Source organism: Clostridium sp. LY3-2 (assembly GCF_024705715.1).
Classification (GTDB): Bacteria; Bacillota; Clostridia; order Clostridiales; family Clostridiaceae; genus Clostridium.
In genome coordinates, this window is record NZ_JAMDLQ010000022.1 from 1 (window position 1) to 57,671 (window position 57,671).

The following is a 57,671-nucleotide window of genomic DNA, read 5'->3' on the forward strand; positions in this document are numbered from 1 at the left end:
AGAATTTATATAAGTTACAACTGCAAGGTCAGAATATTTTTCACGCATAGTTTTAATTTCTTCGATAGATATCATATCTGCCATAGGGCATTTTGAATCTAGATTCGGTAGTATTATTGTCTTATTTGGACTTAAAATCTTTGCACTTTCTCCCATAAAAGATACCCCACAAAACACTATAGTTTTTTCAGGTCTTTCTAATGCTATTTTGCTTAAATAATAGGAATCACCAACAAAATCTGAGATTTTTTGGATCTCTGGACTTACGTAGTAGTGAGCTAAAATCAATATGTCATTTTCATCCTTTAATTTTAATATTTGGTTTGTTATATTATCCATGAAAAAATCCTCCTAGAAATTTTTATAGTTTACAGGTGTATATACACTAAAATAACATTTTTACATCAGAAATACAATTAATGGTTGAACAAATTTTCATAAAATTCTCACAGTAGGGCAATTTAAAGGTATAATAAAAAATGTAAAGGATTAATGAAAATGTTTTTATGTAATTATAAGAAAAGATAGAAAAAAATATATTTTATTAAATTAATTGGAATTAATATTTTCAAAAATTTAGTAATCATAAAAAATAGGATGAAAAAAATATACATCAGTATTAAAAATTTACAAATTACTTAGTAAAATTTATACTCTAAGGTGTTAACAAAGATATAAATTATGATATAATTACAATGGTTGTACTTGATATGTAAAAGGTTATCATAAGAATTATTATCAGTTTGGATAGTAATTAATTTATGTACCTAAATTTTATTTGAATAGGAACATAATTAAGGAGGATTTAGATATGAAAAAAGGTATTGCTGCTTCAAAAGGATATGCAATAGGAAAAGTATTCTTACAAGAGCATGAGGAGATAGTTATAACTGACGCAAAGGTTTCAGATATAGCAGTAGAAAAAGAAAACTTACAAAAGGCATTAGACTCTTCAAAAGAGCAATTAGAAAAAATAAAAGCTAAAGCTAGTGTAGAAATGGGAGAAGAAAAGGCGGCTGTGTTCGAAGCACACATAACTTTACTTGATGACCCAGAATTTACTGGAGCAATGGCATTAGAAATAGAAAACAATTCAATTAACGCTATGAAAGCTGTAGAAAATGTAACTAATACATTCGTAATGATTTTCGAATCAATGGATGATGCTTACATGAGAGAAAGAGCAGCAGATATTAAAGACGTTTCAAAAAGAATAATAGCAAACTTAGCTGGTAAAGGCGGAGATGCTTTTGCAATAACTGAAGGTAACACTATAGTAGTTGCAGAAGATTTAACTCCATCAGACACAGCTCAATTAGATAGAAGCAAAGTTGTTGCTTTCTTAACTAACATCGGAGGAAGAACTTCTCACTCAGCTATCATGGCTAGAACTCTAGAAATTCCAGCTGTAGTTGGTTTAGGAGACATAACTTCTTCAGTTAAAACAGGAGATTCAATAATAGTTGATGGTATTGAAGGTATTTGCATAATAAACCCAGATGAAGCTACTATTAAAGAATACGAAGCAAAAAGAGAAACTTTCTTAAAAGAACAAGAAGAACTTAGAAAACTTGTAGACGTAAAAACTGTTACTAAATCAGGTAAGAGAGTAGAAGTTTGCGGAAATATAGGAAAAGCTGAAGACGTACAAGGTGTTATAGCTAACGGTGGAGACGGTGTAGGATTATTCAGAACTGAATTCTTATACATGGATAGAGATAGCGCACCTACTGAAGACGAACAATACGAAGCTTACAAATATGTTTTAGAAAACATGAAAAAGCAAGTAGTAATAAGAACTTTAGATATCGGTGGAGATAAAACTTTACCATACTTACCATTACCAGAAGAAATGAACCCATTCTTAGGATACAGAGCAATCAGACTTTGCTTAGATAGAAAAGATATATTTAAAGTTCAATTAAGAGCTTTACTTAGAGCTTCAATCTATGGAAATCTTTGCGTAATGTTCCCAATGATTTCAGGACTTGAAGAATTCCTTCAAGCTAAAGAAGTTGTTGATGAGTGTAAAGCTGAATTAAGAAAAGAAGGAAAAGAATTCTCAGAAGAAATACAATGGGGTATAATGGTTGAAATTCCAGCTGCTGCTGTAATGGCTGACGAGTTAGCTAAGCACGTTGATTTCTTCTCAATCGGAACTAATGACTTAATTCAATACACATTAGCTGCAGACAGAATGAGTGAGAAGGTTTCATACCTTTACAACCCAATGCACCCAGCTGTACTTAGATTAATAAAAATGACTATAGATGGTGCACACAAACACGGTAAATGGGTAGGAATGTGTGGAGAGATGGCAGGAGATGAAGCTGCTATACCAACACTTGTAGAATATGGATTAGATGAGTTCTCAATGAGTGCTTCATCAATCTTAGGAGCTAAGAAAATAATATTAGAACAAGAATAATATTATTTATATAACTTTTAAGCACCTAGGCTAAAGCCTAGGTGTTTTTTTACGTTTAGTAAATTAGATATACTTGTGATAGAAACTTTTATATTTAAATTAGTAAATAGTTTTTAAAAGTAGGTGAAATTTATAAAAGTATTAAAAAAAGATGGCTTTTTGAAAAAATAAAATAAAAATTCATAAAAAACCTTAAAAAGATTATAGTTTTGTAGAAAAATGACGAAAAATAAGAGTAAAACTTATCTTTTAGGGGGAAATGAATTGATAAAAAAACTAAATTTAGCAGCTAAACTAAGTATAATAATAGGTTTAGTAACACTGGTAGGAGTAATAATACTTGGAGAGATTTCTCTTCAAAACGTAAAACAAAGTTCTTTTAAACAAGCTAGAGAAGAAGCAAAGCAAGTAGCTAAAGCTTATTCAATAGAAATTGAGGACACTTTATTGATGTCAAAAGCATCACTTGAATCTATAAGGGAAACATTAATTTTTGCAAAAGAAGATAATAACTTAGGTAGAGATGATGTTATAAAGCTACTTAAAAGTACTCTTTCTAATAATGATAGTATTCTTGGAATATATACTGTTTGGGAAAAGGATGCTTTCGATAACAAAGATAAAAATTATAAAAATAAAGAAGGTTCAGATGAAACTGGAAGGTTTATACCTTATGCAGTTAGGAAAGATAACAACATAGCACTAGAAAGATGCGAGGATTTCGAAAAAGAAGGAACAGGAAATTATTTTTTAGTTCCTAAAAAGACAAAGGAAGCATTTTTATCAGAACCTTACAAATACAATTTTTCTGGGGAAGAAAAATCTATTGTATCTTTAAGCATACCTATAATTGTAGATAAAGAGTTTGTTGGAGTACTTGGAGTTGATTTAGAATTAAGCAAGATAGAAAATATAGTTAACGAGGCGAAACCTATGGGAGGGTTTGCGTCAATAATAACGGATAAAGGAACTATAATAGCAGACAGTAATGATAAAGATATAATTGGGAAAAACTTAAGTGAAGTTGAACCAGATTATAAAAATATATTAGAAAAGTTAAAAGAAGATAAAATATTTGAGACGTTAAGCGTAGATCCAAAAATAAATGAAGAAGTGCTTTCTGCATATGCACCTATGAAACTAAAGGGCATAAATAGCAGCTGGGCATTTTTAGCGAATGTACCTGAAAAAAATTATAAAGCTGAATATAATAAATTATTTAAGATATTAGTTTCGGTAAATATAATAATAGTTTCATTAATGATTTTAGCTGTATTTTTTATAGTTAGAAAAATGATAAAACCTGTAACTATAGCTGCGAACTACTTAGAAAAATTAGGGGATGCAGATTTTACAGAAGATGTTCCAAAAGTTCTTTTAAATAAAAGTGATGAAATAGGGGTTTTAGGTAAATCTTTAGAAAAGATGCGAAAAAATATAAGTGATTTAGTTATAGGGGTTAAAGAAGAAGTTAAAAAGTTAGATAATTCAGTTTATGAAACTGTTATTAATATAGGTGATTTAAACGAAAGCATTGAATAAGTAGTAGCTACTACAGAAGAGCTTTCAGCTGGGATGGAAGAAACGGCAGCATCTACAGAAGAGATGACTGCAACTACAAACGAAATTGAAAGTTCAGTAGAGACTATAGCTGAAAAAGCACATTTTGGAGCTAAAGCAGCTATGGATATTAAATCTAGAGCTAATAATTTAAAAGAAAACTTCTTAAAAGCAAGAGAAGATGGAGTTAATGTTTATAATGATAACAAACAAAGCCTTGAATCTGCTTTAGAAGAAGCAAAATCAGTAGAAGAAATTAAAAGTTTAGCAGTAACTATAATGCAAATAACAGATCAAACAAACTTACTTGCACTTAATGCAGCAATTGAAGCTGCAAGAGCAGGGGAAGCTGGGAAAGGCTTTGCAGTAGTTGCAGATGAAATAAGGAATTTAGCAGAAAACTCAAAAGAAGCAGTAGAAAAGATACAAGAAATAATAGTAAAAGTAACTACATCAGTAAAAAGCCTTTCTTGTAGCGCAAATGATATGATGGAATTTGTAAATATAAACGTACAAAAGGATTATGAGACTATGCTAAATGCAACAGATAAATATAATGAGGATGCTGAATTTGTTAAGAATATGGTAGATGAATTTGATAATGCATCTAATCAAATAGTACTTGCAATAAAAGAAATGGTAGAGGTCTCAGATAATATATCTAAAGCTTCAACAGAAGGCGCAAACGGAACTACAAATATAGCTGAAAAATCAAATGAGATTTCAGTTAAAGCGCAATAAGTAAAAAGGTTATCTGACGAGTCAAAAGAAGGAAATGAGAAACTTATAGAATTAATATCAAAATTCAAATTAGAAGACTAATAAAAGGCTTGCCAAAAATTTTGGCAAGCTTTTAGTTTTGTCTTAATCGTAATCTTAAAAAAGTATAAGATAAGAAAATCAAGTTATAGAGTGCTAAGCTGAAAATATCTATCTTTTTACTAAATAATAAAATAACCATTATATGAACATAACTTAAAAAGAAGAAAAGGTAAGAAAACTTCTGAATAGATTTCCATTTCTTATATCCTAAGGATTTTCTATATTTATCAAATGATGTTATAAATAATGGAATCATAATAATAAAAGCTATAAGTCCTATAACTATTAGGGATATATAAGAAGGACTTAAATTAGGCTTATTTATAAAAGCTATTAAAAATTTATAAAGGTATATAATTCCGTGAGGTAATAAAAGAATAGAGGCTATTATTGCAAGTTCTGCACGTATTCTTAAAAGCCTTTTAGTTATTTCAAACCTTTTGTTAAGAGCACCTGCAAACATTACAAGAATAAAGAAAGATAAAGAAATAAAACCCTTCATAAAAGAACGTTCTATAACAAAGGGAAACCCAGATAATTTAAATCCAGTTGAGATTTTTATTATTTCATAAATTGATACTAATAATGATATGATTGCTGAAATAAAGAATAATAGATTCTTCTTAAGTTTAATTTGTTTTTCGAAAACTAAACTTAAGAAGCTAACTATTATTAATGATATTAATAAGTACATAATTGATACAACTCCTTAAATGAAAATAATTATCAATATTATAATATTGATTTATGATATCCTTGTCAATGTAAAATATTAGAATTTAAAAAATAATAAAAGAATTAATAGTTATGGTTACACCTAAAATAAAATTTAATAGCTGCTTTTTTGTGTTAAAATATGTTTATAAATTAAAGCCCAGGAGGAAGAAACTGTGGAAAAAGTTTTGAAGATGTTTGTTTCATTTCTAAAAATAGGTGCATTTACCTTCGGGGGAGGATATGCGATGATTCCTATTATAGAAAAAGAAGTAGTAGAGAAAAATGAATGGGTAAGTAAAGATGAGTTTATGGATATGCTTGTTGTTGCACAAAGTTTACCAGGTGCTATGTCTGTAAATACATCTATATTTATCGGTTATAAAATAGGGGGAGTTTTAGGTGCTGTTATGGCACTTTTAGGAGTTGCACTACCTTCGTTTCTAATAATATTGTTAGTAGCTACTGTATTTATGCAATTTAGATCTAATTATTATGTTAATCTTGCATTTAAAGGTATATCAGCTGCTGTTCCAATTTTAGTTTTAACAGGAGTTGTAAGTTTAGCTAAAGGTGTAGATAAAAATAAGCGAAATATAATTATATTTGTTATTTCTCTTATAGCACTTATAATATTTAAAATTAATCCTATAGTAGTTATAATAATTGCAGCTATTTTTGGAGCGATATTTTTAAAAGGTAAGGTGGAGTAGATGGGATTATTATTAAATTTATTTTTTACTTTCCTAAAAATCGGAGCAGTAAGCTTTGGTGGAGGGTATGCTATGATACCATTTATCCAAAGAGAGATTATAACAAATCACGGGTGGATAAGCAGTAATGAATTTATGGATATCATAGGGATATCCCAAATGACTCCAGGACCTGTTGCTATAAATTCTGCAACATTTGTAGGGTATAAGGTAGACGGAGTTTTAGGGTCAGCTTTTGCGACTATAGGTGTTGTTTTTATGTCGTTTGTATTAGTTAGTATTGCGTCTAAAGCTATGGACAAATTTAAAGAGTCTAAGGTATTAAAAGGAGCCTTGCAAGCTATGAGGCCAGTTTTGATTGCCCTTATAATACAGGCTTTTTACGACTTAGCCCTAGAAGCATATGTTGATTTTAAAGCTATAATAATAACGGTTATAGTAGGATTTATATTATTTAGAACAAAGATACATCCGATACTTAGTATAGTGATAGCAGCTATACTTGGAATTATTATTTACGGAGGATTTTAATAAACTATGAGTAGAAAAATGGGGGAGCTTTATAATAAAGCCGTAAAATACCATGATGAAGGTGAATTAGATAAAGCTATAGAAGTATGTGAAAAAGCTATGGCAGAAAGTCTTAAAAATCAAGCGATTTTAAATTTAAAAGGTATTATTTTATATCAAAGAGGAATGCTAGATGATGCTATAACAGTTTGGAATATAAATAGAGAATTCAATGATAATGATATGGCAAAATCTTATATTAAAGATTCTATAAATGATAGAGAAAAAGTAGAACTTTATAAAACTTCAGAATTTCTTTTAAAGAAACTCGAGATAGATAAAGCTATAGAGCTACTTAATAGGTGTAAAAAAAGTGATTTTAACACTATAAAAGTTAATACAGCTTTAGGAAAATGCTACTTAAAAAAGGGAATGCCAAAAGAAGCTAAAGAATACTTAAATGAAGCTTTAATAGTGGATAAAAATTATAAAGAAGCAAAAGCTTTGATAAAAGAGATAAATGAAATTTATGGCGATAATAAAAGTCTAAAGAGTAATAAAAAAATATACATAATTACATTTTTAATAGCGGTACTCGCTGGTGGGGGTTTTGGAATATACAACATGGTAACTAAAGGTGAAGCTAAAGCAAACTTACCTTCAGAAACTGCAGAGAATAAAGTAGAGGTTCAAAGTAAAGAGGAAGAGAAAAAGGTTACTGAAGATAAAAAAGAAGAAGTAAATAAAGAAAATGCTTTAGATACAGATAAATTAAATAGTGCAATAAAAAATAATGATTATTATAGTATGGCAAGTATCTTAGGAGATTTAAATATAGATAATTTAAATGGAAAAGATAAAAAATTATACGATAAAGCTAAAAAAGAACTAAAAGATGAAGGCGTTCAAAAGTTTTATGATAACGGTCAAAAATACTTTAATGACAAAGAATATAAAAAGGCACTAGATGAATTTTTAATAGCACTTCCTTATTCTAAAGGTACTTATTTAAACGAGCATGTTCTATATTATTTAGGAGTAACAGAAAGTGAACTTAAAGATAATAAAGAAGCTATAAAGTATTTAGAAGAGTATTATAAATATTATAGCGATGGAACTTATGTAGATGAAGTTCTATATAGATTAGCATTATTAAACGAGAAGACTAATATAGAGGATAGCAAATTATATGCAAGAATAATTAAAGATAAATATGCAAATTCTATGTATAATAACGATAAAATAAGTAAGATATTAGAAAACTAAAGTTTAGGATGTGATATATACTATGGTAAAGGTAATCAAAAATATTGAAATTTATAGTCCGAAATTTATAGGTAAGAGAGATTTAGTTATAGTTAATGATAAAATCGAAGGGATTTATGAAAAGATAGATATACCTAAAGATTTTATAGAGATTGAAGAGATAGAAGGAGAGGGAAAACTATTATTTCCAGGCTTTATAGATTCTCATATCCACCTAACAGGTGGAGGCGGAGAAGGAGGGTTTAAAACTAGAACTCCAGAGATCGATTTAAGCAGTATAACTAAAGGTGGAATAACTACTGTTGTAGGGTGTAGAGGAACAGATAGCGTTTGTAGAGATATGAGAAGTGTAGTAGCTAAGGTTAAGGCTTTAAAAGAAGAAGGTATATCAGCTTTTTGTTACACTGGCTCTTACGACGTTCCAGTTCAAACTATGACTGAAAGCATTAAAGGGGATTTAATGCTTGTAGAAGAAGTTATAGGAGTTGGAGAAATTGCTCTATCAGATAACAGAAGCACTCAACCTAGACTAGACCAATTCATAAATCTAGTAGCTCAAGCTAGAGTAGGAGGACTTTTATCAGGGAAAGCTGGAATAGTTAACGTTCACTTAGGTGGCGGTGCAAGAAAGATGGACTTTTTATTTGAGATGTTAAATCAAAGTGAAATTCCAGCAGATCAAATCCTTCCAACTCATATGAGTAGGACAAAAGAACTATTAGAATCAGGAGTAGATTGGGCAAAGAGAGGTGGCTCTTTAGATATAACTTCTAGTGCTGATATAGAGCACTTAGAAAAAGATGAAGTTAGACCTTCTAAAGCTTTTAAATACCTTTTAGAAAAGGGCGTAGAGATAGAAAAGATAACTTTCTCTTCTGATGGGAATGGAAGTATGCCTGTATTTGATGAAGGTGGAAAGCTTATAGGCATGGGGATATGTAGTGTAGAAACTCTTTATAGAGAAATAAGGGATTCTATTTTAAGTGAAGGAATAGAGATAGAAAAAGCTATAAGTACTATAACTAAAAACGTAGCAAATATATTAAAGCTTTCTAATAAGGTAAGTATTGAAAAAGGAAAAGATGCAGATTTAGTTATAGTAGATAAAGATACTTTAGATATAAATACAGTTATAGCAAGAGGAAAAATAATGGTTTCAGAAGGTAAACCTGTAGTGTTTGGAACTTTTGAAAATAAATAAAGAAAAATAGGTAAGATTTATAGTAAATCTTACCTATTTTTTTATTTGGAGATTATAAGACTAATAAAATTAAACACATTATTTGAATAATATACTATTTATTAAAAAATATAGATAAAATTGATATAGTAAACCTTTTAATTTCATATTAATTAGATAACTAATCTTTAGATTTCTTAATAAATTTTAAAAAATATAAAGTTTGTTTATCTTTCATTTACAGTAAAGTGTAACTGTGCTAATTTATATAAAGTATAGATAGTTTAGAAGGGGATAAAAGGTGGAAAATTGATGGAGAAGAAAAAGATTACTACAGCAAATAAGGTTAAGTTTATTATATTAATATCTATAATTGTAATTGCTGTTTTATTTATAGGAGATCATTATAAGTTTATTGAAAGCTTAAATGTAGATGAAATATGTACATTTATTAAAGAAAGAAGCGGGTATGCAGCAGCTATTTATCTTCTATCTTATGTTATAAAGCCATTTTTATTTGTAGTTCCAACAAACGTTATGGCGATAGTTAGTGGTATAGTGTTTGGACCTGTTAAAGGGTTTATTTTAACTATGATAGGTTTCTTTATAACAGGAACAATAGCGTTTTTTGTTTCAAGATATCTTGGAAGAAACTTTGTTGAAGGGTTTCTTGGAAATAAGTTTATGAAATTAGATGATAATATAGAGAAAAATGGATTTAAGATTTTATTTTTACTAAGATTACCACCTATTTTACCTTATGACCCTTTAAGTTATGCTTGTGGATTAACTAAGATTAAATATAAAGATTTTATATTAGCTTCTTTACTAGGAGTATTACCTGAAACTATTTGTTATTCAATAATAGGAAAGAATATAAGTAATCCTCTTTCACCGCAATTTATTATTCCAATGTTATTTTTACTTTGCGGAGTAATATTCTCTAAGAAGATTATGGATAAAAGAAAGAAATAATAAAAGCTCTAAGATAAATTTAGTTTTATCTTAGAGCTTTTTCTATATTTAAAATAATTTTAAAAATAAAGTATAAATAAGCTTATTATCTTATAAGAATATAGTAATAGTTATTTTAAATAAAAATTTAAAAGGGGTGATATAGTATTGGGAAATTTAGAAGTCTTATTTAAAAAGGCAATAGAAGAAGGGGATATAAAGAAAGTAGAAAATTTAATAGATGAATGTGATTTTTTAAATTTAAAAGATAAGCTAGGCTATGAATTACTTAATAATGCTGTTTTTATTTTTAATAAAGAAAGCGATGTAGAAAATAAAAATAATATTATAAAAATTATAAATATTTTATGCAAAAATGGTGCAGATATAAATAGCGAATCTTTAAAATTTAATAACTTAGGAGTAACACCATTAAAATCTGCAATAATATTAAATGATTTAGAATTAGTTAAAAATTTAATAGATTTAGGTGCAGATGTAAATAAAGAAGATAAATTAGACCCGTATTCTCCACTTATGAGAGCCGTTGCACATTCAAATTTAGATATTATAAAAGAAATAATTAATAATGGCGGAGATATAAAGTATAAAAATAGTGTTTCTGAAGGATTATTACACGTGTTTTGTATGAGTAGAAGAAAAGAGTTGTTTAATGAGATGATTTGGAGTGAGGTTAATTTTAGGATGGAACTTGATAGTAAAACAAAACAAGGAATGACACCTTTAATGGTAGCTTGTATATACGGAAATATAGATATGGTAAATTATTTATTAGAATCTGGAGCAAGTATTAACGAAAAAGATACAAAAGGAAATACAGCTCTTATTTGGGCTGTTACTAATCCTTTAGATATAACAGAAGAGGAAAGACTAGATATAGTTAGAATACTACTAGAAAACAACTGCGATTTTAAGATAGTTGATAATAAGAAGATATCAGCCTTAGAATGGAGCATTAGTAAGGGGTATTTCAAAATTGCAAAAGAAATTATGGAAGAGTATAATGATGGAGAAAATATAGTTTTTGAAAGATCTGGAACACCTATACATTATGCAGTTACAGGTAGGTCTAAGATTAAAGAAAGAATAAAATTTATAAATGACGCAGTTAAAAGAGGATGTGACATAAATTATATTAGTGAAGAAAAATCCATCCTTCCTATAAATATTGTGCTTGCGCATTTATTAGGATATAAAGTAGAAAAAATAGTAAAAGATGAACTGCTTTTAGCTCTTATAAAAAATGGAGCATCATTAGTTAAGGGCGTCTTAGTTTCTAAAAAATTAGGTTTAAATCAAGAAGGTATTTTAGAGAGTATGATATAGGTATATTTAGATAATGCTAAGATTATAAAATCTTAGCATTATTTTAAACAATGAAAAAGTAATCGTTTTAAAATACTTATAGGTAATTACCTATAAGTACTATAAGAAATAAATCATTTTATTATTTCAAAATAATAGTAAAATTACAAAAGGAGAGGTGATTTACGTGAGCGAATTAAAAGAGATACTAAGGAAAGAAATAAGAGAATTTAGAGAGCAAGGTCATAAATTCGTAAATAAAGAACTAAATGTAGCACAATTTAAAGCTATATCTGGAGGAATGGGAGCTTATGCTCATAGAGGTGGAGAAACTTTTATGATAAGAATTAAAACTCCATCAGGAATGGCTTCAAAAGAAGATTTAAACAAAATCTATGAGTGGGCAACAAGATATAAATTAGAATCGGTTCACCCAACAACAAGAGAAGCAGTTCAATTACACGGTTTAACAATAGATGAAGTTTGTGATGTAATGGAAGAAGCTTTAGATTATGGAATAATAACAAGAGGCGGTGGAGGTAACTTCCCAAGAAACGTTGCAATGTCACCACTTGCAGGAGTTTTAAAGGATGAACCATTTGATGTTACGCCTTATGCAAAAGCGATAAATGATCATATAGCTAGTAAGGTTTATACTTACAAATTACCAAGAAAATTAAAAATTGCAATGTCTAGCAATGAGAATGATGAAGCTCATTGTACAGCAGTTGATATGGGGTTTGTAGCTATAAACAATAATGGCGAAGATGCATTTTCATTATATATAGGAGGAGGGCTTGGTAGAAATCCAAGAACTGCTGTTAAGTTTGATGAAATAGTAAAACCAGAAGAAATAATATATCACGTTGAAGCTATGACAAATCTTTTCATGGCTGAAGGGGATTATAAAAATAAAGGTAAAGCTCGTATTAGATATATAGCAGATAGAATGGGAGACGAAGCTTTTAAAGAATGTTATAAAAAACATTTAGAAGAAGTCTTAAAAGGAAAAGATCTTACTATAAAAGTAGAACCTGTAAATATATCTAAAAAAGGAATTAAAACAGACATAAAACATAAAAGATTAGTAGAGCAAAAAACTGAAGGTTTATATAGCGTATACTTCCATCCAATCGGAGGAATCTTAAAAACAGAAGATTTAAAAATGATAATTGACTTAACTAAAGATATGGAAGATGTTGATTATAGATTTGCGATGACAGAAGGAATGTATATAAGAAATCTTAACGGAGAAGAAGCTATAAAAGTATTAGAATTAACTAATAACAAAGGTGGAGAGATTGATGTAATGCAATCTATTTCTTGTATCGGAGTTCCTGTTTGTCAAATGGGTCTATGTAATAGCCAAGGTTTATTAAATAATATAGTGAATCTTTTAAAAGAGAAAGATGTAACTAAAGATTTATTACCAAGAATCCATATTTCAGGTTGTGCAAACTCTTGTGGAGTACACGAAATTGGAGAAATCGGATTTACTGGTAAATCAAAAAGAGTTAACGATGAAGTTAAAAAATGTTTTGAATTACATGTAGGTGGATCATTTAAACTAGGTGAAACTAAGCTTGCAAAAGTTTATGGAGATATAGTAGAAGATGAGATTCCAAACTATATTTATGATTTATATAAAGCATTAGAAGAAAAGAATGTTAGATTTGAAACTTGGTATAAAGAAAACGAACCAGAGTTTGAAGAAATAACAAAAAAATATTTAGTTTAATTAATTAAGAGGTAGCTTTAAGCTACCTCTTTTTTTGTATAGGAAATAAAATCAACAATAAAGTGGTTAGATAAATATATTAACGTAATATTTTTACTTAAAACATAAAATAAGTATAAAGTGGTTAAAAATTTGTATTAAAGTAGATTAAAATGAAGAATATGATTGAAAAAGATAAGAATATACATAATTCATAAATAATTTGTAAATGAATCTATAATAGTTTTTAAATAGGGGGATTTAAAATGATACAGTGGGTAGTAAATAAAAATCTTAATTTTATAAAAAATGAATTAGGAATCACAGATGAATATAAAATAGATGATATAAGATATGGTCTTGAAACTATAATTGGAGAGACTTTTAAATTAACTATAATTATGATTTTATCTATTTTTATAGGAAAAGGTATAGAATTTTTTACTGTAACAGCTTTATTATTTACAATAAGGACAGCTATAGGGGGAACTCATGCTAAAAGCTTAATGGGCTGCCTCTTTAAGAGTACAATTTTATATATGTTTTTATTTTTTGTATCCTCTAAAATACATAATATCCCCATTATTGTAAATTACGTTTGTATTGCGATAATAATGTATGTGCTAAGTACCGTTAAATATAAAACTAAGTTAGATAAAAGTGGAAATGATGAGAGAAAAAATTTATTTTTAAGGCTTAGATTAATTCTTACAGCTGGAGGGTTCCTTTTATTAACTGGTTTTTGGTTCAATAGTTTATATAGCTTAGTTTTTTTAACTGAGTCTATTATGATATTAGATTATTTAAAAGTGAGGAGAGAGGAAAATGTTAAAGAAATTAGGATTAAAGAGTAATGTTGCAAAGTATATGGGAGTTTTAAGCCTTTTAGTTGCAAATGTTGCATTAAGCAATTACTGCTATGGAATTATAGGTGAGCCTGAGTTACCAAAAAGAGTAAAAGAAGAAGCTTAAAATTTATATTATTTTTAAGAAACATATTTATATTTAAGGTTAGTTCTATTATTATATGGAACTAGCCTTTATCTCGTTGGAATTTAAACTATGGTGGTGTATAATATAGGTAAAATTGTATTTAAAAGCAATAAAGAGAGGAAACGCGATGAGGGTTTTAATACTAGAAGATGAAAAAATACAAAGAGAAAATTTATCGAAGCTTATAGAAAGATTGTATATAGACATAAAAACCTATTTGGCATCAACTATAAGAGAAGCAGAAGAAATAGCAAAGAATAGCGAGATAGATATGTTTTTTATAGATATAAATTTACCAGACGGATCAGGGCTTGAATTTGCAAAAAATATAAGAAAGATAGAAAAGTATGAACACGTAGGGATGGTATTTATAACAACTCAAGTTATACAGATAATAGAAGCATTTAAAAGCACCCATTGTTATGATGTTTTAATAAAGCCTTTTAATGAAGAAGATATTAAAAATATAATAGACACATTTCATAAAAAGATAGTAAACACTTCTCCTTCAGATAATGGAAACTTTTTGATTGTTCCAGTAGAGTCTGGAGTATCTATAAAGATATATGAAGAAGAGATAATATTTGTTGAGTATTTAAATAGAAAGTCTGTTATACATACAATTAAAGGTACATTTGAAAGTAAAAATTTAACTTTAAGCAACATATTAAATATGTGTGTAAACGGAAATATATTAAGGTCCCATAAATCATACCTTGTAAATGTAAAATATATAAATAAAATAGAAAAAGTATATGCTAAATTAAGTAATGTATATTTTACAAATACAGAAAAAAAAGCACAACTTAGTAGTAATTATAAAGAAATTGTTTATGAAAAATGGGGTATAGAGTAATGCCAATAGTAACAATACTTGAGATGTTAACTACAATTATATTTAGAAATATAATTGTTGGAGAAAAGAAGACTAAATATTTATTAGTTTTTTTTCCAGTATCTATATTCATAATGTTTTTAAATGAGTACTTTTTAAAATATTATAATAATATGGGAATAATCATTATAATGAGTTTAATTTCATTTATACTTTATAAAGTGACTAAAGATGATTTAATTAAAGTTATTATAGATGTAGTATTTTCAACTACAGTTATGCTTTTAGGGGAGCTAATAGGATATGCATCTGCAAATCTTTTAGAGGTTTATAACCAGTGGATAATTTTAGCCTTAGCTATAATTATGTGGACAGTTTTTGGGTATATTTTAGACAGGATAGATATTTCTAATAAATTAGAATCTATATTTAAAATGCAAAACAGCAAAGTTGTAGTGAACATATTAATAAACAGTATATTGGTCTTTTTATTATTTAAATCTTTAAATGATAAAGGTCTGCTTGGAAGTAGATTAGTAGTTGAAATGACAATTTATATACTAATATTTATAACACTTACTGTTAATCTTTTTATAACTATAACAGGAGAATTAAAAGAAAAGAATAGATTACAGATGGAAAATGACTTTAAACCTATATTTGATGAATATATTTTAAAGCTTAGAGCAAATGAACACGAGTACAAAAATCACCTAAACACTATATATTCAATAATAAATATTTCAGATGAAAAAGATATAAAAGAAAATATAAACAAATATATAGGAAACATAAAAGATAATAATCATTTAAATAATTTATTATATATAGATAATACTATTTTAAAAGCTGTTTTATATAGCAAAATGTCTGTTGCTGAGGAAAAAGGAATAGAAATAATATATGATGTAACAGACAATTTAAATGACATAAAACTAGATCAAATGGATTTAGTTGTGCTTTTAAGTAATTTATTAAATAATGCTATTGAAGCTGTTGAGGCGATAAAAGATCCTTGGATTTATGTAAATATAGAGAGTCGTTATTTAAAACCAAGTAAAAAGCATTACATAAGCGTTAGTAATAAAATAATAAATAAAATAGAAGCTTTAAATGCTATAAATAAAGGAATAACTACCAAGGGAGCTAACAGAGGGTACGGCTTATATAATATTAAAAAGATAGTAAACAAATCAAAAGGAGATATTCTTATAGAAGCTCTAGAAGATTGTATAAAAATAGAAGTATTTATTTAAAGAGTAGGATATGAAAATCTTACTCTTTTTTGTATATAATATGAATAAAGTTACGAAATTATGTATGAAATTATTTTAAATGTAAATATATGAGTGAATTTGATATTTTGAACTGATAGTTAAGTTTTTTTTGTTATAGAGTGTAAAATAGGTTATGTAAAATAAATCAAATACATATAAGATATTGATTTATTCCGTGTTTTATGGGGTTAAAGGGATTTAAAGTCTATTGTGTTTAAATAGTTAGAAAGGGTTGATATTGCATATTATGCTGTGGGGGCATAAAAAGTAGAGTGGGGACTTTACTTGTATCACTAACTATGGACATGAAAAAGAATATATTAGGGTTACGTGGGGTTTAGAAGAGGTTTTTTTCATAAATTAGATTAAGTCATCAAACAGAGAAAAGAGCTTAATTAAGGGGGAGTTTTTATAAATATTGTCTTAATTTCTTATAAGGGGTAAACTTAAATAAAGAAAAATATTTAAGGAGGAAATTATGGCAAAGAAAACAAGCAAAAACAATGATTTATTGTTTAGCGCAAGAGATAAAACTAACCCTAAAATATATTCTTTAATTCTTGATTTAGTGAATAACGGTATGGAAATAGAAGCTAAAGAAGTTTTAAAGATAGATTACTTATTAGAATATACAAGTAGATGTATAAAACAAAGAGATTTAAATGATGCTAAAGAATCGTTAAATAGTGCTATAACTAGAATAAACGGATTAAAAGTAAATGGTGTAGATACATCATATTTAGAATACTTATATAATGGTATTTTAAAGAAATTAAAATAGGGGAATAACTACATACTAAAAAATCAATACATATATTAAAGGTTAAAGTTTTTTATTTTTCAAAACTTTAACCTTTTTTTTATTTATTTTTGATAATAATGTGTTATAATTAATAAAAATTATTAGTTAATTAGAATTATAAGAGATGACGGTTATAAATATTAGTTAAATATCAAATAATATAAAAAAGGAGTGAGGATATGTTTAATAGAGAAGAAGATAATAAAATGTATTTTGGTAATTTAATAAACGGAAAATGGGAGAATGATTCAAATGAAAAAAGAATCGAAATAAAATCTCCAGTAGATGATAGATCAGTAGGATTTATTCAAGCTATGTCAAAAGAAGAGGTCGATAAAGTAATAGATATAGCAGTTGATGCACAAATTAAATGGAGAGAGATGCCAACAAATCAAAAATCAAGAATACTTCATAACGTAGCAGACCTTTTAGAAGAGAGAATAGAAGAGATTGCAGAAGTTCTTATGGTTGAAATAGCAAAAGATAAAAAGAGTTCAATGTCAGAAGTAAAAAGAACAGCTGACTTTATAAGATTTACAGCAGATACAGCTGAAAATATAAAAGGGGAGTCACTTCCAGGAGATTCATTCCCAGGATTTAAAAACGATAAAATCTCAATAGTAACTAGGGAACCTTTAGGAGTTGTTTTAGCTATATCACCATTTAACTATCCAGTAAATTTAGCAGCTTCAAAAATAGCACCAGCGCTTATGGCAGGAAACACAGTAGTATTTAAACCTGCAACTCAGGGAAGTATTTCAGGGCTTTATCTTGCAAAAGCATTTGATGAAGCTGGAGTTCCAAGTGGAGTTTTAAATACTATTACAGGAAGAGGTAGTGAAATTGGAGATTACGTAGTAACTCATCCTAAAATAGATTTTGTTAACTTTACTGGAAGTAGTGAAGTTGGTAAGAGAATTTCTAAAATAACAGAAATGAAACCACTTTTAATGGAACTTGGAGGAAAAGATGCAGCTATAGTTTTAGAAGATGCAGATTTAGATTTAGCAGCTAAAAATATAGTAAGCGGTGCATTTTCTTATTCAGGACAAAGATGTACAGCAGTTAAAAGAGTTTTAGTTTTAGAGAGTATAGCAGATGAATTAGTATCGAAGGTTAAAAAAGAAATGGAAGCTTTAACTGTTGGAAATCCATTAAAAGAGCAATGCACAATAGTTCCTTTAATAGATAAGAAGTCAGCTGATTTTGTAGAAGGATTAATAGATGAGGCTAAAGAAAAGGGAGGAACTCTTTTACTTGGCGGAAATAGAACAGGCAATTTAATTTACCCAACTCTTTTTGATAACATCACTACAGATATGAGACTTGCTTGGGAAGAGCCTTTTGGACCTGTACTTCCTATTATAAGAATTAAAGATGTAGAAGAAGGAATAAAGATTGCAAACGAATCAGAGTATGGACTTCAATCTTCTGTATTTACAAAAGATATAAATAAAGCATTTTATGTTGCAAACAAACTACAAGTAGGTACTGTTCAAGTAAACAACAAAACTGAAAGAGGACCAGACCATTTTCCATTCTTAGGAGTTAAATCATCAGGTATGGGAACACAAGGGATTAGATACTCAATTGAATCTATGTCTAGACCTAAGGTAACAGTTATAAATTTAGAAATGTAAAATAAAAATGGTGCTTAAATTTTAGGTTAATCTAAAATTTAAGCACCATTTATTTAGGTGAATTTTATTGTTTAAAGAAAGTATGATTACCAATTTTTTTGGAATCTTTCTTAGACGTTTCTTTCATCCAAGTGCAAGTTGCAATAGATGGATTATAGAAGAAAAGAGCATCATTAGTTGGGTCTTTACCTCTAATAGCTTCGTAAACTGCATCGTAACAAGACTGGTCAGGCTTAGCCACTAACTTACCGTTAATTACACAAGAAAACGCGTTTTTTTGGAAAACAACTTTTTCTATAGTATCTGGGAACTTAGGGTTTGTAACTCTATTTAGTACAACTGATGCAACGGCTACTTTTCCAGTAAAAGGTTCTCCTCTACTTTCGCAATATACTAATTTAGCTAAAAGGTCTATATCTGCTTTTGTAATCTCAAGGGAAGAACCGTTGTGATTAAAAACTTCAATATCCTCTTTTAAATTTTTTTCAATTTTTTTTGAAGATGTTGTAGTTACGTTAGTACTTTTTGCACCTTCTATAATTTTTTCATTTTTAATATTTAACTTCTCGTTTGTAATGCTTGAAAAGCTGAAATGAGGTGCTACAAAAGATATAGCTTCAGCTGTAATACAAGATGATACAACTAGATAAGTTAATAAAAGACTGAAAAATTTTTTCATAAAAAACCTCCTCTTTAATAACCCAGTCCAGTTGATAGTCTTGCCATATTTATTTAAATTTATACTTAACTATTTTTATATTTATCTAAATCTTTTAAAAATTTATCATAAAGCTTAGAAAAATCATCATATTTTGAGCATGCATTTATAGAAGATTCTAAAGACGAAGAGATAGATTCTTTAAGTTCAGTTATATAAAGTCCATAGATATCTATTAAATTTTCTATAGATTTCTGAAGTGATAGTGCATCTTCTGGAATACTTAAACAAAAATATTCTTCTTTTATTTTATTTAAAGTATTTTTTTTGTTTTCTATATCAGTAATAAGAGTATCTAAAGATCTGTTGTTTTTGTATATATCTTCTATAGCTGGTTTTAAGTCTTCATTTATCTTGTTGAAATTAGTTATAATTCCATTTAAAGATGTAATGAAGTTTCTTTTAGTATCATTATTTATTTGAGTTAAGTTATTCATTTCAAGTAAAGTTTGTAAGTATGTTTTAGTAAATTTGAAAAAGCTTTCTGAATCCTTTGAAATTATGTTTTTAACTCCAAGTTTACTTATGTTTTCTACTTCCTTATAAAAAGAATCAAGATTTTTATTATACTCATTAATTTTATCTTCTAACCTAGAAGTTTTTGGGTTTGTATATAGTTCTAATGAAATTTTAAAAAGGTTAATGTTTGTATCAAGTGTTTTTAATATAGCTTTTTGAGTAGTGTCTAGTGAAGTTAAATCTAGAGTGCTTAGTTCATTTTTAATTCTTTCAAGTTCAATTAAATTAGAAGAAAGAACTTGTTTTGAAATCTCTGGATTTATACTATTATCATTTATAGCTAATTTTAAATTATCGTTAGCTAAATTAATTTCATTTGCTAATGTATTTAGTTTTTTTAAATTTCTATTAGTAGGACTAAAACTTGTAAAAATTAATAATACTATAGGTAATAGTATAGCGACACACAAAATAGTAGAGAGCTTTTTATTTTTTGATAGAAAGCTTTTTATGATATTTTTAAGTTCTAAAAACTTTTTAGATATTTTCTCCAAAGTTTACCACCCCTTTTCATAATCTAACAAACGTAACTTTGTAAATTATATTCATTAAAGTAAAAGAATATTATAAAAAGCCACAAAAAAGTAATTCTATATGTGTGTAAGGTAAGCTTTTTTGTTGTATAATTTAAATGGAGAAGAGGTGAAACTAATGCAGGAATTTTTCTTAGGAACTTTAAATTCAGTAAAAAATATATCAATTTGGTCTGTATTAGATATTTTAGTTGTTGCTTATATTTTCTATAAAGGTTATATACTAATAAAAGAAACTAGAGCAGAACAACTTCTAAAAGGAATTTTATTTATAGTTATACTTATACCTATAAGTTACATATTACATCTTAATATGCTTAACTTTATTTTAAATAAGACTTTAACTATAGGTGTGCTTTCTGTTGTAATCATATTTCAACCTGAAATTAGGCGTGCACTAGAACATTTAGGAAGAAGTGCATTTGATGATATGCACACAGCAGGAATGACTAAAGAATATAGAGATAAATTAGTAGATGAGATAGTTACAGCAACAGAAGATTTAGCAGAAACTAAAACTGGTGCTTTAATAGTTATAGAACAAGGAACAGGTCTTGGAGAAATACTAGGGTCAGGTACGATTTTAGATGCTGAAGTTAGTTCGGCACTTCTTGAAAACATATTTGTTGTAAATACTCCACTTCATGATGGAGCTACAATAATAAGAGGAGATAGGATATACGCTTCAGGCTGTGTACTTCCTCTTACAAACAATAACGCAATTAATAAAAAATTAGGAACTAGACATAGAGCTGGTATAGGTCTTTCAGAAAATTCAGATGCTTTAGTTATAATAGTATCAGAGGAAACTGGAACTATATCATTAGCTATGAATGGAAGGCTTACTAGAAATTATGACGGTAATAAATTAAAAACTACTTTAGTAAGCATAATGAATAGTAGAAGTGAAAAAAGAAGTAAAAATGCTAGTGAGAAGGTGAAGACATGGATAAGGGGAATAAAAAGGAAAAAATAATTATTAAACTTATATGCCTTTTATTATCTTTTGGTCTTTGGATATATGTAACTAACGTTGAAAACCCAATTCAAACATACACTTTAAAAAATGTGCCAGTAAAGCTTACTAACACAGAACATTTAAAAGATTATGATTTAGCTATAGCTCCAAATCAAAACTTTACAGTAGATTTAAAACTAGAAGGTGATGCAAATCAACTTTATTCAGTTAATAAAGATCAATTTAATTTAGTTGCAGATTTAGGAGAGTATGCACTTAAAAAGGGTGAAAACAATGTTCCTATAGAAATAAAAGATATGCCAAGTAACATAAATGTTAAAAGTGATAAAACGCAAAGTATAAAAATTATTTTAGAATCGTACGAAACTAAAAAATTTAAAGTAACATCAAACGTAAATGTTAATTTTGCAAATGGTGTTTACAAAGATTCAGTAACTCCAACAGAGCAAACAGTTACTGTTTCAGGTCCAGAATCTGCTGTAAACAGTGTAAGTGCTGTAAGTATGATTGGAGAAGTAAATGAAGTAAACGAAAATATGACTAAAAACTTTGGCTTGCAGCCTTTAAACGAAGACGGAAATCTAGTTAAAGGGGTAAGCCTAAATGATACTCAAGGAACTTTAAATATAAAGGTTAGTAAAGGAAAAGTTGTAAATATTGACCCAGATTACACAGGACATTTACCTGATGGATACTCTTTAAGTAAAAGCGAACTTTCAAAAAGTACAGTTCAAGTATTTGGAGAAAATAAAGATTTAGAGGCTATATCATCAATAAAAACAGAGAAAATAGATTTAAGTAATATTACTATAGATGTAAGTAAAAAAGTTAATCTTGTAATTCCTCCAAACGTTAAAGTAAGTCAAAATACAGTAAATATTAATTTAGGTGTAACTAAAGAAGAACCTAAAACTAAAGAATTAAATATTTCTGTAAATTATACTGGACTAGGTGAAGGCTTAACATTAACAAATCAAGGAACTACTACAAAAGTAGTAATACAAGGTTTAGATAGCTACATAAATACTGTAGGTGAAAAAGACCTTACCGCTACTGTAGATTTAAGTAGCTACAAAGATTCAGGGACATTTGATATAGAACCTGTAGTGAAATTAGTCACAGAAAATAAAAATATAACTATAAAAACTGTGGATAAAGTAAGTTTCACTGTTAATAAACCTGATAAGGAAAAGGAATTATCAAGTGAACCTAAAAGATAGGAGAATTTTATGCCAATTAAATTAAACAATATAGTATTAGATATAGATGAAGATATAACTCTTTTAAAAGAAAAAGCAGCAAAAAAGCTTAAAATAAAAAAAGAGGATATAAAGGATTTTAAAATAATAAGAGAAAGTATAGATGCTAGAAAAAAAGATATAATAAAGTTTAACTATAGAGTGTTAGTTAAATGTGATAACGAAAAAAAGATAGTATCAAAACTAAAAAATAACTCTATAATTTTTGAAGAAGAAAAAGAAATAGAACCATTTATTTATGGAGATAAAGAAATAAAGGGAAGACCTGTTGTAATAGGACTTGGACCAGCAGGACTTTTTTCAGCTCTAACTTTAGCAAAACACGGATATAAGCCTTTAATTTTTGAAAGAGGAGAAGATGTTGATACTAGAACAGAGACAGTAGAAAAGTTCTGGAAAGAAGGAAAGCTTATTCCTAATTCAAATGTACAATTCGGAGAGGGAGGTGCTGGTGCCTTTTCTGATGGAAAACTTACAACTAGAATAAAAGATAAAAGATGTGAGTTTGTAGTAGAAGAATTGGTTAAAAATGGAGCTCCGGAAGAGACTGCATACCAAGGTAAACCTCACGTTGGAACTGATATATTAAAAGACGTAGTTAAAAATATAAGAGAAGAAATAAAATCTTTAGGTGGAGAAGTTCATTTTAATTCTTTATTAGAAAAAGTTAACGTAGAAAATGGTGAATTAAAAAGCATAGTAGTAAACGGAAAAACTATAGAATGCAACTGCCTTGTTTTAGCTATCGGACATAGTTCAAGAGATACGTACGAAATGCTATATGAAAATGGGATAGAGATGGAGCAAAAAGCCTTTGCAGTAGGAGTTAGAATAGAGCACCCTCAAGAGATAATAAACGTAAGTCAATACGGAAAATATGCAAATCATAAAAGGCTTAAAGCAGCAGATTACAGATTAACGTACCAAAGTGAAAAGCATAATAGAGGAGTATATTCTTTTTGCATGTGTCCTGGAGGAGTTGTAGTAGCTGCAGCCTCTGAAGAAGGAAGACTTGTATCAAATGGTATGAGTTATCACGCAAGAGATTTAGATAACGCAAACTCAGCTTTAGTTGTAACTGTAGGACCAGAGGATTTTTCAGGAGATCATCCTCTTTCAGGTATGGAGTTTCAAAGAAAGTATGAAGAACTTAGCTTTAAACTAGGGGGAGGGAACTATAAAGCACCTATACAGCTTATAGGAGACTTCTTAAATGATAGAAACTCAACTAAACTTGGAAGCGTTATTCCAAGTTATAAACCTGGATACGAATTTAGAGAACTTAAAAATTGCCTTCCAGAAGATGTAGTTGAATGTTTAAAAGAAGGAATAGTCTTCTTTGGTAAAAAGATAAAGGGTTACGATATGGAAGACGGAGTTTTAACAGGGATTGAAACTAGAACATCAGCCCCAGTTAGAATGCCTAGAGATAAGATGCTTCAAAGCGTAAGTGCTAAAGGATTATATCCTACAGGAGAAGGTGCAGGCTTTGCTGGAGGAATTATTTCAGCAGCTGTGGACGGAATAAAAGTTTCTGAAAGAATAATGGAAGAATTTAAAAAATAGCATTTATATAAAGCTACCTCAAAACAAATATTTGTTTTGAGGTAGCTTATTTTTATAAATAAATATTCAATTAAATTTTCTGAAAACTTGGCTTTTGGATAAAAAATCTGATACAATGTATATGTATTTCGTTATAAAATTAACGATATTTTATTGAAAAAATGGATTATAGTTCAAAAAATATTTAATATATAAAGAAAATCAAGAGGTGTGGTATTACAATGAGTAAAAATTTTGACGATTTATTATCAAAGGTTAAAGAGGTTAAAATTAAAAAAGTAGCAGTAGCAGTTGCGCAAGATGAACCTGTTTTAGAAGCTGTTAAATCAGCAAAAGAACAAGGGATAGCAGATGCTATATTAGTAGGTAACAAAGAGGAAATAAAAGAATTAGCTGATAAAATAGGAATGGATTTAACTAAATTTGAAATAATTCATGAGCCTGATGTTAAAAAAGCTGCCCTATTCGCTGTTCAACTTGTTTCAAGTGGAAAAGCAGATATGGTAATGAAAGGATTAGTAGATACAGCTACATTCTTAAGAAGCGTTTTAAATAAAGAAATAGGTTTAAGAACTGGAAAGTTAATGTCTCACGTAGCAGTTTTTGAAATAGAAGGAATAGATAGACTAATATATCTAACAGATGCTGCATTTAACACATTCCCAGATTTAAAAGCAAAATCTCAAATCATAAACAATGCAGTTACAGTAGCTCACGCTTGTGGTTTAAAACTTCCAAAGGTAGCACCAATTTGTGCTGTAGAAGTAGTAAACCCTGATATGCCAGCAACTATAGATGCATCAATTCTTTCAAAAATGAATGAAAGAGGTCAAATTAAAGGTTGTATAGTAGATGGACCTTTAGCTTTAGATAATGCTATTTCAGAAGAAGCAGCACACCACAAAGGTATAACAGGACCAGTTGCAGGTAAAGCTGATATATTATTATTACCAAACATAGAAGTTGCAAATGTTATGTACAAAAGCTTAACTTATACAGCACCTTCAAGAAATGGTGGATTATTAGTAGGAACATCAGCACCAGTTATCTTAACTTCAAGAGCTGATTCATTCCAAACTAAAGTAAACTCAATAGCACTTGCAGCATTAGTTGCAGAATCATTAAAAAGATAGACAGTAGGTATAAGAAGGAGGAGAAAATAATGGCTTATAAATTATTAATTATAAACCCAGGTTCAACTTCAACTAAAATTGGAGTTTATGAGGGAGAAAAAGAAATATTAGAGGAAACTTTAAGACATTCATCAGAAGAAATAGCAGCTTATGATACAATTTTTGATCAATTAGGATTCAGAAAAGAAGTTATCTTGAATGTTTTAAAAGATAAGAACTTTGATATAAATACTTTAGATGCTGTAGTTGGTAGAGGCGGAATGCTTAAACCAATCCCAGGAGGAACTTATAAAGTAACAGATGAATTAATAGAAGATTTAAAAGTTGGAGTTCAAGGACAACATGCTTCAAACTTAGGAGGAATACTAGCAAGAGAAATAGGAGATAGCGTAGATGTTCCTTCATTTATAGTTGATCCTGTTGTTGTAGATGAACTTTGTGATATAGCAAGAATTTCAGGTACACCTGAATTACCAAGAGTTAGTAAATTCCACGCTCTTAACCAAAAAGCAGTAGCTAAAAGATATGGTAAAGAGTCAGGAAAAGGATATGAAAATTTAAACCTTATAGTAACTCATATGGGTGGAGGAGTTTCAGTTGGAGCTCACAAAAAAGGTCAAGTTGTAGATGTAAATAACGCTTTAGATGGAGACGGTCCATTCTCACCAGAAAGAGCTGGAAGTGTTCCAGTTGGAGAACTTATAAAAATGTGCTTTAGCGGAGATTACACAGAAAAAGAAGTTTACAGTAAGATCTGCGGAAAAGGTGGATTAGTAGCATTATTAAATACTAACGATATGAGAGATGCACTTAAAGCTATGGAAGAAGGGGACAAAAAAGCTGAATTAGTATTTAATGCATTTATTTATCAAGTAGCTAAAGAAATCGGAGCTATGGCTACAGTACTTGAAGGAAAAGTAGATAGAATTTTATTAACAGGTGGAATTGCGTATTCAGACGTAGTTGTTAATAAAATAAAAGAAAGAGTAGGATTTATATCTGAAATAACAGTATATCCAGGGGAAGATGAATTATTAGCACTTGCACAAGGTGCAATAAGAGTTCTTGATGGCGAAGAAGCTGCAAAAGAATATTAAAATTAAAATAGGCTTATGTACTATTAGTACATAAGCCTTATTTTTTAGATAAATTAATCTAATGTGAATTTTAAAACTTTATCTCTAACATCCTCAGCTGTATATAATAATTCTTGAGCACTATTATTTATAGTATCGAATGTTGAACTCTGTTCATTTGCAGAGGCGTTAACCTCTTCAGTAATTGCAGCTATTTGCTGAGAAACGCTAGCAACTTCTGAAATGTTTTTAAGAACCTCATCTTTTTTATTATTTACAGTAGATATTTCGCTTGATATATTTTGAGTTATATTTACCATTTCTTTTAATGATGATTGCATTTCAGTAAATGATGACTCCATAAGTGTAAAATATTCATTTTCATTTACATTAAGTTTTTCTGTAGTATTTAAAGTATTTTTAGTATTTTTAACTAAACCATCAATTTTAGAAATTATCTTACCTATATTTAAAGTAGCAACTTGAGTGTCGCTTGATAATTTTCTAATTTCTTCTGAAACTACAGCAAAGCCTTTTCCAGCTTCACCAGCTCTTGCAGCTTCTATTGCAGCATTTAAAGAAAGTAGATTAGTTTGTTCTGCTATTTGGTTTATAACTTCTAAGAAGTTTCCTATATTATCAACCCCTAAAATAAGGTCATCTATTGTTTTCTTTAATTCAATAAAGCTTTTTGAAGATTCTTCTTTTGAATCTAATAAGTTATTAAGATTTGAGTTGTTATTTGTAAGTGCATTAACTACATCGTCACTGTGGTCAACCATAATGTGGTTATGGTTATCAAGAGTTATCATAGCTTCTTCTAATTCTTTTGTTTTAGATTCGCAATCATTAGCTTGATTAGCTGAGTCACAAATTCTTTCAGATATATCATTAATAGCTAAAACTATTTCACTATTAGTTGCACTAAGTTCTTCATTAATTGCAGAAAGGTTACTTGATTGCTCATTTACAGTAGTTACAGAACCTTGAATATCTAATAGAGTAGTTGAGAGATTTTCAATAGCTATGTTAAGTTCTTTTGATAAATCTTCAATTTCATCTCCAGAATTAATATCATTTATTTTAAAGCTTAAATCACCACTTGCAAGCCTTTTAGTGTAATTTTTAAGTTTTAATATTGGCTTTGTAAAGTTTTTAGATACAAATACTGTAGCTATTATAGCTAATATTAAGATAACAATAGTTGAAAGTATTGAAGTATATAAAAGATTTTTAATTGGAGCCATTATATCAGTAACGTACCCAGTAGAACAAACTGTCCAGTTTAGTCCTGGGATTGTAGTTTTAACTCCTATCTTATCTTCGCCGTTATAATTATAATAAATAGCATCTGAAGATTCGCTTAATTTTTCTGACTTGTCTATATTTAAATTAAGTGGTTTACCTACAAGTTCTTTATTAACATTAAAAATAACGTTATCTTTAGAATCAGTTAAAAATACATTATATCTATCATGATTATAAGTTTTTAGAATCTTTGCAAATTCATCAGCTGTTATATCTTTACCTATTATACCTACAAAGTTATGATCTTTATCATAAATACTTTTAGCAAGTACTATTATTGGTTTTGCACCGGCTTCATTTGAAATTAAAATATCAGATACTACGCTATCTTTACCATTTTTTAATTCTTTAAAGTAATCTCTAGTTGAAACATCACAAAACTGTGCAGTAGGGTCACCAGTTGCTACAACTATACCATCTTTATTTACTATATACTCATTGAAAATAGAATCAGATTCCATTTCCTTTTTAAAAGCATCAGTGATTTGTTTTTGAGAATCTTTAACTTTGCCATCATTGTTTTTTATTTTGTTTATATCTACTGTTGCAAAGTCAGAGAAGTTTGGATCATATATGAATCTATCTAATTTAGCTAATTCATCTTGAACTGCATAGTGGATAGTAGATGATATACCTTTAATATCAGAACTAAATGTTTTAAATATTTGATCTTCTTGAGATTTTTTAGCTGTTAATAAGTTTAGTGAAGTGGAAGCTATTTGGCTAATTATAAGTAAAATACCTATAGTTAAAAGTAATTTACCAGTAATTGACTTAAATATCCGCTTATCTTTTATTGTTTTCTTATAATTCTTCATTTTAAATTCCCCTTTTGTTTATAATTTTTAAACTTTGTTTAATTATATTATCGTTAAAAAATAATTTTTATTAAGTAAAAAAAGGTAAAAAATAATAAGTAATATTATGGAAAATTGAATTTTAATGAGAATTATGGTTAGCCTTAAGTGTATATAAGTAATATAATTAAAGTAAAAAAGGTAGGGATGGATTTTGAGAACAAGTTTAAATATATCTAACTCACTAAACTTAATAGGAGAAATGACTAACGATTCAAGGTTTCAAGTATTAGAATTTGATGAACTTAGAGGGGCAACTGATGTAGATACAGCATTTGATTTAAATGTATTAAATAGAGGTGGAGTTAGGCTAAAGCAAGTTAGGGTTCTTTTAGAAGATAGCGCTGTGAGAATAGAAGCTGGTCTTTTAAGCTATATGAAAGGTGATATAGAAATTTCTAATAATGCGGGGGGAGTTTTAGGTCTTTCTAAAAAATTTATAAAGAGTAAACTAACAGGTGAAGAAATGTTTAAACCTAGATATCATGGTCACGGTGAAATATATCTAGAACCTACATTTAATCACTATGCACTAGTAGAACTTGAGGATGATGAAATAATTGTAGATGATAGACTATTTGTAGCTTGCGAAGATACAGTAGAAGTTAAAGTTACAAGCCAAAAGACTATATCTTCAGCACTTTTTGGAAATGAAGGTTTCTTTCAAACGAAAATAAAAGGTGAAGGAATAGTAGTGCTTCAAATTCCAGTTCCAGAAGAAGAAATATTTAAATGCAGAATAAATGAAGATGTATTAAAAGTAGACGGTAGCTTTGCGATTTTAAGAACAGGTGATATAGAGTTTACCGTAGAAAAATCAGCCACATCTATTTTTGGAAGTGCAACTAGTAAAGAAGGGCTTTTAAATGTTTATAGAGGAACAGGTGAAGTTTGGCTTATTCCTACAAAAAGTGTTTACGATAAAATGAAAACTATGAGAATTAAAGAAGATATTTCAGATTTAGACTTAGATAATGATAAAAATTAATGCTTTTATACGATAAAGTTGTGAATTAATAAAGTAAAATGTATAATGAAAATTAAGTAAGCGTCATTTAGGAAGAGGGGATTTTATGGATTCAAGTAACTCAAAAATTAAAAGTGAAGAATTAGATTTATTATTTAAGGCTATTTTAGAATTAGAAAATATAGATGAGTGCTATAAATTCTTTGAAGATGTGGCAACTATAAACGAGATTAAAGCTCTAGCACAAAGAATACATGTAGCTAAATTATTAAATGATAAAAAGACTTATACAGACATAGCAGATAAAACAGGGGCAAGTACTGCGACTATAAGTAGAGTCAATAGATGTCTAAATTATGGAAGCGAAGGGTACAAACTTATTTTAAAAAGATTAGAAAATGATGAAAAATAAGAATTTATAACATTGTCAAACAAATTGTGAAATTATATACTATATAGTAGAGGAAAATTACAATTAATCTAAAGAAAGAGGTAAATTTTTATGAGTAGAATGTTTGGAACTGATGGTGTAAGAGGAATCGCAAATACTGAACTTACAGCACAGACAGCATATAATCTTGGTAGAGCAGGAGCGCATGTTTTAACAGAAGGAACACACAAACCTAAGATTTTAGTTGCTAAGGATACTAGAATATCAGGGGACATGTTAGAAGCAGCTTTAGTAGCTGGTATACTTTCAGTTGGAGCTGAAGCTATAGTTTTAGGAGTTATTCCAACACCAGCAGTAGCACATTTAACTAGAGAGTATGGAGCAGATGCAGGGATTATGATATCAGCATCTCACAATCCTGTTGAATATAATGGTATAAAATTCTTTAATGGAAACGGATATAAATTATCAGACGATTTAGAAGATAAAATTCAAGCTACTATAGAAAATGGATTCGAAGGGGTATTAAGCCCTGTAGGAGTAAACTTAGGAAGAAATAGAGTTGAAATATCAGCTTTAGACGATTATATTGAGTTTGCAAAGAAAACTATAAACGGTAAGCTTGAAGGATTAAAAGTTGCATTAGATTGTGCAAACGGAGCTGCATATAAAGCTGCAGTAAAAGCATTTAGAGAATTAGGTGCAGAAGTATACGTTATAAATGACAATCCAGATGGAACTAATATTAACGAAAAATGCGGATCAACTCACCCAGAAGAGTTAATGGATTACGTAGTTAAAAAAGGATGCGATATGGGATTTGCTTTTGACGGTGATGCAGATAGATGTTTAGCTGTTGATGAAAAAGGTAACCTTATAAACGGAGACTTTATCTTAACTTTATGTGCAAAATACTTAAAAGATAAAGGGGAACTTAAAGACGATACTTTAGTAGTTACAGTTATGAGTAACCTAGGATTAGATATTGCTTGTAAAAACTTAGGTATTAAAACTTTAAAAACTAAAGTTGGAGACAGATACGTTTTAGAAGAAATGGTTAAAAACGAATATGTTTTAGGTGGAGAGCAATCAGGACACATCATATTCTTAAATAATAATACAACAGGTGATGGACTAGTTACAGCACTTAATGTAGCAGCTGTATGTAAAGAATCAAAGAAAACTTTAGGCGAACTTGCAAGCGTAATGAAAGAACTTCCACAAGTTTTAGTTAATGCTACAGTTCCAAATGAAATGAAAAACATTTACTTAACAGATGAAGAAATAAAAGCAGAAATAGAAAGAATGGAAAAACTTATGGATGGTAAAGGAAGAGTCTTAATAAGACCTTCAGGAACAGAACCATTAGTAAGAGTTATGCTAGAAGGTGAAGACCAAGAGGAAATCGATAGATTAGCTCATAATCTAGCAGATATGATATTAGCTAAATGTAAATAAGATATTTAAAAAGCAGATATATTTTTGTATCTGCTTTTTTGTCCTTAAAAACATAACTAAGTTAAGTCTAATTATTACAAATAATACATTAAAATGGTATAATATTCCTAAAGGGTTTAGGAGGGGATTTTTATGTTTGCAACAGGTTATCCATCATTAATAATAATTAGAGTTAAAAATAACACTAAAGAGATTCTTGATAATTTAGTTTTTTATTATGAAAACGTAAGTAAGAAAACAGAAATAAAAATAAAAAAAATCAAGCCGAATAAAGAGGTTCAAACTGGAATTTCAAGTATTTATGCAAATGGTAATGAGTTAAAGTTAAACTTTTACTCTAAAGATAGTTTAATCTATGAAAAAGTAGAGAGAGACGATAAAAAATTATTAGTAATAAATATAAATTCAGTAGATGAACTTAAAAATTTAGAATTTGAAGTAAAAGAAAAAGAGATGTAACTAGGATTTGAAAATCCTAGTTTTTTTATTTTAAAGATTACTTTATAAGTAAATCTTAAAAAGGGTTTTAACCTTCATATAAAAATAAAAAAGACAAAAAATTAAAAAAGTATTCATATAAAAGACTTTTTATAAATAAACTATCAAAAATAAGAGGTTATTTTAAATATATTAATAATTGGATGTTTGCGAAGCTAAAACAAAAAGCTCAATATGTAAAAAATACCAATTTTTATTGACAGGGTAATAGTGGAGTAGTAAAATTTTACAAAAGACGAATTGAATATGTTTTAATATAAATGCAAAGAAGGAGACCTTTATAGGCAGTTTAAAGTTTTAGAGAGTCCGTGGTTGGTGAAAATGGATACTTTAAGTTTATAATTATCACTCCAGAGCAGAGGTCTGAAAAAAGAGTAGGATTTTTCCGGTGGCATCCGTTATATGCAAGGGTTTGTTAGAACCTAGTGATATTAGAATTAAGGCGGTAGTATATCCACTTCTTATGATTTTTATCATTAAGAGTGGTTTTTTTATACACAAAGAAGAAAATCAATATTTATAAAAGGGGGCTTTTTATGGATAAGCATGTGTTATCAGTATTAGTTGAAAACTCATCTGGGGTATTAAGTAGGGTTTCAGGACTATTTTCAAGAAGAGGATATAACATAGACAGCTTAACTGTAGGGAAAACTGAAAATCCTGAAATATCTAGGATGACTATAACTTTAAATGGGGACGATGATATTTTAGATCAATTTCAAAAACAGCTAAGTAAATTACAAGAAGTTATAAGGGTTTACGAACTCAAACAAGATATGGCTATGTATAGGGAATTAGTTTTAATTAAAGTTCGTGCAGCTTCTGAAAATAGAGCAACTATAAACGAAATAGTTAAAATATTTAGAAGCAAAATTATAGACGTTTGCCCTGAAACTTTAACTATCGAATTAACTGGTGATGAAAACAAGATTTCAGCACTTATTAAGTTAGTTGAGGAATTTGGTATAGAGGAATTAGTAAGGACAGGTATTACGGCACTTGAGAGAGGAAATCATACAATTAATTCATAAATTATGGCAAAGATTTATTAAAAAGGGGGTGGCTATAAATTATGGGGAAGGTTCAAATATTTGATTCTACTCTAAGAGATGGGGCACAAGGGCAAGGAATATCTTTTTCAATGCAAGATAAGATAAAGATAGTAAAAGCTCTAGATAACATAGGGGTATCTTATATAGAAGCTGGAAACCCTGGTTCTAACCCAAAGGATATGGAGTTTTTTAAGAGAGTAAAAGAATTAAAATTAGAAAATTCTAAGCTTTGCGCCTTTGGTTCTACAAGAAGACCTAAGGTAAAGGCAAAAGAAGACTTAAATATTATAAATCTTTTAAAAGCTCAAACTGATGTTGTAGTTATATTTGGGAAGGCTTGGAGTTATCAAGTAGATAAAATTTTAAAGACTACTTTAGAAGAAAATATAAATATGATACGAGATACAGTAAGTTTTTTTAAAAGTAAAGATAAAGAAGTTATATTTGATGCGGAACATTTCTTTGATGGATATAAAGAAAATAGTGAGTATGCAATTAAAACAATTGAATCTGCAAAAGAAAGCGGTGCGACTACTATTGTTTTATGTGACACAAACGGTGGAACTTTACCAGAAGAAATAAAAAATATAACAAGTGAAGTAAGAAAAATAGTTAAATGCAAAATAGGTGTTCATTGCCACGATGATATAGGAATGGCTGTTGCAAATTCTATAATGGGAGTTTTAGGAGGAGCAACTCAAATTCAAGGAACATTTATAGGAGTTGGAGAAAGATGCGGAAATGCTAATTTAAGTTCAATTATACCAACTCTTAAATACAAGTTAGGGATAGATTCTTTAGACGAATCAAAATTAAAAGATATAACTTCTACAGGAAGATATATAGCTGAGATATCTAATATAACTTTAAAAGAGGAGTTAGCTTATATAGGGTCATCAGCCTTTGCACATAAAGGTGGTATGCATATAGATGCAGTTTGTAAAGAACCTAAAGCGTACGAGCATATAGACCCTGAGTTAATTGGAAATAATAGAAGATTTCTAATTTCAGAAGTTAGTGGAAAGAGTACAGTTTTAAAAGAGATTCAAAAGATATTCCCGAATTTAGATAAAAATAGTGACGAAGTTATAAAAATAACAGAAAAACTAAAAGAATTAGAATTTGAAGGATATCAATTCGAAGGGGCAGAAGGAACAGTAGAACTTGTTATGAGAAAAATGATAGGTAAATACAAACCTTTCTTTAAATTAAAGACATTTAAAACTATAGATGAAAATATATTAGGTGATGATAAAGAATTCACATCATCTGCAATTATAAATGTTGTAGTTGATGGAAAAGAAGAGATAAGTGCAGCTGAAGGAGATGGACCTGTAAATGCTTTAGATAAAGCGTTAAGAAAGGCTTTAGAAGTATTTTATCCTATGTTAAATTCAGTAAAACTTGTAGATTATAAAGTTCGGGTATTAGATTCAGAAAGTACAACTAAAGCAAAGGTAAGAGTGTTAATAGAATCAACTGATGGAGTTGAAAATTGGAGCACAGTTGGTGTTTCAAAAGACGTAATCCAAGCTAGTTGGATAGCTTTAGTAGATTCTATTGAATATAAACTTATAAAAGATATAGAAAGAAAAGTTAGAACGTATTTTTAAAAAGAGGGGGCTAAAAATCATGGGAATGACTATGACTCAAAAAATTCTTGCAAAGCATGCAGGACTTAAAGAAGTAAAGGCAGGACAATTAATAGAGGCAGATTTAGATTTAGTTTTAGGAAATGATATAACAACACCTGTTGCTGTTAATGAATATAAAAAGTTTGGTGATAAGGAAGTATTTAATAAAAGTAAAATAGCAATAGTTCCAGACCACTTCACTCCAAACAAAGATATAAAAGCAGCAGAGCAGTGCAAATATATAAGAGAATTTGCAAATGAAAAAGGAATTGAAAACTTTTTTGAAATAGGGGAAATGGGAATAGAGCATTGCTTAATTCCAGAAAAAGGACTAGCTGTAGCTGGAGATGTTGTAATTGGGGCAGACTCTCATACGTGCACTTATGGGGCATTAGGTGCATTTTCAACAGGGATAGGCTCAACTGATATGGCATCTGGGATGGCTACAGGGAAGTGTTGGTTTAAAGTTCCAAGAGCCTTAAAGTTTATATTAAAAAATAAACCAGCAAAATGGGTATCTGGAAAAGATATTATACTTCATATAATAGGTGAAATTGGAGTAGATGGGGCTTTATATAAGTCTATGGAGTTCTTTGGAGATGGGTTAGATTATCTATCTATGGATGACAGATTTACTATGGCTAATATGGCGATAGAAGCTGGAGGTAAAAACGGGATATTTAAAGTAGATGATAAGACTATAGAATATTTAAAAGAACATACAAAAAGAGAGTGGACTGTATATGAAGCTGATAATGATGCAGAGTATGACGAAGTTTATGAAATAGATTTAAGTAAATTAAAGCCTACTGTAGCATTCCCACACTTGCCAGATAACACAAAAACTATAGATGAAATTTCAGAAATTAAGATAGATCAAGTAGTTATAGGTTCTTGTACTAACGGTAGGATGTCAGACCTTAGGGTAGCTAGAGATATATTAAAAGATAAAAAAGTTAAAAAGGGAGTTAGGTGCATTGTTTTCCCTGGAACTCAAAAGATATATCTTCAAGCTATAAAAGAAGGAATAGTAGAAGACTTAGTTAAAGCTGGCGCTGTAGTTTCAACTCCAACTTGTGGACCTTGCCTTGGAGGGCATATGGGAATACTTGCAAAAGGTGAGCGTGCAGTATCGACTACAAATAGAAACTTTGTTGGAAGAATGGGACACGTAGAATCAGAAGTATATCTTGCAAGTCCAGCTGTTGCAGCTGCATCAGCTATAGCTGGTAAGATAGAAAATCCTGAAAATGTGGTATAGAAAAGGGGAGATATAAAGATGTTAGCTAAAGGTAAAGTTTTTAAATATGGAGATAACGTAGATACAGATGTAATAATACCTGCAAGATATCTTAACACTTCAAGTCCAGAAGAACTTGCAAAACATTGTATGGAAGATATAGATTCTGACTTTGTAAATAAGGTTAATAAGGGAGATATAATAGTTGCAAATAAAAATTTTGGTTGTGGTTCAAGTAGAGAACATGCACCACTTGCAATTAAAGCTTCAGGGGTAAGTTGTGTTATTGCAAGCACTTTTGCAAGGATATTTTATAGAAATGCAATAAATATAGGTCTTCCAATATTAGAGTGTGAAGAGGCTGTAAAAAATATAGATTCTAAAGACGAACTTTCAATAGATTTTAATACTGGGGTAATTAAAAATCTTACTAAAAATGAAGAGTATAAAGGGGAAGCTTTCCCGGAGTTTATGCAAAAAATAATAAATAGCGACGGTCTTATAGGATATATAAAAAGTAAGTAAAAAAAGGGGGCTAGAAAATGAAATACAATATAGCTGTTATTCCTGGGGATGGAATAGGGAAAGAAATAGTTAAAGAAAGCATTAGAGTTTTAAATGCAGTTTCAGAAAAGTTTAATCACAGATTTGATTATAAATATCTTTTAGCTGGCGGGAGTGCAATAGATAAAGAGGGAACTCCGCTTCCTCTTGAAACTTTAAAAGAATGCAAAGAAAGTGATGCGGTATTACTAGGTGCTGTAGGTGGACCAAAGTGGGACGACCCTAATTCTAAGGTTAGACCAGAACAAGCTCTTTTAGGGTTAAGAGGTGAAATGAATTTATATTGTAATTTAAGACCAGCAGTATTATATGAACCTTTAAAAGAAGCATCACCTTTAAAAGAAGAAATAATAGGTGAAGGACTTGATATCTTAGTTGTAAGAGAATTAACTGGCGGAATTTACTTTGGTAAAAGAGGAAAAGATGAAGTTATTTATAATGATAAAAAAGTAAATAGTGCTTACGATTCTGAGGAATATAACGAAGAAGAAGTAAGAAGAATTTCAAAGATTGCCTTTGAATCAGCTATGAAAAGAAATAAAAAGGTAACTAGCGTTGATAAAGCTAATATATTAGAAAGTTCAAGGCTTTGGAGAAGGGTAGTTTGTGAAGTATCAAAAGATTATAAAGAAGTTACTTTAAATCATATGTATGTTGATAATGCAGCGATGCAATTAGTAAGAGATCCAAAACAATTTGATGTAATAGTAACTACTAATATGTTTGGAGACATTTTATCAGATGAAGCATCTATGATTACAGGTTCTATAGGAATGTTACCTTCAGCTTCACTTGGAGAAGGAAGCTTTGGGATGTATGAGCCAATTCACGGAAGTGCACCTGATATTGAAGGAATGGGAAAAGCTAATCCTTTAGCTACTATACTTTCAGTTGGAATGATGCTTAGATATAGCTTTGGTTTAGAAGAAGAGGCAAATTCTATAGAAAAATCAGTTATAAAAGTATTAGAAAAGGGATATAGAACAGCTGATATTATGGGACTTGAAAAAGAATTAGTAGGAACAGAAGAGATGGCAAGTTTAGTTATAAAAGAAATAGAAGGGATGTAATATTTATGAGAAGTGACAGAGTAAAAAAAGGGGCATCTAAAGCTCCTCATAGATCATTATTTAAAGCTATAGGTTTAACAGATGAAGAAATAGATAGACCTTTAATTGGTATAGTTACATCTCAAAACGATATAATTCCAGGTCATATACATTTAAATAATATAGTAGAGGGAGTTAAATCAGGTATTTTATCAAACGGTGGAACACCTTTAGTATTTCCAACTATCGGTGTATGTGACGGGATAGCTATGGGACATATAGGAATGAAATACTCTTTAGCAACTAGAGAACTTATAGCAGATTCTATAGAATGTGTAGCAAATGCACACGGGTTTGATGCTTTAGTATTTGTTCCTAACTGTGACAAGATAGTTCCAGGGATGATTATGGCAGCATTAAGGCTTAACATACCTTCAGTAGTTGTAAGTGGTGGACCTATGCTTTCAGGAAAGCATAAAAATAAAAATATTTCATTATCTACTATGTTTGAAGCAGTTGGTGCTTTTGAAGCGGGAAAGATAGAAAGAAAAGAACTTTTAGATATGGAAAACAAAGCTTGCCCTACTTGTGGCTCTTGTTCTGGAATGTTTACAGCAAATTCTATGAATTGTTTAACGGAAGCATTAGGGCTTTCTCTTCCAGGTAACGGAACTATACCAGCTGTTTATTCAGAGAGAATAAGACTTTCAAAAGAAGCTGGAAAGGCTGTTATGGAAGTATTAAAAAAAGATATAAAACCTAGAGATATAGTAAATGAAAAATCTATAAGAAATGCATTAACTGTAGATATGGCACTTGGATGTTCTACAAATTCAGTTCTTCATTTAACGGCTATAGCAAACGAAGCTAAAGTAGAAATGAATTTAGATATTATAAATGAGGTTTCAAATAATACTCCAAACCTTTGTAGACTTGCACCAGCTTCAGAAACTCACATAGAAGATTTGTATTTAGCTGGTGGAATAACAGCTGTTATGAATGAATTATCAAAAAAAGATTTGCTTAATTTAGATTGTTTAACAGTTACATCTAAAACTCAAGGTGAAAATATAAATGGCTGTGTAGTTAATGATTATAACGTAGTTAAAAATATAGAGAATCCTTATAGCAAAACAGGCGGTATTAGAGTTTTAAAAGGAAATATTGCATTAGATGGTGCAGTAGTTAAAAAGTCAGCAGTTTCAGATGAAATGCTAAAGCATAGCGGACCTTCTAAAGTATTTAATTCAGAAGAGGAGGCTATAGAAGCTATATTATCTGGAAAAATAATTAAAGGTGATGTAGTAGTTATAAGATACGAAGGACCAAAAGGTGGACCTGGAATGAGAGAAATGCTTTCACCTACAGCTGCAATATCAGGAATGGGGCTTTCAGGTAGCGTTGCACTTATAACAGACGGAAGGTTTAGTGGTGCAACTAGAGGAGCAGCTATAGGGCATGTTTCTCCAGAAGCTGCAGAAGGTGGAAATATAGCATTAATAGAAGACGGGGATATTATTTCTATAGATATATTAAATGGAAAATTAAACTTAGAAGTTTCAGAGGAAGTTTTAAAAGAGAGAAGAGAAAATCTAGTGCTTTTAGAACCTAAAATTAAAGAAGGGTATCTTTATAGATATGCAAAATTAGTTAGTTCTGCAAGTTCTGGGGCTGTATATAAGTAATAGTTTAAGGAGGGGGAGAAATTGTTATTAACTGGGGCAGAAATATTAGTTAAAACTTTAATAGATGAAGGTGTTGATACTATTTTTGGATATCCTGGAGGAGCTGTTTTAAATATTTATGATGAGCTTTATAAAAGTAAAGATAAGATAAATCACATACTTACTTGTCATGAGCAAAACGCAGCACACGCAGCTGACGGATATTCAAGGGCAACTGGGAAAGTTGGAGTTTGCCTTGCAACTTCAGGGCCAGGTGCTACAAATTTAGTAACTGGAATAGCTACAGCTTATATGGATTCAATACCACTTATAGCTATAACAGGAAATGTAACTAAGCCTCTACTTGGAAAAGACAGTTTTCAAGAGGTAGATATTTATGGGATTACAATGCCGATTACTAAGCATAATTATATAGTTAAAGATGTAAGGGATCTACAAAGAGTAATAAGAGAAGCCTTTAAAATAGCAAAAGAAGGAAGACCAGGACCAGTCCTTATAGATATACCAAAAGATATAACAGCAAATAAAGCTATATATGAAGAAGAAATAGCGTGCACTATAAAAAAGGCTAAGAAAAATTATGATGATTTAAATGTTTTAATAGACCTTATAAATAAATCTAAAAAGCCTTTTATATATGCAGGAGGTGGAATAATAGCATCAAACGCTTCAAAAGAACTTTTAGAGTTTGGAGAAAAGATAGATTCTCCGATTTGCACATCACTTATGGCACAATCAGCTATAGATAATAATCATAGATTATATACAGGGATGATAGGTATGCACGGAACTAAAGCCTCTAATATAACAGCTACTAAATGTGATTTACTTATAACTTTAGGTGCTAGATTTTCAGATAGAGTTGTATCAAGCGGGGAGCATTTAGGGAATGCAAAAATCATCCAAATAGATGTAGACCCAGCTGAAATAAATAAAAATATAAAAGTAGATGCACACGTTATAGGAGATTTAAAAGAAGTATTAAAACTTTTAACAGAAAATATAAATGAATCTAAAAAAATAGAATGGAATAAAGCTGTAAATAGCTTAAAAACAGAAAGTAATGATAATTCTTTAGAAAATTTAACTCCAGAATTTTTATTTAGAACTTTAAATAGTTTAGATGATGGAAAGATGCTTATAACAACAGAGGTTGGGCAGCATCAAATGTGGGCAGCGCAGTATTTTAGTTTTAAATCACCTAGAAGTTTTATTTCATCAGGTGGACTTGGAACTATGGGATATGGGCTTGGTGCATCTATTGGGGCAAAGATAGGAAAGCCAGAATCTACTGTAATTAATATAGCTGGCGATGGAAGTTTTGGGATGAACTCTAATGAATTTGCAACAGCAGTAAAAAATAAATTACCTATCATAGTTATTATTATGAATAATAATGCTTTAGGTATGGTAAGGCAGTGGCAAACTTTCTTTTATGATGGAAGATATTCAGAGACAACTTTAGACAGACAAACAGACTTTGTAAAACTTGCAGAAGCCTATGGAGGCGTAGGTTATAGAGTAACAAAGAGAAGTGAACTTAAAGAGGTTTTAGAGGAAGCTTTAAAATCAAAAGTTCCTGTAGTTATAGATTATTTAATAAATAATGATAAAAAAGTTTTTCCTATGGTTGCACCTGGTGCGCCAATAAATCAAATAATAAGTGAAGAAGATGTTTAAGATATAAAAAGGGGGAAGAAAAAATGGCAAAAATGTTTTATGAAAAAGATACTAATTTAGAATTATTAAAAGGAAAGAAAGTAGCAGTTATAGGTTATGGAAGTCAAGGGCATGCACACGCATTAAACTTACAAGAAAGTGGAGTAGATGTTGTAGTTGGTTTATACGATGGAAGTAAATCAAAAACTAGAGCAAAAGAAGCTGGACTTGATGTAAGGGAAGTTAGTGAAGCTAGCAGGATAGCTGATATTATAATGGTATTAGTTCCAGATGAAAAACAAGCAGAACTTTATAAAAATGAAATAGAAGGAAACTTAGAAAAAGGTAATGCATTAGTTTTTGCACACGGATTCAATATTCATTATTCACAGATAGTACCACCTTCAGATGTTGATGTTTTTATGGTAGCACCAAAGGGGCCAGGGCATATGGTTAGAAGAACATATACAGAAGGCTCTGGAGTTCCATGTCTTATAGCTGTTTATCAAAATCCAACAGGTAATGCTAGAAATTTAGCGTTAGCTTATGCAAATGGAATCGGTGGGGCAAGAGCTGGGATTTTAGAAACAACTTTTAAAGATGAAACAGAAACTGATCTTTTTGGAGAGCAAGCTGTTTTATGCGGAGGGTGCACAGCTCTTATAAAAGCTGGGTTTGAAACTCTAGTAGAAGCTGGATATGCACCTGAAAATGCATATTTTGAATGCTTACACGAAATGAAATTAATAGTTGATTTATTATACCAAGGCGGAATGAGTATGATGAGATACTCTATTTCAGATACTGCAGAGTATGGTGATTACGTTGTTGGAAATAGAATAGTTACAGAAGATACTAAAAAAGAAATGAAAAAAGTTTTAAGTGAAATTCAAGACGGAACTTTTGCAAGAAATTGGCTAGTTGAAAATAAAGTTGGAAGACCATACTTCAATTCAAAGAGAAGGCTTGAAAGCGAGCACCAAATCGAAAAGGTTGGTAGTGAACTTAGAGAGATGATGAGCTGGATTGATACTAAGAACTTAGATTAATAAAAGCCACCTAAAGTGGATAGTCTATTAATAGACATTCCCTATAATATATATACAAACTTAAAAGAAGGCTATGCTTTAAGAATTTATTGCATAGTCTTTTTCTATACTTAAAGTATAAAATTAACATATTATAAATACTCTGTTAAAAGGTATATGAAATAATAAAGGTGAGAAACTATATTATATATAATGAAAGAGAGGGTAAACATTATGAAAGATTTAAAAAATAACGATATGAAAGACATAAAAGATTACATAGAGATAGAAGACTACAAAATGAACTGTGGAGACAAAGATAAAGATTGCCACCATATAAAAATAAAAAATGACAAAGCTTTAGACGGAAAAGAAGATGCTATAAAAAACTATTTCAAAGATATAGACAAAAAAGATGAAAAAGGAAGCAAATTAGTAGAAGAAAAAGGTGACTTTTCAATCTTTTTAGATAAGGTAAAATATAATTTAGGAACAGTAATAGAAGATTTAAATGTACTTTTAAATAGCTAAAATGTATAAAAAACTATTATATGTTAATAATCTAAATATGAACTATATAATGAATTAAAAGGGATACTTTCAAATTTTTAAAGTATCCCTTTTTATTTTATTTAATTTAAAGCATATCTAGGATTTACAGATTTAATAAGTCTTTTAATAGGTAATAGTTTAAATATCACCATAGTTATTAAACATTCTGCTAAAAGAAGCGGGAAGTTTACTGAAAGTGAGTAAACTACAGCACTCATTCCAGCTGGTGCGTAAGAACCAAAGAATACTGCACCTGAAATAAAGTGACATAAAAACTTAAAGAAAAATGCTATACCTATTCCAAGATAAGGTTTGTTTTTGAAATAACCAGCTAGTCCAATACAGATGGTTGGAAGTGGATAATCAAAAAGTACTTGTATAGGATTTATTATATAAGGGTCAGTTAAAAGAGAAATTATTCCGTATAAAAACCCAGTTAAAAATCCTACATAAGGTCCGTAGGCAAATGTAATTATAAGTATTGGTATCATACAACCTAAAGTTACTCCGCCCCCTTGAGGGAAGTGATATATTTTAAAGGTGTTAAGTATTGTAGATAAAGCTAAAGCAATACCTATATTAGTCATAAGCCTAGCATCTAGATTTACTTTTCTTATTTTAAATAAAGCTATTAATATTAGTACACATCCTATAACTGCTAAAATAGCAAAAGGATGTTTTCCTATCTCAATAAAATTATTAGATAGGGAGTTAATAAAATTTTCCATAAAAAAACCTCCTATAGTGCTAGAAGGAAACATAGTTAATTTAAATTTAAAACTATTGCTTCCCTACGCTGGTGTTACCCAGATCAGGTTAAAAGGGTTAATGAATAAATCATCTCTCAGCCAAAAAGGCACCCCTAGCACAAAATTTATTACTACTTAATTTTAATTCTAATTGAAAAAAGTGTCAAATCAAAAAAATAAAATAAAACAAAATATTTAAAAATATGATAATAATGGTAAAATAGTATTAGGGGGGATTCTATTGGAGAAAGGGTTAAAAAAGGTTTTTTTCGGGTATATAATACTCGTCTTAAACATCAATTTATTCTTTGTAGATCTTACTGCAGATTTTCTAGGTTACATTCTAATTGCAAACGGACTTAAAGAGTTATCATTTAAGAATGAAAAATTTAAGAACGGAATAATTATAGCTAGATTTTTAGCTACATATGAATTTTATACTTTGTCTTTAAAATTTATAGGATTATTAAATGTAGAAAATATATACTTAGATAGTTTATTAAATATTGCATTAAGTATATTAGGACTACTTTTACTAGATTCTATATTAGGTGGGATTTTTTTAGAGGCTAAAGATAAGAAAAATATGCAAATAGAAAAGGAATCTTATAATTTATTAAAATGCAACATAGTATATACTTTCATATTTTTAATATATAGTGCATTTTCACTAAATTATAATCACGTAGATTTTATAAAGATAATAAGTTCACTATTAATTTTATTTTCTTTTATACTTTACATTTATATGATTTTGTTTTTTAGAAAGGCGGGTAAAAAATTAGATGTGGCGTAATAAAAAAATATTAGTAATTTTAACTGCGTCAGTGATAACGTCTTATGCTTTTAACTTTATGGTATATGGAAATACACATTTAGATAAGACTGTATACAGAAAAGTTAAGGGAGAAATCTATAGCGTAAGAGAAGAAATACCGAAGATGAAATTTATAGAAGAGTCAAAAGAAGAATTTAACGAAAAGAGTTTAGATTATTTTAATTTAAATGATAGTAGAGCTAAAAACATAATATTCCCGGAAATAGGGGTTAGATTAAATCACTTTAAATATATTGATGATTATTATAACGGTAAATATTCAATAAAAGAGATTGATTACTTTAGTGATGATGATTTTGAAGTGAATAGAGATAATTTAATAAACGGAGAAAAGGTTGTAACTAAAGCTATTTTAAATGGTGGAAGCGACGAAGAGGAAGCTATTGACCTTGGGGAAATTCATTTAAAATTAAATGAAGAGAAGTTTAATCAAGGAAATTTATTAAAAAAGATTGGAATGAATTTTGACGATTTTGGATCTTATAAAAATTATAAGGTTAAAGAAGATTGTTATATAAATAATCTTCAAAGTAATTATATAGAAGAACTTTTAAAAAAGGGAGATCTGTATATAAATCAACAGGAAATACGAGATATTAAATTTCCTATGTACTTTAGTAAAGATGACATAATAAATATTGAGTATATCTTTAATGATGATAATAAGGACTTTGTAAATTCTATAGTAACAGATATAGTATTTGAAATTTTTAATAAAGATTTGCATAATGAAACTATATATTTTAGGGTAGATACTACAAGAAATGATCTATCTTTTGAAAATTTAACAAAGATAAAAGAGGAATCAAATGAAAAAATATGATTTAACACATTTTATTAAAGAAGAGATGAGTGTTTACTCAGAAGAAGAACGCGTAAAAATTAAAAAAATAGCAAATTACGAAGAGGGTTATAGTGTGACAAAGGTAACTCTTGGAACTCATACAGGAACTCATATTGATGTACCAAAACATATTTTTAAAGAGGGAAAAGCATTAGATGATTATAGTATAGATGACTTTTTTGGAAAAGTTTTAATTATTGACTGCAAGGAAAAGAAAGAAATATCTTTAGATTTTATAAAAGATAAGGTTAAGCCTAATATTGATTATATAATTTTTTATACTGGATATGAAAAGTTATGGGGAAAAGATAGTTATTTTAAGGGATATCCTATATTAAATAAAGATGCTGTAAATTTCCTAGGAAATTTGAAAGATTTAAAAGGTATAGGAATAGACTGTATATCTGTAGATTCTAATGAAAACTTATATAATCACGAGGTTTTACTAAAAAATGATAAGTTAATAATAGAAAATCTATGCAATATTAATGGGAAATCAGGGGAATATGATATAATTATAGCACCTATGAAAATAAAAAATGGAGATGGCGCTCCAGTTAGAGTGTTTATTTGTAGGGAATAAAATAATTGGGGGAAAGAATGAATAAGAAAAAAAAGATAATAGTTTCTATAGTAAGTTTAGCTGTAGTAGTTATTTTAATAGGCGTTTTTTATGGAATAAAGGAAGAAAAAAACATCCATAAAGTAGAGGCGCAAAAACCAAATGAAGAAATAGTAGAAGATATTAAACCTAAAAGTGATAAAGAAGTTTTAGAACTAAAAAATAAAGAACTTAAAAAGTACGAAAATATAGAAAATGATTATTATATGATGCTTGTAAATAAGTTTAATCCATTAAAAGATGATTTTGTTGCAAAGGATATTGTACCATCAGGATTACCTTTTATAGGAGGTAGTTCTAATACATATATGAATAAAGAAGCGAAAGTAGAAGCTAGAAAGATGTTTAATGACGCAAAAAAAGATGGGATAACTCTTTTAGGAGTTTCAGCATACAGAACTAATGCAGTTCAAACTCAAATCTATAATAATAATATTAAGACAAAAGGATTAGAGCACACTAAAAAGTACTCAGCGGCACCTGGAACTAGTGAACACGAAACTGGACTAGCTATAGATGTTGTAAGTTCAGAACATACAGGATTAACTTGGGATTTTGATAAAACTAAAGCTTTTGAATGGTTAAATGATAATGCATACAAATATGGATTTGTTTTAAGGTATCCAAAAGACAAGACAGAAGTTACTAAGTATGAGTACGAGCCGTGGCATTATAGATTTGTAGGATTAAATAATGCAAAAAAAATGCACGAAGGAAACCTTTGTTTTGATGAATATATAAACTGGGCTAGACAAAATGCTGATAGATTAAGATTTGAAATAGAAGAATTAAAAGAAAAGAAATAAAAAAGATTGATATATAAGATAAATATCTTATATATCAATCTTTTTTTTTATAGATAAGAATATAAATATTTCTTTTAAAAAAAATATATTATGTTATTATAATAATATAATTACAAGTATTCCTATAGATATACTAGGAATTAAAATTAAGAATAAGAGATTAAGCTAAGTAAATACTAAGTAAGAGGAGGGATTAGATGGATATATATTTAGATAATGCAGCAACAACTAAACCTTATGATGAAGTTATAGAAGTTATGGCATACTATATGAAAAATTGTTATGGAAACCCATCATCTTTGCATAGACTAGGGATTGAAGCTGAAAAAAACTTAAATGAAGCTAGAAGTGGAATAAGCAAAATTATTAATGCTTCAAAAGAAGAGATTTACTTTACTTCAGGTGCAAGTGAAGGGAATAACTTAATTATAAAAGGTCTTTCTAAAGAAAATTCACACATAATAACAACGAAATTTGAGCACCACTCAGTTCTAAAAACTTACGAAGAATTAGAAAAGTGTGGAGTTAAAGTTACATATTTAAACGTAGATTCAAATGGAATGATATCTTTAGAAGAATTAAAAAATTCTATAACTAAAAACACAGTTTTAGTTTCTATAATGTTTGTAAACAACGAATTAGGTTCAATTCAAAAAATAGAAAAGATAGGTAAATTAATAAAAGAAGAGAGTAGTCGAGCTAAATTCCATGTAGATGCAGTTCAAGGCTTTGGAAAATTTAAAATAGATGTAAAGAAAATGCATATAGACGCATTAACTATGACAGGGCATAAGATACACGGCCCTAAAGGCGTTGGATTTTTATATTTGAAAAAAGGAATAATATTAAATTCACTTATTCATGGAGGAAGCCAAGAAGGAGGACTGCGTGCTGGAACTCAAAACGTACCAGGTGTTATGGCACTACTAAAAGCTTCTGAAATTTCTTCTAAAAACAAAAACGAAAACTATATTAAAGTTACTAAGCTTTTAGAATATATGGTAGAGAGATTAAAAGAATTAGATGATATAAGCATAAATAGCTCTATAGATGAAAATCATTCACCATATATTTTAAATGTATCTTTTAGAGGAGTTAGAGGGGAAGTATTACTTCATCTTTTAGAAGAAAATAATATATTTGTATCTACTGGTTCTGCATGCACGTCTAAAAAGAGTATAGCTAGCGGAAGCTATGTAGTTAAAGCTATAGGAAAGTGCGATAAAGATGCAGAAAGTGCTATAAGATTTTCTTTTGATGAAAATAATACAAAAGAAGAAATAGATAAAGTTATCTGTATATTAAAAGACTCACTGAAATTTTTAAGGAGGATGAAAAGATGAGAAAGCTAATTTTAGTTAAATATGCATCGGAGATATTTTTAAAAGGATTAAATAGAAATAAGTTTGAAAAAAAGCTTAGAGATAACATAAAAAAGAAACTTAAGGGATTAGAATACGAAATTATAAGCGACCAAGGAAGATATTTTATAAAGGTAGACGATTTAGAAGAAGGAATAGATAGAGTAAGAAAGGTATTTGGAGTATCAGAAGTATGTATAGTTACTGAGGTATCACCTGAATTAGATGTAATTAAAAAAGAAGCCTTAGAAAAAATAAATTTTTATAAACCTAAAGACTTTAAAGTTATAACTAATAGAGCAAACAAAAGATTTGAAGGAAAATCTATGGATATTTCAAGAGATATCGGAAGCTTTATATTAGAACATTATAAAGACGAATTAAGCGTAAAGGTTAAAGATTCTGAGTGTCAGGTTTTTGTTGAAATTAGAGAAAGAGCATACGTATATACAAACAAAGATAAAGTTAAAGGCGTAGGTGGCTTACCTTACGGAATAAACGGAAGCACTATGCTTATGTTATCTGGAGGGATAGATTCTCCTGTTGCAGGATACTTGATGGCAAAAAGGGGAGTTGAACTTAATTGCGTGTATTATCACAGTCACCCTTATACGTCAGAAAGAGCTAAAGATAAAGTTAAAGAACTTGCAAAAATCTTAGGAGAATACACAGAAAAGGTAAGGTTATTTATAGTTCCATTTACAGAAATCCAAATGGAAATAATGAAGCATTGCCCTGAAGATGAATTAACTATAATAATGAGAAGATTTATGATGGGAGTAGCTTGTTCTTTAGCAGATAGAGAAGGAATACAATCAGTAGCAACAGGAGAGAGTATAGGGCAAGTTGCAAGTCAAACTATGGAAGGCTTAGTAGTAAGTTCAGATAAAGCAGACAGACCTGTATTTAGACCTCTTATAACTATGGATAAAGAAGATATAATGAAAATAGCAAGAGAGATAGGAACTTATGAAACTTCAATTTTACCTTATGAAGATTGCTGCACAATATTTGTTCCAAAGCATCCTAAAACTAAACCGGTTTTAGAAAAGATTATAAAATCAGAAAATGCATTAGACTTTGATGAGTTAGTAGAAAAAGCTATAAGTGAAACAGAAGTTGTAGTTTTTAAATAAAAAAAGGATAATCACTTAATTGTGATTATCCTTTTTTGTTTAAGCTAATTCTTCTTCAGCATCTTTAAATTGGCTGTTATAAAGATCTGCGTAGAATCCGTTTTGAGTCATAAGTTCTTTATGAGAACCTTGTTCTATAACGTCACCGTGATTCATAACTAAGATTAAATCAGCATCTTTTATAGTTGAAAGTCTGTGTGCTATAACGAAGTTTGTTCTACCTTCCATAAGTCTTGTCATAGCGTTTTGGATGTAAGTTTCAGTTCTTGTATCAACTGAACTTGTAGCCTCATCTAAGATAAGAACTCTAGGATTTGCAAGGATTGCACGTGCAATAGTTAATAATTGCTTTTGTCCTTGTGAGATATTTGAAGCTTCTTCGTTTAATATAGTGTCATAACCTTGAGGAAGAGTTCTTATGAAGTGGTCAGCGTGTGCTGCTTTACAAGCTTCAACTACTTCTTCAAAAGTAGCACCTTCTTTACCGTAAGCTATATTATCTTTTATGCTTCCGTTAAATAGCCAAGTATCTTGAAGAACCATACCGAACATACTTCTTAAATATCCTCTAGTGAATTCAGTTATATTAACACCATCAAATTGAATTTCTCCACCATTTAATTCGTAGAATCTCATTAATAAATTGATAAGAGTAGTTTTACCTGCACCGGTTGGACCTACTATAGCAATAGTTTGACCTTGCTTTGCAGTAACGTTCATATCATTCATTAATAATTTTTCAGGAGAGTATCCAAACTTAACATTTTTAAAATCAACATTTCCTTTAGGGTCTACTAAAGTCTTAGGATTCTCAGGGTCTTCAACTTCTTCTTTTTCATCTAAGATTTCAAAAACTCTTTCAGCTGAAGCCATAGTTGATTGAAGTATATTTGCAATGTTTGCAGTTTGGTTAATCATTTGAGTAAACTGTCTTGAATATTGGATAAATGATTGAATGTAACCTACGCTTAATTTGTTTTTAGTAACTAATATACCACCTACAACAGCTATAATAACGTAACCGATATTATTAACTAATTGCATTAATGGCATTATTAAACCTGACATAAATTGAGCTTTCCATCCTGATTCATAAAGCTTATCGTTTATTTCATCAAATTCAGAAATAGCTTTTTTCTCGTGACCAAATGCACGAACTACAGTGTGTCCTGTATAAACTTCTTCTACGTGTCCGTTAAGTTTACCAAGTTCTCTTTGTTGTGAAGAGAAGAACTTTTGTGAACGTCCTATAATAGGTCTAGTTGCTATTATACAAACAGGTAAAGTTAATACGCAGATTAAAGTTAATAATGGGCTAAGACTTAGCATCATTATAGTAATACCAATAATTGAAACAACTGATGATATAAGCTGAGTTAAACTTTGTTGAAGAGTACTTGCTATATTATCTACGTCGTTTGTAACTCTACTTAAGATATCACCTTTTGAGTTTGCATCAAAGTAGCTAATAGGTAATCTATTAAGTTTATTTTCAACAGCAGATCTTAAATCTTTAACAGTATATTGAGCAACGCCTGCCATTAGATATTGTTGAGCATACATAAATACTGCACTTAGAATATAAAAACCAAGTAATAGTGAAATATAATAACCTAATTTACCAAAGTCAACTCCACCGTTTGGAATTCCTTTAAATTTAGCTATCATTCCTTCAAGTATAACGTTAATAGTATCTCCTAGTAATCTAGGGCTAAATACTGTAAAAGCAGTACTTAGAATTGCCATAATTAATACGATAATTAATTTAGTTCTATGAGGTCTAAGGTATGATAATAATCTCTTACCAGTACCTTTAAAGTTTTTTGCTTTTTCTCCGCCAAAAGCGACGCCGTGGTTTCCGCCACCACCCATACCGCCTTTAGGAGCAGAATTTTGTTTGTTTTTATCTATGCTCATTTGAAAGTTCCTCCTCTGATAATTGTGATGAGGCAATTTCTTTATAAATTGCACAGTTATTTAATAATTCTCTGTGAGTTCCCATTCCAACGACATTTCCGTCATCTAAAACTATTATTCTATCTGCATCCATAATAGTGCTTACTCTTTGTGCAACAATTATAACAGCTGATTTTGTAGTTTCACTTTTAAGTGCAGCTCTAAGCTTTGAGTCTGTCTTAAAATCTAAAGCTGAGAAACTATCATCAAAAAGATAAACTTCAGGCTTTCTAATTAAAGCACGGGCTATTGCTAGACGTTGCTTTTGTCCACCAGAGAAGTTTTTACCACCTTGTTCTACAGTAGAATTAAAGCCATCTTCTTTTTCCTCTATGAAGTCATAAGATTGAGCTATTTTAGCTGCGTGAATTAATTCTTCTTTAGTTGCATCTTCTTTACCATACTTTAAGTTTTCTTCTATAGTACCAGAGAATAAGACAGCTTTTTGAGGAACAAATCCTATTTTGCTTCTTAAAGTTTCTTGAGTCATATCTTTTACGTTAACTCCGTCAACTAAAACCTCTCCTTTTGATGCATCATAGAATCTTGTTAATAGGTTAAGTATAGTTGATTTACCAGAACCAGTACCACCTATTATAGCTGTTGTCTCTCCAGGTTTTGTAACGAAGCTTAAATTATTAATAGCTCCGTGTTCAGCACCAGGATAGAAGAATGAAACATCTTTAAATTCTACGTGACCACTTTCTTTAAAAGTAGTTGTAGGTTTTTTAGTATTTACTATAGTAGGATCTATATCTAATACTTCGTTTATTCTTTCAGCAGAAGCAGAAGCTCTTGGAATCATAATAAATAACATACTTACCATTATTAATGAGAACATTATTTGCATAACGTATTGTAAGAATGCCATTAAGTTACCAACTTCCATAACTCCAGTATCAACTCTCTTTGAACCAAACCAAAGTATAGCAACAGAAGTTAAGTTTAAAATTAACATTAATAAAGGCATTAGTGTTGCGATTATTTTATTAACTTTAATTGCATTTTGAGTAAAGTCATCATTAACTTTTTCAAATCTTTTAACTTCGTAATCTTGACGATTAAAAGCTCTTATAACTCTTATACCAGTTAAGTTTTCACGAAGAACTTTGTTTATGTTATCTAGTTTACTTTGCATTGCCTTAAATAGCGGCATACCAAGTTTACCTATAACAAGAATAGCTATAACAACTATTGGCATTGAGATTAAAAGTATTAGAGATAATTCCTTATTAACAGAAACAGCCATAATAATACCACCAATACACATAAGTGGTGCTGTAACCATCATTCTTAGTATCATAAGTACAACTTGTTGTACTTGGTTAACGTCGTTTGTAGTTCTAGTAACTAGTGAAGCAGTTCCAACTTGGTCTATCTCACCTAAAGAAAAAGTTTCTGCTTTTGTGAAAATTTTTCTTCTTAAATCTCTACCATATCCCATAGATATTTTTGAAGAGATGTAACTTGCAAATATTGTACTAGCACTACCAACGAATGCTATTAGTATCATTATTCCACCGATTTTAAGAATATAGTTTATATCACCAGTCATTATTCCCGTGTTAACTATATCCGAAAGAAGGGTAGGAAGATATAATTGAGCCATAGTTTGTATAAATAAAAGAACTAATACAAAGAATAATTCCTTTTTGTATGGCTTAAGATGCTTAAAAATCTTTAACATCAAATTCACTCCTTTTATAAATTTTTGTGAGCCTCTAAATTAGTTTTCATCTTATTTAATAAAATATTTAATTCTTCAGAATCTTTTTTTGAAAAGTTTTTTAAACAAACTTCATCGATATTTTCAGAAACCTCTTTAAGCCTAGTGCATGCATCTCTGCCTTTATCAGTTAAGAAGATTCTAGAAATTCTTCCATCAAGTTCATCTGGTCGTTTATAAATGAAACCATTTTTTTCTAAACGCTTAATCATAACAGTTATTGTTGCTGGTTTAATCAAAAGACAATTAGAAATCTCCTTTTGGCTTTGGCCATCTTTTTTTAATAGAGATGTTAAAAGATGGGGTTGACCAGGATATAAACCGAGCTTATCAAGTTCTGCGTGGATTAAAGAAAAATGTAATCTCAATACTTTCCTGAAGATAGATGAAAAATTTGAATCATACATTATAGATAAAACCTCCTAAATTAGTTAGTCGACTAACTTTATTTTGTTATTCTATTATATTAATGTGTCAATTACAAGTCAAATTTATAAAAAAAATCGCGAATTTATTAATATTCGCGATAATTTAATAATTTATAACCGTTTATGGATATTATCTCTTTTATTTCATTTGAACAAAGTATATTTAATTCATTTAAACGCCCAAATGTGTAGCAACTAGACTTTAGTAAAAAGCTATCAATATATCCAGGTTGACAGTTTATTTCTATGTTATTTTTATGAATATGTTCATTAAAAACCCGTTTGAAATCATTAAAGGTTTCTATCTTTTCTCTAAAAAAATCAATATCAAATGAGTTCTTATATATGTATTTTTTCAAAAATTTTGATTTTAGTTCTCTTTCTGCATAAGCCCTTAATACCATACCAGTTTTAAGTGAAATCTGAGAAGCTAAGTTAAGTATTTCTGGTATAATACAAGGAGTATGATGAAAAGTGATATGGGTTGGTTTTATTCCAGATGACAATATTTTTTTTAATTGAGCGTCTAATTCTGATTTAATAACGTTTACTGGAATAGTAGCAAGGTATTCATAATCTTGTTTCATAGTTCCATTTGGAGCTAATATGTGTTTATAATCTTTACAAATAGGTTCACCAAGAGTAAGTGAAAAATGAACACCAATATCTAAATCAGGATTTTCTAAAGCTAAATTAACAGCGTGCTCAAAACCTGGAGTTGTACATATGATTTCTGTTGATGTTACTACGCCGTTTTTAAATGAATCTATTATTCCGTAATTAACAGCGTTAGAAAGCCCAAAATCACTAGCGTTTATTATAATATTTTTGTTTAACAAGCAAGGTCCCTCCCTAATATGTTTATAAGGGAAATTATAACATAAAATGTAAAAAAATCAATATAAAGGAGGAAAAGTGATGAATTATGTGTATGTATTAAGGTGTAATGATGGTAGTCTTTATACAGGGTGGACAAACAATATAGAAAAAAGGTTCAAAGCACACTCAGAAGGAAAGGGAGCAAAATATACTAAAGGTAGAGGCCCTTTAGAATTAGTTTATTATGAAGAGTTTGAAGAAAAAAGCGATGCTATGAAAAGGGAATATGCTATAAAGAAAATGACTAAAGCACAAAAAAACAATATGATTCTAGATAAAATTAGTAAATAACATTAAAAAATATTAGCAAAAATTAAGAAATGAAAATATTATAATATATAGACAAATGAAAAAAATGTGATATTATGGGAGAGAGGCATAAAGTATATAAAAGGAGAGGATAGGATTAATTATATTTGAAAAATTAATAAAGAATTTTTAAAGCGCCAGAACTTAAGTAAATAGATAAAAGCTTAAATTAGGGGTTAGAGATAAATAAAATATCTCGCCTAACTAATAAGCAAAAGTAGTTGGACTTTTAAAGCTAAGAGTAAATTATATTTAAAAATAGATTTTAAGATAGCGGAATTTAATCTTAATTATTTTTAGAAAAATATATTTTAAAATTAGTGTGTGTAGCTCACTCTACAAAATCAAAGATTTAAATGGTTAAAGGAAATCCAGATCACGTACGTTCTCTGGATAAGTTCGATTAACCAAATGGAAGATTTAATAGGTTAAAGGAAATCCAGATCACATACGTTCTCTGGATAAGTTCGATTAACCAAATCAAAGATTTGGAATCTCACTTAAGTTGACGAGGATGAAGTTTATCGAATTTTTCGGCGGATACTTCACGGTATAGCACTACCGTTAACGGCTAGCAAAACTAATTGAGCAATCATTAGCACAAATTTAGCCCGGTGCATTTTATAACTTTGTTTTAAAAAGACAAGTTTCTCTAGGATAATTATGCCTGTTAATATCTGCTAGAGAGTTTTTTAAAAAAATAGAGTTCTTTGAAAATTGAATAAAAAAATAGATTTTATCGCAAAAGGAAGGTTTTTAATTATGTGCGGAATAGTAGGATATTTAGGAAAAGGACAGGCAACAAACTTTTTAGTGGAGGGATTATCTAAGTTAGAGTATAGAGGCTATGATTCAGCTGGTGTAGCTGTATTAGAAAATGACTCTATAGAAATTAAGAAGCATAAAGGCAGATTAGCTAACTTAGAAAAAGATTTAGAGGAGAATAACCTAAATGGTAAAATCGGGATTGGTCATACAAGATGGGCAACTCACGGGGAACCATCAGATGTAAACTCTCATCCACACCGTAGTTTTAAAGGAGAAATAGCTGTTGTTCATAACGGTATTATAGAAAACTACCTAGAGCTTAGAGAAAAGCTTAAGGGAGAAGGTGTAGAATTTAAATCAGAAACTGATACTGAAGTTATACCAAACCTTATACAGCATTATTATGAGGGAGATCTATTTAAAGCAGTAGTTAAAGCTACTAAAGAGCTTCAAGGAAGTTATGCTATAGGTGTAATCTCTGAAAGAGAACCAAACAAACTTATAGCAGTAAGAAAAGATAGTCCTCTTATAGTAGGTTTAGGAGAAGATGAAAACTTTATTGCATCAGATATACCAGCAGTATTAAACAGAACTAGAAATGTATATCTTTTAGATGACAATGAGTTTGTTTTAATAGATGAAAACGGAGTAAAACTATTTAACGATAAAGGAGAGTCTTTATCTAAAGAGATATACCACGTAACTTGGAATGCAGATTCAGCAGAAAAAGGTGGATATGATTCATTTATGCTTAAAGAAATTCACGAACAACCAAAAGCTTTAAAAGATACTATGAGTGGTAGAGTTATAGAAGGTAAACCTATAACTTTTGAAGATTTTAAGTTAACAAAAGAGGAATTAGAAGGTATAGATAGAATTTATATAGTTGCATGCGGTACAGCGTATCATGCTGGTTTAATGGGAAAAGAAGCTATAGAAAGATTAGCTAGAATACCAGTTGAAGTTGATATAGCATCAGAATTTAGATATAGAAACCCAATAGTTACAGAAAAATCTATGTTAATAGTTTTAAGTCAATCAGGTGAAACTGCTGATACTTTAGCAGCACTTAGAGATTGCAAAAGATTAGGTGCAAAAACTTTAGCTATAACTAATGTTGTAGGAAGTACTATTTCAAGGGAAGCAGATAGTGTTATTTATACTATGGCAGGTCCTGAAATTGCAGTAGCATCAACAAAAGCATACACAACACAAGTTGCAGTTATGCACATGATAGCAATATACTTTGCAGAACTAATGGAAAAAGTAAATATTGAAAGATTAAATGAATTAAAAAGCGGACTACTAAGTATTCCTGAGAAAGTCTTAGGAGTATTAGAAGATAAAGAGAAGGTTTTAGATATCGCAAAAGAATTAAAAGATGAAAAAGATATATTCTTCTTAGGAAGGGGTGCAGATTTTGCATTATCACTTGAAGCATCACTTAAATTAAAAGAAATATCTTATATTCATTCAGAAGCTTATGCAGGTGGAGAACTAAAACATGGAACTATAGCCTTAATAGAAGATGGAACAAAAGTCGTATCAACTCTATTACAGAGAGATTTAATAGATAAAATGGTAAGTAATATAGTAGAAATCAAATCAAGAGGAGCTAAGATATATGGAGTATCTTTTGATGATGTAAAGAAAGTAAATGAAATTTCAGACAAGGTATTAACTATACCTGAAGTAGATGATTCATTTGCACCAATTCTTGCAGCAATCCATATGCAATTATTAGCTTACTATGTTGCAAGTGAAAAGGGATGCGATATTGACAAACCTAGAAATTTAGCAAAATCAGTTACTGTTGAATAAAATTAGTAAATTTATGAAATAGTAATAAAGTAGAATTTTTAGGGAAAGAGGTAGAGAAGAGATGGAAGAAAAAATCTTAGAGCTTATTGAAGAGTACAAAGGAGCAGGAGAATCATTAGAACATGGTTTAGAATGGTTACCTACTAATGATTCAGCACGTGCTAAGATTGATGTCTTAAATATGGTCATTGAAGATTTACAAAATTTAAGCAAAGAATAAAAATAAATGCTAAGAGTAAGATTAACTCTTAGCATTTTTATTTTTTATAGATTATTTTTAGATTAGAGTAAATTAGATTTGTTGACTGAAATTTACTCTAATAATATAATCAAGTAAAGAGATATATGAGAGGAGATGAAAGGTATGTTAAATAAAGTACATACTGACAAGGCACCTAAAGCTTTAGGACCTTATTCACAAGCAATAAAATTTAAAGATATGGTATTTACATCAGGGCAAATAGCAATAGATCCAGCTACTTCTGAAATTGTTGGAACTGATATAAAAACTCAAACTAAGAAGGTTATGGAAAATTTAGAGGCTGTATTAAAAGAAGCTGGAACTTCTTTTGATAAAGTTATAAAAACTACTTGTTTCTTAGATGATATGGCTGATTTTGGAGAATTTAATCAAGTATATTCAGAATATATAAAAAATGCTCCAGCAAGATCTTGCGTTGCAGTTAAAGAACTTCCTAAAAAGGTTCTTTGCGAAGTAGAAGTAATAGCATATGTAGAATAGTAAGAGGTCGGTTTTTCCGACCTTTTTTTATTTACCTCAAAATATATTGTAGAAAATATTGTAAAAAAATCAATACTACTATAAAATAGAATATATAGAAAAATATAACAAAGGGTAGTGGAGGGTGCAGTTATGGAAGAAATGTTAAGTAGATTGGAATTGATGCTTATAGGATTAAGACAGATGAAAACTACTGTAGTTTTTACCTGGTTTCCTAAAATAAA

55 protein-coding genes and 1 riboswitch (1 of these 56 running past the window's edge) are annotated in these 57,671 nt (G+C 29.4%); of the genes, 45 read left to right on the forward strand and 10 right to left on the reverse strand.

Going from position 1 to position 57,671, the window contains the following annotated elements:
- Positions 1-339: quinolinate synthase NadA (locus tag M4I33_RS07430; RefSeq protein WP_257916195.1), on the reverse strand; the 339-nt coding region annotated here is incomplete at its 3' end.
- A 472-nt stretch (positions 340-811) separates the two neighbouring features.
- Between M4I33_RS07430 and ptsP the strand changes: the two genes are divergently transcribed.
- From ptsP to M4I33_RS07445, 3 genes are all read left to right on the forward strand, one after another.
- Positions 812-2,428: a phosphoenolpyruvate--protein phosphotransferase gene (ptsP, locus tag M4I33_RS07435; protein WP_257916196.1), complete on the forward strand. Its 1,617-nt coding sequence runs from the start codon at positions 812-814 to the stop codon at positions 2,426-2,428.
- Positions 2,429-2,692: 264 nt separating this feature from the next.
- Positions 2,693-3,970 carry a cache domain-containing protein gene (locus M4I33_RS07440; protein ID WP_257916197.1) on the forward strand — a complete coding sequence of 426 codons (1,278 nt, stop codon included), beginning with the start codon at positions 2,693-2,695 and terminating at the stop codon, positions 3,968-3,970.
- A 33-nt stretch (positions 3,971-4,003) separates the two neighbouring features.
- Complete coding sequence (locus tag M4I33_RS07445; protein WP_257916198.1) at positions 4,004-4,729, forward strand: methyl-accepting chemotaxis protein; 726 nt, start codon at positions 4,004-4,006, stop codon at positions 4,727-4,729.
- 112 nt (positions 4,730-4,841) lie between these two features.
- Here M4I33_RS07445 and M4I33_RS07450 read toward each other — a convergent pair whose 3' ends face one another.
- Positions 4,842-5,504 (reverse strand): ferric reductase-like transmembrane domain-containing protein, encoded by a 663-nt coding sequence (locus M4I33_RS07450; RefSeq protein ID WP_257916199.1) that lies wholly within the window; start codon positions 5,502-5,504, stop codon positions 4,842-4,844.
- 196 nt (positions 5,505-5,700) lie between these two features.
- Between M4I33_RS07450 and M4I33_RS07455 the strand changes: the two genes are divergently transcribed.
- From M4I33_RS07455 to M4I33_RS07515, 13 genes are all read left to right on the forward strand, one after another.
- A complete protein-coding gene (locus M4I33_RS07455) occupies positions 5,701-6,237 on the forward strand; it encodes a chromate transporter (protein ID WP_257916200.1) in 537 nt (178 codons plus the stop codon).
- Positions 6,238-6,768 carry a chromate transporter gene (locus M4I33_RS07460; RefSeq protein WP_257916201.1) on the forward strand — a complete coding sequence of 177 codons (531 nt, stop codon included), beginning with the start codon at positions 6,238-6,240 and terminating at the stop codon, positions 6,766-6,768.
- 6 nt (positions 6,769-6,774) lie between these two features.
- Entirely contained in the window at positions 6,775-8,013 is a 1,239-nt protein-coding gene (locus M4I33_RS07465) for a tetratricopeptide repeat protein (protein WP_257916202.1), read from the forward strand.
- Positions 8,014-8,035: 22 nt separating this feature from the next.
- Positions 8,036-9,214: a beta-aspartyl-peptidase gene (iadA, locus tag M4I33_RS07470; RefSeq protein ID WP_257916203.1), complete on the forward strand. Its 1,179-nt coding sequence runs from the start codon at positions 8,036-8,038 to the stop codon at positions 9,212-9,214.
- A 291-nt stretch (positions 9,215-9,505) separates the two neighbouring features.
- Complete coding sequence (locus tag M4I33_RS07475; protein WP_257916205.1) at positions 9,506-10,168, forward strand: TVP38/TMEM64 family protein; 663 nt, start codon at positions 9,506-9,508, stop codon at positions 10,166-10,168.
- Between the two features lie 147 nt (positions 10,169-10,315).
- Complete coding sequence (locus M4I33_RS07480) at positions 10,316-11,494, forward strand: ankyrin repeat domain-containing protein (RefSeq protein ID WP_257916206.1); 1,179 nt, start codon at positions 10,316-10,318, stop codon at positions 11,492-11,494.
- A gap of 166 nt (positions 11,495-11,660) precedes the next feature.
- A complete protein-coding gene (locus tag M4I33_RS07485) occupies positions 11,661-13,211 on the forward strand; it encodes a nitrite/sulfite reductase (protein WP_257916207.1) in 1,551 nt (516 codons plus the stop codon).
- Positions 13,212-13,456: 245 nt separating this feature from the next.
- Positions 13,457-14,044, forward strand: coding sequence for an accessory gene regulator B family protein (locus M4I33_RS07490; RefSeq protein ID WP_257916208.1), 588 nt, complete (start codon positions 13,457-13,459; stop codon positions 14,042-14,044).
- Positions 14,016-14,162, forward strand: coding sequence for a cyclic lactone autoinducer peptide (locus M4I33_RS07495; protein WP_194191722.1), 147 nt, complete (start codon positions 14,016-14,018; stop codon positions 14,160-14,162). Before M4I33_RS07490 ends, M4I33_RS07495 begins: the two co-directional genes overlap by 29 nt.
- 148 nt (positions 14,163-14,310) lie before the next feature.
- Positions 14,311-15,039 carry a LytTR family DNA-binding domain-containing protein gene (locus M4I33_RS07500; RefSeq protein ID WP_257916209.1) on the forward strand — a complete coding sequence of 243 codons (729 nt, stop codon included), beginning with the start codon at positions 14,311-14,313 and terminating at the stop codon, positions 15,037-15,039.
- Positions 15,039-16,274: a sensor histidine kinase gene (locus M4I33_RS07505; RefSeq protein ID WP_257916210.1), complete on the forward strand. Its 1,236-nt coding sequence runs from the start codon at positions 15,039-15,041 to the stop codon at positions 16,272-16,274. Before M4I33_RS07500 ends, M4I33_RS07505 begins: the two co-directional genes overlap by 1 nt.
- Positions 16,275-16,773: 499 nt before the next feature.
- Positions 16,774-17,076 carry a hypothetical protein gene (locus M4I33_RS07510; protein ID WP_257916211.1) on the forward strand — a complete coding sequence of 101 codons (303 nt, stop codon included), beginning with the start codon at positions 16,774-16,776 and terminating at the stop codon, positions 17,074-17,076.
- Positions 17,077-17,276: 200 nt separating this feature from the next.
- A complete protein-coding gene (locus tag M4I33_RS07515) occupies positions 17,277-18,737 on the forward strand; it encodes an NADP-dependent glyceraldehyde-3-phosphate dehydrogenase (RefSeq protein WP_257916212.1) in 1,461 nt (486 codons plus the stop codon).
- A 64-nt stretch (positions 18,738-18,801) separates the two neighbouring features.
- Here the strand turns inward: M4I33_RS07515 and M4I33_RS07520 are convergent, their stop codons facing one another.
- Together M4I33_RS07520 and M4I33_RS07525 are read right to left on the reverse strand one after the other, a co-directional pair.
- Complete coding sequence (locus M4I33_RS07520; RefSeq protein WP_257916213.1) at positions 18,802-19,416, reverse strand: cell wall hydrolase; 615 nt, start codon at positions 19,414-19,416, stop codon at positions 18,802-18,804.
- Between the two features lie 65 nt (positions 19,417-19,481).
- On the reverse strand, positions 19,482-20,468 hold the full coding sequence (locus M4I33_RS07525) for a hypothetical protein (protein ID WP_257916214.1): 987 nt from the start codon (positions 20,466-20,468) through the stop codon (positions 19,482-19,484).
- Between the two features lie 157 nt (positions 20,469-20,625).
- Between M4I33_RS07525 and cdaA the strand changes: the two genes are divergently transcribed.
- From cdaA to buk, 5 genes are all read left to right on the forward strand, one after another.
- Positions 20,626-21,483: a diadenylate cyclase CdaA gene (gene cdaA / locus M4I33_RS07530; RefSeq protein ID WP_257916302.1), complete on the forward strand. Its 858-nt coding sequence runs from the start codon at positions 20,626-20,628 to the stop codon at positions 21,481-21,483.
- Positions 21,453-22,706, forward strand: a complete 1,254-nt coding sequence (locus tag M4I33_RS07535; RefSeq protein ID WP_257916215.1) for a YbbR-like domain-containing protein — start codon at positions 21,453-21,455, stop codon at positions 22,704-22,706. The genes cdaA and M4I33_RS07535 overlap by 31 nt, the downstream gene beginning before the upstream one ends.
- A gap of 9 nt (positions 22,707-22,715) precedes the next feature.
- Positions 22,716-24,311, forward strand: a complete 1,596-nt coding sequence (locus M4I33_RS07540; RefSeq protein WP_257916216.1) for an NAD(P)/FAD-dependent oxidoreductase — start codon at positions 22,716-22,718, stop codon at positions 24,309-24,311.
- A 221-nt stretch (positions 24,312-24,532) separates the two neighbouring features.
- Positions 24,533-25,444, forward strand: a complete 912-nt coding sequence (gene ptb, locus M4I33_RS07545) for a phosphate butyryltransferase (protein ID WP_194191732.1) — start codon at positions 24,533-24,535, stop codon at positions 25,442-25,444.
- Between the two features lie 29 nt (positions 25,445-25,473).
- Complete coding sequence (buk, locus tag M4I33_RS07550) at positions 25,474-26,541, forward strand: butyrate kinase (RefSeq protein ID WP_257916217.1); 1,068 nt, start codon at positions 25,474-25,476, stop codon at positions 26,539-26,541.
- Between the two features lie 53 nt (positions 26,542-26,594).
- On the opposite strand, the gene M4I33_RS07555 is transcribed toward buk, so the two are convergent.
- Entirely contained in the window at positions 26,595-28,646 is a 2,052-nt protein-coding gene (locus M4I33_RS07555) for a methyl-accepting chemotaxis protein (RefSeq protein WP_257916218.1), read from the reverse strand.
- Positions 28,647-28,839: 193 nt separating this feature from the next.
- Between M4I33_RS07555 and M4I33_RS07560 the strand changes: the two genes are divergently transcribed.
- From M4I33_RS07560 to M4I33_RS07620, 13 genes are all read left to right on the forward strand, one after another.
- Entirely contained in the window at positions 28,840-29,673 is an 834-nt protein-coding gene (locus M4I33_RS07560) for an AIM24 family protein (protein WP_257916219.1), read from the forward strand.
- Positions 29,674-29,758: 85 nt separating this feature from the next.
- Positions 29,759-30,064 (forward strand): YerC/YecD family TrpR-related protein, encoded by a 306-nt coding sequence (locus M4I33_RS07565; protein ID WP_194191736.1) that lies wholly within the window; start codon positions 29,759-29,761, stop codon positions 30,062-30,064.
- 90 nt (positions 30,065-30,154) lie between these two features.
- On the forward strand, positions 30,155-31,501 hold the full coding sequence (glmM, locus tag M4I33_RS07570) for a phosphoglucosamine mutase (RefSeq protein ID WP_194191737.1): 1,347 nt from the start codon (positions 30,155-30,157) through the stop codon (positions 31,499-31,501).
- Positions 31,502-31,633: 132 nt separating this feature from the next.
- On the forward strand, positions 31,634-31,960 hold the full coding sequence (locus M4I33_RS07575) for a hypothetical protein (RefSeq protein WP_257916220.1): 327 nt from the start codon (positions 31,634-31,636) through the stop codon (positions 31,958-31,960).
- 575 nt (positions 31,961-32,535) lie between these two features.
- Positions 32,536-33,030, forward strand: coding sequence for an acetolactate synthase small subunit (gene ilvN, locus M4I33_RS07580; protein WP_257916221.1), 495 nt, complete (start codon positions 32,536-32,538; stop codon positions 33,028-33,030).
- Between the two features lie 41 nt (positions 33,031-33,071).
- Complete coding sequence (cimA, locus tag M4I33_RS07585; RefSeq protein WP_257916222.1) at positions 33,072-34,664, forward strand: citramalate synthase; 1,593 nt, start codon at positions 33,072-33,074, stop codon at positions 34,662-34,664.
- 19 nt (positions 34,665-34,683) lie between these two features.
- Positions 34,684-35,946 carry a 3-isopropylmalate dehydratase large subunit gene (leuC, locus tag M4I33_RS07590; protein ID WP_257916223.1) on the forward strand — a complete coding sequence of 421 codons (1,263 nt, stop codon included), beginning with the start codon at positions 34,684-34,686 and terminating at the stop codon, positions 35,944-35,946.
- A gap of 18 nt (positions 35,947-35,964) precedes the next feature.
- A complete protein-coding gene (gene leuD, locus M4I33_RS07595; RefSeq protein ID WP_257916224.1) occupies positions 35,965-36,450 on the forward strand; it encodes a 3-isopropylmalate dehydratase small subunit in 486 nt (161 codons plus the stop codon).
- Between the two features lie 17 nt (positions 36,451-36,467).
- Entirely contained in the window at positions 36,468-37,559 is a 1,092-nt protein-coding gene (gene leuB, locus M4I33_RS07600; protein ID WP_257916225.1) for a 3-isopropylmalate dehydrogenase, read from the forward strand.
- A 5-nt stretch (positions 37,560-37,564) separates the two neighbouring features.
- Positions 37,565-39,223, forward strand: a complete 1,659-nt coding sequence (ilvD, locus tag M4I33_RS07605; RefSeq protein WP_257916226.1) for a dihydroxy-acid dehydratase — start codon at positions 37,565-37,567, stop codon at positions 39,221-39,223.
- Between the two features lie 21 nt (positions 39,224-39,244).
- The gene (gene ilvB / locus M4I33_RS07610) at positions 39,245-40,903 is read left to right on the forward strand and encodes a biosynthetic-type acetolactate synthase large subunit (protein ID WP_257916227.1); all 1,659 of its coding nucleotides are present in this window, start codon (positions 39,245-39,247) and stop codon (positions 40,901-40,903) included.
- 23 nt (positions 40,904-40,926) lie between these two features.
- The gene (gene ilvC / locus M4I33_RS07615; protein WP_257916228.1) at positions 40,927-41,931 is read left to right on the forward strand and encodes a ketol-acid reductoisomerase; all 1,005 of its coding nucleotides are present in this window, start codon (positions 40,927-40,929) and stop codon (positions 41,929-41,931) included.
- Between the two features lie 213 nt (positions 41,932-42,144).
- The gene (locus tag M4I33_RS07620) at positions 42,145-42,441 is read left to right on the forward strand and encodes a hypothetical protein (protein WP_257916229.1); all 297 of its coding nucleotides are present in this window, start codon (positions 42,145-42,147) and stop codon (positions 42,439-42,441) included.
- 101 nt (positions 42,442-42,542) lie between these two features.
- On the opposite strand, the gene thiT is transcribed toward M4I33_RS07620, so the two are convergent.
- The gene (gene thiT, locus M4I33_RS07625) at positions 42,543-43,190 is read right to left on the reverse strand and encodes an energy-coupled thiamine transporter ThiT (RefSeq protein ID WP_257916230.1); all 648 of its coding nucleotides are present in this window, start codon (positions 43,188-43,190) and stop codon (positions 42,543-42,545) included.
- A 43-nt stretch (positions 43,191-43,233) separates the two neighbouring features.
- A riboswitch (TPP riboswitch) is annotated at positions 43,234-43,336 on the reverse strand.
- 116 nt (positions 43,337-43,452) lie between these two features.
- Here thiT and M4I33_RS07630 point away from each other — a divergent pair.
- From M4I33_RS07630 to thiI, 6 genes are all read left to right on the forward strand, one after another.
- Positions 43,453-44,007: a hypothetical protein gene (locus M4I33_RS07630; RefSeq protein WP_257916231.1), complete on the forward strand. Its 555-nt coding sequence runs from the start codon at positions 43,453-43,455 to the stop codon at positions 44,005-44,007.
- On the forward strand, positions 43,997-44,872 hold the full coding sequence (locus tag M4I33_RS07635; protein ID WP_257916232.1) for a hypothetical protein: 876 nt from the start codon (positions 43,997-43,999) through the stop codon (positions 44,870-44,872). Before M4I33_RS07630 ends, M4I33_RS07635 begins: the two co-directional genes overlap by 11 nt.
- Entirely contained in the window at positions 44,859-45,476 is a 618-nt protein-coding gene (locus M4I33_RS07640; RefSeq protein WP_257916233.1) for a cyclase family protein, read from the forward strand. Before M4I33_RS07635 ends, M4I33_RS07640 begins: the two co-directional genes overlap by 14 nt.
- Before the next feature lie 17 nt (positions 45,477-45,493).
- Positions 45,494-46,321 (forward strand): M15 family metallopeptidase, encoded by an 828-nt coding sequence (locus M4I33_RS07645; protein ID WP_257916234.1) that lies wholly within the window; start codon positions 45,494-45,496, stop codon positions 46,319-46,321.
- A gap of 197 nt (positions 46,322-46,518) precedes the next feature.
- Entirely contained in the window at positions 46,519-47,664 is a 1,146-nt protein-coding gene (locus M4I33_RS07650) for a cysteine desulfurase family protein (protein ID WP_257916235.1), read from the forward strand.
- Positions 47,661-48,818, forward strand: a complete 1,158-nt coding sequence (thiI, locus tag M4I33_RS07655; protein ID WP_257916236.1) for a tRNA uracil 4-sulfurtransferase ThiI — start codon at positions 47,661-47,663, stop codon at positions 48,816-48,818. Before M4I33_RS07650 ends, thiI begins: the two co-directional genes overlap by 4 nt.
- Before the next feature lie 39 nt (positions 48,819-48,857).
- Here thiI and M4I33_RS07660 read toward each other — a convergent pair whose 3' ends face one another.
- From M4I33_RS07660 to M4I33_RS07675, 4 genes are all read right to left on the reverse strand, one after another.
- Complete coding sequence (locus M4I33_RS07660; protein ID WP_257916237.1) at positions 48,858-50,735, reverse strand: ABC transporter ATP-binding protein; 1,878 nt, start codon at positions 50,733-50,735, stop codon at positions 48,858-48,860.
- Positions 50,722-52,461 (reverse strand): ABC transporter ATP-binding protein, encoded by a 1,740-nt coding sequence (locus M4I33_RS07665; protein WP_257916238.1) that lies wholly within the window; start codon positions 52,459-52,461, stop codon positions 50,722-50,724. The genes M4I33_RS07660 and M4I33_RS07665 overlap by 14 nt, the downstream gene beginning before the upstream one ends.
- Positions 52,462-52,475: 14 nt before the next feature.
- Positions 52,476-52,907 (reverse strand): MarR family winged helix-turn-helix transcriptional regulator, encoded by a 432-nt coding sequence (locus M4I33_RS07670; RefSeq protein ID WP_257916239.1) that lies wholly within the window; start codon positions 52,905-52,907, stop codon positions 52,476-52,478.
- A gap of 107 nt (positions 52,908-53,014) precedes the next feature.
- Complete coding sequence (locus M4I33_RS07675; RefSeq protein WP_257916240.1) at positions 53,015-53,767, reverse strand: ChbG/HpnK family deacetylase; 753 nt, start codon at positions 53,765-53,767, stop codon at positions 53,015-53,017.
- 79 nt (positions 53,768-53,846) lie between these two features.
- On the opposite strand from M4I33_RS07675, the gene M4I33_RS07680 reads away from it, so the two are divergent.
- From M4I33_RS07680 to M4I33_RS07700, 5 genes are all read left to right on the forward strand, one after another.
- Positions 53,847-54,098: a GIY-YIG nuclease family protein gene (locus M4I33_RS07680; protein ID WP_257916241.1), complete on the forward strand. Its 252-nt coding sequence runs from the start codon at positions 53,847-53,849 to the stop codon at positions 54,096-54,098.
- A gap of 780 nt (positions 54,099-54,878) precedes the next feature.
- Complete coding sequence (glmS, locus tag M4I33_RS07685) at positions 54,879-56,705, forward strand: glutamine--fructose-6-phosphate transaminase (isomerizing) (RefSeq protein WP_257916303.1); 1,827 nt, start codon at positions 54,879-54,881, stop codon at positions 56,703-56,705.
- Between the two features lie 61 nt (positions 56,706-56,766).
- Positions 56,767-56,925: a hypothetical protein gene (locus M4I33_RS07690; RefSeq protein ID WP_194191760.1), complete on the forward strand. Its 159-nt coding sequence runs from the start codon at positions 56,767-56,769 to the stop codon at positions 56,923-56,925.
- Positions 56,926-57,069: 144 nt separating this feature from the next.
- Positions 57,070-57,447 (forward strand): RidA family protein, encoded by a 378-nt coding sequence (locus M4I33_RS07695; protein ID WP_194191761.1) that lies wholly within the window; start codon positions 57,070-57,072, stop codon positions 57,445-57,447.
- 132 nt (positions 57,448-57,579) lie between these two features.
- Positions 57,580-57,671: the start of a hypothetical protein gene (locus M4I33_RS07700; protein ID WP_257916242.1), read on the forward strand. 901 nt of this gene lie beyond the right edge of the window; the window shows 92 of its 993 coding nt (coding positions 1-92); it begins with the start codon at positions 57,580-57,582; the stop codon falls past the right edge of the window.

What these genes read in the sequence shown, in the direction of transcription:
- ptsP (WP_257916196.1), top strand. Translation starts at nt 812, where the DNA reads ATGAAAAAAGGTATTGCTGCTTCAAAAGGATATGCAATAGGAAAAGTA.
- M4I33_RS07445 (WP_257916198.1), top strand. Translation starts at nt 4,004, where the DNA reads ATGGAAGAAACGGCAGCATCTACAGAAGAGATGACTGCAACTACAAAC.
- M4I33_RS07450 (WP_257916199.1), bottom strand. Translation starts at nt 5,504, where the DNA reads ATGTACTTATTAATATCATTAATAATAGTTAGCTTCTTAAGTTTAGTT.
- M4I33_RS07460 (WP_257916201.1), top strand. Translation starts at nt 6,238, where the DNA reads ATGGGATTATTATTAAATTTATTTTTTACTTTCCTAAAAATCGGAGCA.
- M4I33_RS07465 (WP_257916202.1), top strand. Translation starts at nt 6,775, where the DNA reads ATGAGTAGAAAAATGGGGGAGCTTTATAATAAAGCCGTAAAATACCAT.
- iadA (WP_257916203.1), top strand. Translation starts at nt 8,036, where the DNA reads ATGGTAAAGGTAATCAAAAATATTGAAATTTATAGTCCGAAATTTATA.
- M4I33_RS07475 (WP_257916205.1), top strand. Translation starts at nt 9,506, where the DNA reads ATGGAGAAGAAAAAGATTACTACAGCAAATAAGGTTAAGTTTATTATA.
- M4I33_RS07490 (WP_257916208.1), top strand. Translation starts at nt 13,457, where the DNA reads ATGATACAGTGGGTAGTAAATAAAAATCTTAATTTTATAAAAAATGAA.
- M4I33_RS07495 (WP_194191722.1), top strand. Translation starts at nt 14,016, where the DNA reads ATGTTAAAGAAATTAGGATTAAAGAGTAATGTTGCAAAGTATATGGGA.
- M4I33_RS07500 (WP_257916209.1), top strand. Translation starts at nt 14,311, where the DNA reads ATGAGGGTTTTAATACTAGAAGATGAAAAAATACAAAGAGAAAATTTA.
- M4I33_RS07505 (WP_257916210.1), top strand. Translation starts at nt 15,039, where the DNA reads ATGCCAATAGTAACAATACTTGAGATGTTAACTACAATTATATTTAGA.
- M4I33_RS07510 (WP_257916211.1), top strand. Translation starts at nt 16,774, where the DNA reads ATGGCAAAGAAAACAAGCAAAAACAATGATTTATTGTTTAGCGCAAGA.
- M4I33_RS07515 (WP_257916212.1), top strand. Translation starts at nt 17,277, where the DNA reads ATGTTTAATAGAGAAGAAGATAATAAAATGTATTTTGGTAATTTAATA.
- M4I33_RS07520 (WP_257916213.1), bottom strand. Translation starts at nt 19,416, where the DNA reads ATGAAAAAATTTTTCAGTCTTTTATTAACTTATCTAGTTGTATCATCT.
- cdaA (WP_257916302.1), top strand. Translation starts at nt 20,626, where the DNA reads ATGCAGGAATTTTTCTTAGGAACTTTAAATTCAGTAAAAAATATATCA.
- M4I33_RS07535 (WP_257916215.1), top strand. Translation starts at nt 21,453, where the DNA reads ATGGATAAGGGGAATAAAAAGGAAAAAATAATTATTAAACTTATATGC.
- M4I33_RS07540 (WP_257916216.1), top strand. Translation starts at nt 22,716, where the DNA reads ATGCCAATTAAATTAAACAATATAGTATTAGATATAGATGAAGATATA.
- ptb (WP_194191732.1), top strand. Translation starts at nt 24,533, where the DNA reads ATGAGTAAAAATTTTGACGATTTATTATCAAAGGTTAAAGAGGTTAAA.
- buk (WP_257916217.1), top strand. Translation starts at nt 25,474, where the DNA reads ATGGCTTATAAATTATTAATTATAAACCCAGGTTCAACTTCAACTAAA.
- M4I33_RS07555 (WP_257916218.1), bottom strand. Translation starts at nt 28,646, where the DNA reads ATGAAGAATTATAAGAAAACAATAAAAGATAAGCGGATATTTAAGTCA.
- M4I33_RS07565 (WP_194191736.1), top strand. Translation starts at nt 29,759, where the DNA reads ATGGATTCAAGTAACTCAAAAATTAAAAGTGAAGAATTAGATTTATTA.
- glmM (WP_194191737.1), top strand. Translation starts at nt 30,155, where the DNA reads ATGAGTAGAATGTTTGGAACTGATGGTGTAAGAGGAATCGCAAATACT.
- M4I33_RS07575 (WP_257916220.1), top strand. Translation starts at nt 31,634, where the DNA reads ATGTTTGCAACAGGTTATCCATCATTAATAATAATTAGAGTTAAAAAT.
- ilvN (WP_257916221.1), top strand. Translation starts at nt 32,536, where the DNA reads ATGGATAAGCATGTGTTATCAGTATTAGTTGAAAACTCATCTGGGGTA.
- cimA (WP_257916222.1), top strand. Translation starts at nt 33,072, where the DNA reads ATGGGGAAGGTTCAAATATTTGATTCTACTCTAAGAGATGGGGCACAA.
- leuC (WP_257916223.1), top strand. Translation starts at nt 34,684, where the DNA reads ATGGGAATGACTATGACTCAAAAAATTCTTGCAAAGCATGCAGGACTT.
- leuD (WP_257916224.1), top strand. Translation starts at nt 35,965, where the DNA reads ATGTTAGCTAAAGGTAAAGTTTTTAAATATGGAGATAACGTAGATACA.
- leuB (WP_257916225.1), top strand. Translation starts at nt 36,468, where the DNA reads ATGAAATACAATATAGCTGTTATTCCTGGGGATGGAATAGGGAAAGAA.
- ilvD (WP_257916226.1), top strand. Translation starts at nt 37,565, where the DNA reads ATGAGAAGTGACAGAGTAAAAAAAGGGGCATCTAAAGCTCCTCATAGA.
- ilvC (WP_257916228.1), top strand. Translation starts at nt 40,927, where the DNA reads ATGGCAAAAATGTTTTATGAAAAAGATACTAATTTAGAATTATTAAAA.
- M4I33_RS07620 (WP_257916229.1), top strand. Translation starts at nt 42,145, where the DNA reads ATGAAAGATTTAAAAAATAACGATATGAAAGACATAAAAGATTACATA.
- thiT (WP_257916230.1), bottom strand. Translation starts at nt 43,190, where the DNA reads ATGGAAAATTTTATTAACTCCCTATCTAATAATTTTATTGAGATAGGA.
- M4I33_RS07635 (WP_257916232.1), top strand. Translation starts at nt 43,997, where the DNA reads ATGTGGCGTAATAAAAAAATATTAGTAATTTTAACTGCGTCAGTGATA.
- M4I33_RS07640 (WP_257916233.1), top strand. Translation starts at nt 44,859, where the DNA reads ATGAAAAAATATGATTTAACACATTTTATTAAAGAAGAGATGAGTGTT.
- M4I33_RS07645 (WP_257916234.1), top strand. Translation starts at nt 45,494, where the DNA reads ATGAATAAGAAAAAAAAGATAATAGTTTCTATAGTAAGTTTAGCTGTA.
- M4I33_RS07650 (WP_257916235.1), top strand. Translation starts at nt 46,519, where the DNA reads ATGGATATATATTTAGATAATGCAGCAACAACTAAACCTTATGATGAA.
- thiI (WP_257916236.1), top strand. Translation starts at nt 47,661, where the DNA reads ATGAGAAAGCTAATTTTAGTTAAATATGCATCGGAGATATTTTTAAAA.
- M4I33_RS07660 (WP_257916237.1), bottom strand. Translation starts at nt 50,735, where the DNA reads ATGAGCATAGATAAAAACAAACAAAATTCTGCTCCTAAAGGCGGTATG.
- M4I33_RS07665 (WP_257916238.1), bottom strand. Translation starts at nt 52,461, where the DNA reads ATGTTAAAGATTTTTAAGCATCTTAAGCCATACAAAAAGGAATTATTC.
- M4I33_RS07670 (WP_257916239.1), bottom strand. Translation starts at nt 52,907, where the DNA reads ATGTATGATTCAAATTTTTCATCTATCTTCAGGAAAGTATTGAGATTA.
- M4I33_RS07680 (WP_257916241.1), top strand. Translation starts at nt 53,847, where the DNA reads ATGAATTATGTGTATGTATTAAGGTGTAATGATGGTAGTCTTTATACA.
- glmS (WP_257916303.1), top strand. Translation starts at nt 54,879, where the DNA reads ATGTGCGGAATAGTAGGATATTTAGGAAAAGGACAGGCAACAAACTTT.
- M4I33_RS07690 (WP_194191760.1), top strand. Translation starts at nt 56,767, where the DNA reads ATGGAAGAAAAAATCTTAGAGCTTATTGAAGAGTACAAAGGAGCAGGA.
- M4I33_RS07695 (WP_194191761.1), top strand. Translation starts at nt 57,070, where the DNA reads ATGTTAAATAAAGTACATACTGACAAGGCACCTAAAGCTTTAGGACCT.